The 56352-nt window shown below is 66.6% G+C and carries 53 protein-coding genes, 2 tRNA genes and 1 pseudogene (1 of these 56 only partly in view); 32 read left to right on the forward strand and 24 right to left on the reverse strand.

The features are described from left to right. Together leuD and leuC are read right to left on the reverse strand one after the other, a co-directional pair. A partial coding sequence (gene leuD, locus ACK5NO_RS01315) for a 3-isopropylmalate dehydratase small subunit (RefSeq protein ID WP_416810864.1) occupies positions 1 to 390 on the reverse strand: 390 nt, incomplete at its 3' end. Then, positions 390 to 1802 (reverse strand): 3-isopropylmalate dehydratase large subunit, encoded by a 1413-nt coding sequence (leuC, locus tag ACK5NO_RS01320; protein WP_416810865.1) that lies wholly within the window; start codon positions 1800 to 1802, stop codon positions 390 to 392. The genes leuD and leuC, both read right to left, overlap by 1 nt. 53 nt (positions 1803 to 1855) lie before the next feature. On the opposite strand from leuC, the gene ACK5NO_RS01325 reads away from it, so the two are divergent. From ACK5NO_RS01325 to ACK5NO_RS01345, 5 genes are all read left to right on the forward strand, one after another. After that, entirely contained in the window at positions 1856 to 2572 is a 717-nt protein-coding gene (locus ACK5NO_RS01325; RefSeq protein WP_416810866.1) for an IclR family transcriptional regulator, read from the forward strand. A 71-nt stretch (positions 2573 to 2643) separates the two neighbouring features. Then, complete coding sequence (locus ACK5NO_RS01330) at positions 2644 to 3183, forward strand: flavodoxin family protein (RefSeq protein ID WP_416810867.1); 540 nt, start codon at positions 2644 to 2646, stop codon at positions 3181 to 3183. A 218-nt stretch (positions 3184 to 3401) separates the two neighbouring features. After that, positions 3402 to 6458: a glycoside hydrolase family 9 protein gene (locus ACK5NO_RS01335; protein WP_416810868.1), complete on the forward strand. Its 3057-nt coding sequence runs from the start codon at positions 3402 to 3404 to the stop codon at positions 6456 to 6458. A gap of 106 nt (positions 6459 to 6564) precedes the next feature. Continuing rightward, the gene (locus ACK5NO_RS01340) at positions 6565 to 7110 is read left to right on the forward strand and encodes a flavodoxin family protein (protein ID WP_416810869.1); all 546 of its coding nucleotides are present in this window, start codon (positions 6565 to 6567) and stop codon (positions 7108 to 7110) included. A gap of 36 nt (positions 7111 to 7146) precedes the next feature. After that, positions 7147 to 7587, forward strand: a complete 441-nt coding sequence (locus ACK5NO_RS01345; RefSeq protein ID WP_416810870.1) for a thiol-disulfide oxidoreductase DCC family protein — start codon at positions 7147 to 7149, stop codon at positions 7585 to 7587. 106 nt (positions 7588 to 7693) lie between these two features. On the opposite strand, the gene ACK5NO_RS01350 is transcribed toward ACK5NO_RS01345, so the two are convergent. Next, positions 7694 to 7766, reverse strand: a tRNA-Glu gene (locus ACK5NO_RS01350). Positions 7767 to 7966: 200 nt separating this feature from the next. On the opposite strand from ACK5NO_RS01350, the gene ACK5NO_RS01355 reads away from it, so the two are divergent. Beyond that, positions 7967 to 10120 carry an ATP-dependent Clp protease ATP-binding subunit gene (locus tag ACK5NO_RS01355; protein WP_416810871.1) on the forward strand — a complete coding sequence of 718 codons (2154 nt, stop codon included), beginning with the start codon at positions 7967 to 7969 and terminating at the stop codon, positions 10118 to 10120. 497 nt (positions 10121 to 10617) lie between these two features. On the opposite strand, the gene ACK5NO_RS01360 is transcribed toward ACK5NO_RS01355, so the two are convergent. Continuing rightward, the gene (locus ACK5NO_RS01360; protein WP_416810872.1) at positions 10618 to 12780 is read right to left on the reverse strand and encodes an AAA family ATPase; all 2163 of its coding nucleotides are present in this window, start codon (positions 12778 to 12780) and stop codon (positions 10618 to 10620) included. Positions 12781 to 12908: 128 nt separating this feature from the next. On the opposite strand from ACK5NO_RS01360, the gene ACK5NO_RS01365 reads away from it, so the two are divergent. Together ACK5NO_RS01365 and ACK5NO_RS01370 are read left to right on the forward strand one after the other, a co-directional pair. Further along, positions 12909 to 13442, forward strand: coding sequence for a hypothetical protein (locus tag ACK5NO_RS01365; protein ID WP_416810873.1), 534 nt, complete (start codon positions 12909 to 12911; stop codon positions 13440 to 13442). Continuing rightward, positions 13427 to 13783 carry a hypothetical protein gene (locus ACK5NO_RS01370; protein ID WP_416810874.1) on the forward strand — a complete coding sequence of 119 codons (357 nt, stop codon included), beginning with the start codon at positions 13427 to 13429 and terminating at the stop codon, positions 13781 to 13783. Before ACK5NO_RS01365 ends, ACK5NO_RS01370 begins: the two co-directional genes overlap by 16 nt. Here ACK5NO_RS01370 and ACK5NO_RS01375 read toward each other — a convergent pair. Then, positions 13777 to 14547 (reverse strand): hypothetical protein, encoded by a 771-nt coding sequence (locus ACK5NO_RS01375; protein ID WP_416810875.1) that lies wholly within the window; start codon positions 14545 to 14547, stop codon positions 13777 to 13779. The genes ACK5NO_RS01370 and ACK5NO_RS01375 overlap by 7 nt on opposite strands. A 550-nt stretch (positions 14548 to 15097) precedes the next feature. Here ACK5NO_RS01375 and ACK5NO_RS01380 point away from each other — a divergent pair. Both ACK5NO_RS01380 and ACK5NO_RS01385 read left to right on the forward strand, forming a co-directional pair. Continuing rightward, complete coding sequence (locus ACK5NO_RS01380) at positions 15098 to 15604, forward strand: DUF4365 domain-containing protein (protein WP_416810876.1); 507 nt, start codon at positions 15098 to 15100, stop codon at positions 15602 to 15604. After that, positions 15604 to 16752 carry a hypothetical protein gene (locus ACK5NO_RS01385; RefSeq protein WP_416810877.1) on the forward strand — a complete coding sequence of 383 codons (1149 nt, stop codon included), beginning with the start codon at positions 15604 to 15606 and terminating at the stop codon, positions 16750 to 16752. The genes ACK5NO_RS01380 and ACK5NO_RS01385 overlap by 1 nt, the downstream gene beginning before the upstream one ends. A 61-nt stretch (positions 16753 to 16813) precedes the next feature. On the opposite strand, the gene ACK5NO_RS01390 is transcribed toward ACK5NO_RS01385, so the two are convergent. The 4 genes from ACK5NO_RS01390 to ACK5NO_RS01405 form a co-directional block, all read right to left on the reverse strand. Beyond that, a complete protein-coding gene (locus ACK5NO_RS01390) occupies positions 16814 to 19582 on the reverse strand; it encodes a DEAD/DEAH box helicase family protein (RefSeq protein ID WP_416810878.1) in 2769 nt (922 codons plus the stop codon). After that, a complete protein-coding gene (locus ACK5NO_RS01395; protein ID WP_416810879.1) occupies positions 19566 to 21545 on the reverse strand; it encodes a site-specific DNA-methyltransferase in 1980 nt (659 codons plus the stop codon). The genes ACK5NO_RS01390 and ACK5NO_RS01395 overlap by 17 nt, the downstream gene beginning before the upstream one ends. Before the next feature lie 359 nt (positions 21546 to 21904). Further along, a complete protein-coding gene (locus ACK5NO_RS01400; protein ID WP_416810880.1) occupies positions 21905 to 22420 on the reverse strand; it encodes a DUF3846 domain-containing protein in 516 nt (171 codons plus the stop codon). 162 nt (positions 22421 to 22582) lie between these two features. Beyond that, entirely contained in the window at positions 22583 to 22888 is a 306-nt protein-coding gene (locus tag ACK5NO_RS01405; protein WP_416810881.1) for a hypothetical protein, read from the reverse strand. Between the two features lie 191 nt (positions 22889 to 23079). Here ACK5NO_RS01405 and ACK5NO_RS01410 point away from each other — a divergent pair, with 191 nt between their 5' ends. Further along, positions 23080 to 24354, forward strand: a complete 1275-nt coding sequence (locus ACK5NO_RS01410) for a prepilin-type N-terminal cleavage/methylation domain-containing protein (protein ID WP_416810882.1) — start codon at positions 23080 to 23082, stop codon at positions 24352 to 24354. Positions 24355 to 24389: 35 nt separating this feature from the next. After that, on the forward strand, positions 24390 to 24968 hold the full coding sequence (locus ACK5NO_RS01415; RefSeq protein ID WP_416810883.1) for a hypothetical protein: 579 nt from the start codon (positions 24390 to 24392) through the stop codon (positions 24966 to 24968). A gap of 86 nt (positions 24969 to 25054) precedes the next feature. Here ACK5NO_RS01415 and ACK5NO_RS01420 read toward each other — a convergent pair whose 3' ends face one another. Beyond that, positions 25055 to 26173, reverse strand: a complete 1119-nt coding sequence (locus ACK5NO_RS01420; protein ID WP_416810884.1) for a hypothetical protein — start codon at positions 26171 to 26173, stop codon at positions 25055 to 25057. A 114-nt stretch (positions 26174 to 26287) separates the two neighbouring features. Here ACK5NO_RS01420 and ACK5NO_RS01425 point away from each other — a divergent pair, with 114 nt between their 5' ends. The 8 genes from ACK5NO_RS01425 (at position 26288) to ACK5NO_RS01460 (ending at position 32162) form a co-directional block, all read left to right on the forward strand. Then, positions 26288 to 26608 (forward strand): hypothetical protein, encoded by a 321-nt coding sequence (locus ACK5NO_RS01425; protein ID WP_416810885.1) that lies wholly within the window; start codon positions 26288 to 26290, stop codon positions 26606 to 26608. Continuing rightward, positions 26605 to 26823, forward strand: a complete 219-nt coding sequence (locus ACK5NO_RS01430) for a hypothetical protein (RefSeq protein ID WP_416810886.1) — start codon at positions 26605 to 26607, stop codon at positions 26821 to 26823. The genes ACK5NO_RS01425 and ACK5NO_RS01430 overlap by 4 nt, the downstream gene beginning before the upstream one ends. A 130-nt stretch (positions 26824 to 26953) precedes the next feature. Beyond that, positions 26954 to 27553, forward strand: a complete 600-nt coding sequence (locus tag ACK5NO_RS01435; RefSeq protein WP_416810887.1) for an MT-A70 family methyltransferase — start codon at positions 26954 to 26956, stop codon at positions 27551 to 27553. 3 nt (positions 27554 to 27556) lie between these two features. Next, a complete protein-coding gene (locus ACK5NO_RS01440) occupies positions 27557 to 27757 on the forward strand; it encodes a hypothetical protein (protein WP_416810888.1) in 201 nt (66 codons plus the stop codon). Between the two features lie 156 nt (positions 27758 to 27913). Next, entirely contained in the window at positions 27914 to 30064 is a 2151-nt protein-coding gene (locus tag ACK5NO_RS01445; protein ID WP_416810889.1) for a type IV secretory system conjugative DNA transfer family protein, read from the forward strand. A 184-nt stretch (positions 30065 to 30248) separates the two neighbouring features. Beyond that, positions 30249 to 31073: a replication-relaxation family protein gene (locus ACK5NO_RS01450; RefSeq protein ID WP_416810890.1), complete on the forward strand. Its 825-nt coding sequence runs from the start codon at positions 30249 to 30251 to the stop codon at positions 31071 to 31073. Between the two features lie 19 nt (positions 31074 to 31092). Further along, the gene (locus ACK5NO_RS01455) at positions 31093 to 31392 is read left to right on the forward strand and encodes a hypothetical protein (RefSeq protein ID WP_416810891.1); all 300 of its coding nucleotides are present in this window, start codon (positions 31093 to 31095) and stop codon (positions 31390 to 31392) included. After that, positions 31389 to 32162: a hypothetical protein gene (locus ACK5NO_RS01460; RefSeq protein WP_416810892.1), complete on the forward strand. Its 774-nt coding sequence runs from the start codon at positions 31389 to 31391 to the stop codon at positions 32160 to 32162. Before ACK5NO_RS01455 ends, ACK5NO_RS01460 begins: the two co-directional genes overlap by 4 nt. Here the strand turns inward: ACK5NO_RS01460 and ACK5NO_RS01465 are convergent. Next, on the reverse strand, positions 32152 to 32304 hold the full coding sequence (locus ACK5NO_RS01465) for a hypothetical protein (RefSeq protein ID WP_416810893.1): 153 nt from the start codon (positions 32302 to 32304) through the stop codon (positions 32152 to 32154). The two genes, ACK5NO_RS01460 and ACK5NO_RS01465, sit on opposite strands and share 11 nt — an antisense overlap. A gap of 260 nt (positions 32305 to 32564) precedes the next feature. On the opposite strand from ACK5NO_RS01465, the pseudogene ACK5NO_RS01470 reads away from it, so the two are divergent. Continuing rightward, positions 32565 to 33620: pseudogene (locus ACK5NO_RS01470) on the forward strand (recombinase family protein); the annotation flags it as partial. A 655-nt stretch (positions 33621 to 34275) separates the two neighbouring features. On the opposite strand, the gene ACK5NO_RS01475 reads toward ACK5NO_RS01470, so the two are convergent. Together ACK5NO_RS01475 and ACK5NO_RS01480 are read right to left on the reverse strand one after the other, a co-directional pair. Further along, a tRNA-Gln gene (locus tag ACK5NO_RS01475) sits at positions 34276 to 34350 on the reverse strand. 94 nt (positions 34351 to 34444) lie between these two features. After that, positions 34445 to 35377, reverse strand: coding sequence for a hypothetical protein (locus ACK5NO_RS01480; RefSeq protein WP_416810894.1), 933 nt, complete (start codon positions 35375 to 35377; stop codon positions 34445 to 34447). Positions 35378 to 35699: 322 nt separating this feature from the next. Between ACK5NO_RS01480 and ACK5NO_RS01485 the strand changes: the two genes are divergently transcribed. Then, positions 35700 to 37193 carry a hypothetical protein gene (locus tag ACK5NO_RS01485; protein WP_416810895.1) on the forward strand — a complete coding sequence of 498 codons (1494 nt, stop codon included), beginning with the start codon at positions 35700 to 35702 and terminating at the stop codon, positions 37191 to 37193. 9 nt (positions 37194 to 37202) lie between these two features. Here the strand turns inward: ACK5NO_RS01485 and ACK5NO_RS01490 are convergent, their stop codons facing one another. Genes ACK5NO_RS01490 through ACK5NO_RS01505 form a run of 4 tightly spaced genes read right to left on the reverse strand, consistent with a single transcriptional unit; the run spans position 37203 to position 40768 of the window. Further along, complete coding sequence (locus tag ACK5NO_RS01490) at positions 37203 to 37928, reverse strand: HAD family hydrolase (RefSeq protein WP_416810896.1); 726 nt, start codon at positions 37926 to 37928, stop codon at positions 37203 to 37205. After that, positions 37913 to 38482 carry a GNAT family N-acetyltransferase gene (locus ACK5NO_RS01495; RefSeq protein ID WP_416810897.1) on the reverse strand — a complete coding sequence of 190 codons (570 nt, stop codon included), beginning with the start codon at positions 38480 to 38482 and terminating at the stop codon, positions 37913 to 37915. The genes ACK5NO_RS01490 and ACK5NO_RS01495 overlap by 16 nt, the downstream gene beginning before the upstream one ends. Positions 38483 to 38489: 7 nt before the next feature. Beyond that, positions 38490 to 39986 carry a glutamate--tRNA ligase gene (gene gltX / locus ACK5NO_RS01500; RefSeq protein ID WP_416810898.1) on the reverse strand — a complete coding sequence of 499 codons (1497 nt, stop codon included), beginning with the start codon at positions 39984 to 39986 and terminating at the stop codon, positions 38490 to 38492. Then, positions 39983 to 40768 (reverse strand): fumarylacetoacetate hydrolase family protein, encoded by a 786-nt coding sequence (locus ACK5NO_RS01505; protein WP_416810899.1) that lies wholly within the window; start codon positions 40766 to 40768, stop codon positions 39983 to 39985. Before ACK5NO_RS01505 ends, gltX begins: the two co-directional genes overlap by 4 nt. Before the next feature lie 121 nt (positions 40769 to 40889). On the opposite strand from ACK5NO_RS01505, the gene ACK5NO_RS01510 reads away from it, so the two are divergent. From ACK5NO_RS01510 to ACK5NO_RS01525, 4 genes are read left to right on the forward strand one after another with little or no spacing between them, the layout of a single operon-like run. After that, positions 40890 to 41375, forward strand: coding sequence for a ClbS/DfsB family four-helix bundle protein (locus ACK5NO_RS01510; protein ID WP_416810900.1), 486 nt, complete (start codon positions 40890 to 40892; stop codon positions 41373 to 41375). Continuing rightward, the gene (locus ACK5NO_RS01515; RefSeq protein ID WP_416810901.1) at positions 41372 to 42454 is read left to right on the forward strand and encodes a heparan-alpha-glucosaminide N-acetyltransferase domain-containing protein; all 1083 of its coding nucleotides are present in this window, start codon (positions 41372 to 41374) and stop codon (positions 42452 to 42454) included. Before ACK5NO_RS01510 ends, ACK5NO_RS01515 begins: the two co-directional genes overlap by 4 nt. A 46-nt stretch (positions 42455 to 42500) precedes the next feature. Continuing rightward, positions 42501 to 43493 (forward strand): hypothetical protein, encoded by a 993-nt coding sequence (locus tag ACK5NO_RS01520; protein ID WP_416810902.1) that lies wholly within the window; start codon positions 42501 to 42503, stop codon positions 43491 to 43493. A gap of 4 nt (positions 43494 to 43497) precedes the next feature. Beyond that, complete coding sequence (locus ACK5NO_RS01525; RefSeq protein WP_416810903.1) at positions 43498 to 44397, forward strand: 3-methyladenine DNA glycosylase; 900 nt, start codon at positions 43498 to 43500, stop codon at positions 44395 to 44397. 141 nt (positions 44398 to 44538) lie between these two features. Here the strand turns inward: ACK5NO_RS01525 and ACK5NO_RS01530 are convergent, their stop codons facing one another. From ACK5NO_RS01530 to rnhA, 5 genes are all read right to left on the reverse strand, one after another. After that, positions 44539 to 45186, reverse strand: a complete 648-nt coding sequence (locus ACK5NO_RS01530; protein WP_416810904.1) for a CueP family metal-binding protein — start codon at positions 45184 to 45186, stop codon at positions 44539 to 44541. 153 nt (positions 45187 to 45339) lie between these two features. Next, positions 45340 to 45783 carry a hypothetical protein gene (locus ACK5NO_RS01535; protein ID WP_416810905.1) on the reverse strand — a complete coding sequence of 148 codons (444 nt, stop codon included), beginning with the start codon at positions 45781 to 45783 and terminating at the stop codon, positions 45340 to 45342. A gap of 71 nt (positions 45784 to 45854) precedes the next feature. Further along, positions 45855 to 46760, reverse strand: coding sequence for an EamA family transporter (locus ACK5NO_RS01540; RefSeq protein WP_416810906.1), 906 nt, complete (start codon positions 46758 to 46760; stop codon positions 45855 to 45857). 22 nt (positions 46761 to 46782) lie between these two features. Beyond that, the gene (locus ACK5NO_RS01545) at positions 46783 to 47433 is read right to left on the reverse strand and encodes an IMPACT family protein (protein ID WP_416810907.1); all 651 of its coding nucleotides are present in this window, start codon (positions 47431 to 47433) and stop codon (positions 46783 to 46785) included. Between the two features lie 141 nt (positions 47434 to 47574). Further along, positions 47575 to 47994: a ribonuclease HI gene (gene rnhA / locus ACK5NO_RS01550; RefSeq protein ID WP_416810965.1), complete on the reverse strand. Its 420-nt coding sequence runs from the start codon at positions 47992 to 47994 to the stop codon at positions 47575 to 47577. Between the two features lie 58 nt (positions 47995 to 48052). Between rnhA and ybaK the strand changes: the two genes are divergently transcribed. The 6 genes from ybaK (at position 48053) to ACK5NO_RS01580 (ending at position 53721) form a co-directional block, all read left to right on the forward strand. Further along, entirely contained in the window at positions 48053 to 48547 is a 495-nt protein-coding gene (gene ybaK / locus ACK5NO_RS01555; RefSeq protein ID WP_416810908.1) for a Cys-tRNA(Pro) deacylase, read from the forward strand. Next, positions 48544 to 49275, forward strand: coding sequence for a YggS family pyridoxal phosphate-dependent enzyme (locus tag ACK5NO_RS01560; protein WP_416810909.1), 732 nt, complete (start codon positions 48544 to 48546; stop codon positions 49273 to 49275). Before ybaK ends, ACK5NO_RS01560 begins: the two co-directional genes overlap by 4 nt. A 171-nt stretch (positions 49276 to 49446) precedes the next feature. Further along, on the forward strand, positions 49447 to 52143 hold the full coding sequence (locus ACK5NO_RS01565; protein WP_416810910.1) for a DEAD/DEAH box helicase: 2697 nt from the start codon (positions 49447 to 49449) through the stop codon (positions 52141 to 52143). 143 nt (positions 52144 to 52286) lie between these two features. After that, positions 52287 to 52478, forward strand: coding sequence for a helix-turn-helix transcriptional regulator (locus ACK5NO_RS01570; protein ID WP_416810911.1), 192 nt, complete (start codon positions 52287 to 52289; stop codon positions 52476 to 52478). Next, positions 52468 to 52887: a hypothetical protein gene (locus ACK5NO_RS01575; RefSeq protein WP_416810912.1), complete on the forward strand. Its 420-nt coding sequence runs from the start codon at positions 52468 to 52470 to the stop codon at positions 52885 to 52887. Before ACK5NO_RS01570 ends, ACK5NO_RS01575 begins: the two co-directional genes overlap by 11 nt. A gap of 123 nt (positions 52888 to 53010) precedes the next feature. Next, on the forward strand, positions 53011 to 53721 hold the full coding sequence (locus tag ACK5NO_RS01580) for a VIT1/CCC1 transporter family protein (protein ID WP_416810913.1): 711 nt from the start codon (positions 53011 to 53013) through the stop codon (positions 53719 to 53721). A gap of 31 nt (positions 53722 to 53752) precedes the next feature. Here ACK5NO_RS01580 and ACK5NO_RS01585 read toward each other — a convergent pair whose 3' ends face one another. After that, positions 53753 to 54802, reverse strand: a complete 1050-nt coding sequence (locus ACK5NO_RS01585) for a lipoate--protein ligase family protein (RefSeq protein ID WP_416810914.1) — start codon at positions 54800 to 54802, stop codon at positions 53753 to 53755. Between the two features lie 66 nt (positions 54803 to 54868). Then, positions 54869 to 56352, reverse strand: partial view of a citramalate synthase gene (gene cimA / locus ACK5NO_RS01590; protein ID WP_416810915.1) — the 3' portion only. 112 nt of this gene lie beyond the right edge of the window; only the last 1484 of its 1596 coding nucleotides appear in the window; its start codon lies beyond the right edge, outside the window — the gene reads right to left on this strand; the stop codon is at positions 54869 to 54871.

Raw genomic sequence — 56352 nt, forward strand, 5'->3', positions numbered from 1 at the left:
CAGGGTGATGGGCAGAATCCCGTTTTTGAAGCAGTTGTTGAAAAAGATGTCGGCAAAGCTCGGAGCGATGATGACCCGGATGCCGAAATCGAGCAGAGCCCAGGGGGCATGTTCGCGGGAAGAGCCACAGCCGAAATTGTCCCGCGCCAGAAGGATATTGCAATTGTGGTAGCGGGGTTGGTTGAGAACAAAGTCGGGATTGCGCGGACGGGGGGCGCAGTCCATATCGGGCTCGCCATGATCGAGATAGCGCCATTCGTCAAACAGGTAGGGGCCGAACCCGGTGCGTTTGATCGATTTGAGGAACTGCTTGGGAATGATGGCGTCGGTATCGACGTTAGCCCGGTCAAGAGGGGCGACGATTCCGGTAAAAGTTGTGAATTTATCCATTATTGCACCTCCAGCGTGCGCACATCGATGAAGTGACCGGTGACTGCGGCGGCGGCGGCCATGGCCGGGCTGACCAGATGAGTGCGACCGCCCTGGCCCTGACGGCCTTCAAAGTTGCGGTTGGAGGTCGAGGCACAACGCTCACCGGGGGCCAGGCGGTCATTGTTCATGGCCAGACACATGGAGCAGCCCGGTTCGCGCCACTGGAAACCTGCGGCTTTGAAAATCTGGTCGAGGCCTTCCTCCTCGGCCATCTGGCGCACCAGGCCGGAGCCCGGAACAATGAGAGCCTGCTTGATATTGGCGGCGACGCTGCGCCCTATGACGACACTGGCAACAGCTCGCAGATCCTCGATCCGGCCATTGGTACAGGAGCCGATGAAGATCTTGTCCAGGGGGATCGCGCTGATGGGTGTGCCTGCCTCAAGCCCCATATATTTCAGTGCGGCGATCATCCCGGAACGCTTGGTGACATCGGTCTCAAGGGCTGGATCGGGGACGGTGTCTTCAATAGTGACAACCATCTCCGGGGATGTTCCCCAGGTGACCTGGGGGCGCAGATCGCGGGCATCGATCCTGATTACTTTGGCGAAGACCGCGCCCGGATCGCTGTGCAGGGTTTGCCAGTGAGTCACTGCCTGATCCCAGGTGGCCCCACTGGGGGCGAAGGGGCGGCCCTTGAGATAGTCGATGGTGGTCTGATCGACACCGATGATTCCAGCCCGGGCCCCGGCTTCAATGGCCATGTTGCAGACCGTCATGCGGCCTTCCATAGAGAGGGCGCGAATGGTGCTGCCACCGAATTCGATGGTGGAACCGGTGCCGCCGGCGGTACCGATGCGACCGATGATGGCCAGAACGATATCTTTAGCCGTCACTCCGGCAGGCAGGGTGCCTTCTACCTCGACCAGCATGCTTTTGGATTTCTTCTGAATCAGACATTGGGTCGCCAGCACATGCTCGACCTCGGAGGTGCCGATGCCGAAGGCCAGCGCGCCAAACGCGCCGTGCGTCGACGTGTGCGAGTCACCGCACACCACCGTCATGCCGGGCATCGTGAGGCCCAGCTGCGGGCCGACCACGTGCACCACGCCCTGGTCCGCGTCGCCGAGCGAGTGGATGCGGATCCCGAACTCCTTGGCGTTGGAGCGCAGCGTGTCGATCTGCGTGCGGCTGGTGAGGTCCGCGATGGGCAGGTCGATGTCGAGCGTGGGGGTGTTGTGGTCCTCGGTGGCGATGGTGAGGTCCGGGCGGCGCACGGGGCGGCCAGCCAGGCGCAGGCCCTCAAAGGCCTGCGGGCTCGTGACCTCGTGGCACATGTGAAGGTCGATGTAGATGAGGTCGGGCGCGCCGTCCTCACCCTTGCGAACCAGATGACTGGTCCACAGCTTCTCCGCGAGTGTGGTTCCCATACCTACCTCCGTGCTGCTCGACGTCTCATTATTTGAGACGCTAGTATCGCTCTATGGACAATCATAGCGGCGTCGGCGTGATCGACAAGACGGCAGCCATTTTGGCTGCGCTCGAGAAGGGTCCGGCCACCCTTGCCGAGCTCGTGACCACCACCCACCTCGCCCGCCCCACCGTGCATCGGCTCGCCCTCGCCCTGGAACACCACCACCTGGTCGGGCGCGACTCCAACGGCGCCTTTGTGCTCGGCAGCCGCTTTTCCGCACTCGCCGCAACGGTGGGCGAGGACCGCCTGGTCTCCGCCGCCCTGCCCGTCCTCACCACCCTGCGCGACCGCACGGGCGAGTCCAGCCAGCTGTACCGCCCGCACGGCGACCAGCGCATCTGCATCGCGGCGGTCGATCGTCCGGTGGGCCTGCGTGACTCGATCCCCGTGGGCACCACGATGACCATGGCGGCCGGCTCCGCCGCCAAGGTGCTGCTCGCCTGGGAGGAGCCCCAACGCATGCACCGCGCCCTCGTCAACGCCAACTTCACCGCGGGCGACCTTGCCTCCGTCCGCGAGCGCGGCTACGCCCAGAGTGCCGGCGAGCGCGAGCCGGGCGTCAGCTCCGTGTCCGCGCCGGTGTGGGGCACGGCCGGCACCGTCATCGCGGCGGTGTCCATCTCCGGCCCCATGGAGCGCCTCACGCAGACTCCCGCGGCGGCACATGCGCAAGCCGTGACCGACGCCGCGCGACAGCTCAGCGACGTACTGTTGCGCACCCACTGACCCGCTCGCTACCCCGAAAGGGGACCTTGGTCCCTTTCACACGCGTGCCCAGAGGGCGTAGACCAGGCAATATGGACGCCATCGTGGTCTTCGAATCCATGTGGGGCAACACCGCAGCCGTAGCCCTGGCCATCGCCGAGGGCCTGGGAGCCGATGCGGTGGCATTGGTGACCGACGAGGCCACGCCTGAGCGCGTGGCCGAGGCCGCGCTGGTGGTGGCAGGCGCTCCGGTCCACGCGCTGACGCTTCCCAGCGAGAACTCGCGGGCGGCTGCGGCGGCCCGCGACACCCCCACCTCCGTCCCTGCTGACGTCCATCACCCCTCCATGCGCGATTGGCTCTCGACCGTTCCCCCCGGGCCACGCCACTTCGCGGCCTTCGAGACGCGCATTGCGGGACCGCTCGGCAGAGGCGCCGCGTTCGCCATCGGGCGCTCCATGAGCGCCGCGGGCTACACGCCACTGGACCGCGCCCACGGCTTCACCGTCACGATGCGCGCGCGCACCGACAAGCCGGCCGCCATGCTGCTCGCAGGCCAAGAGCGCGAGGCGCACGAGTGGGGACAGCGGCTGCGCACCCTGCTCGTCGAGGCCACGGCGGCCGCTTCCTAGCCAGCCAGCGCATCGGCCCTGTGGGAAGGCCGCCACCGGCGGCTACCGAGCCCCGAAGTAAAGCACCAGGTACGTACCCCTTCGCGTAGGCGAGGGCCCGCTCGCCGCGCGGGTCGAAACGTTTCTTGCTACGTTCCTGGTAGCCCGGCGCGGCCCTGATGCCCGCCGACGCACACCCTGCGCTTCACACCCTCATCGATGGCTCAAAGGAGAGCATTGTGAAGAAGTTCAGTTCTGTGCGCGCGCCCCTCGCGGCAATCGGCGCGCTCACGTTGGTCGCGATAGGCCTCGCCCCCGCGGCCGCAGACGTCCTCAACGGCACGTTCGACGACACCAAGGACCCCTGGTGGACCACCGGCAACCTCACGGACACGGTCAGTGTCGAGACCGGCGCCCTGTGCGCGACCGTCCCGGCGGGTACCTCCAACCCATGGGACGCGATCGTCGGCCAAGACGGCCTCGACCTTCCCGCAGGCGATTACGTGTTCCAGTTCGACGCCTCGGCGTCCAACGGTTCAGCCACCGTCGTGGGGCTCGTGCAGTTCCCCGTCGACCCGTGGACGCAGCTTGCCAACGTGACCGAGCCGCTCAGCGACCAGATGGAGACCTATTCGACCTCGTTCACGGTGGCCGAGGACGTCACCGGCCTGCAGACGGCCTTCCAGGTGGGCGGCGCGAGCGAGGCGTGGACCTTCTGCGTCGACAACGTGTCGGTCGCCCCCGCGGGGGTGGAGCAGGTCATCAACGGCGGCTTTGACGATGACCTCACGGGCTGGACCCACTACGGCTTTGTCGAGGGCACGGCCCGCGTCGAGGACGGCGTCTTCTGTGCCACGGTGCCCGCCGGCACCACCAACCCGTGGGACGTGGCCATCTACCAGGATCTCTCCCTCGTGGCCGGCGACTACGCCTTCAGCTTTGACGCCGCTGCGGCGGGCCCTGTGCGGGCGATTGTCCAGCAAGAGGGTGGGGCGTACGCCTCATATGGCGAGATCGCCGCGGGCAACGACGCTGGCTGGACGCACTACTCGACGAGCCACCAGGCCTCCGAGGACCCCGTCGACCCGCGCCTGGGGTTCCAGGTGGGCGGGGCCTCCCAGTCCTGGGAGCTGTGCCTGGACAACGTGTCCTACCTTGGCGGCGTCTCTGTCGAGCCCTATGAGCCCGACACCGGCCCTCGCGTCCGCGTCAACCAGGTGGGATACCTCACCCACGGCCCCAAGGAGGCCACGCTCGTCACCGACAGCGACACGGCGCTCGAGTGGGAACTGCGCAATGCGGCCGATGCGGTGGTCGCCTCGGGCGACACGTCACCGCTCGGGGTCGACGACTCCGCGGGGCTGTCGGTACACGGCATCGACTTTAGTTCCGTGACCGCTGAGGGGCAGTACACCCTGGTGGCGGACGGCGAGACGTCCTACGCCTTCGAGATCGGCACCGCTGCGTACGAGGACCTGCGCACGGACGCGCTCAACTACTTCTACCTTGCGCGCTCGGGCATCGACATCGAGGCCGACACCGTGGGCGAGGAGTACGCGCGCGCGGCCGGCCACGTGTCATCGCCTTCCGATGGCGTCGCCAACCAGGGCGACCTGGACGTGCCCTGCCAGAACGCCGCGGACGCCGCCGCCGTCTACACAGACGCCTACGGGTGGGAGGGCTGTGACTACACGCTCGACGTCGTGGGCGGTTGGTACGACGCGGGCGACCACGGCAAGTACGTGGTCAACGGCGGCATCGCGACCGCGCAACTGCTCGGCACCTTCGAGCGCACCAAGACGGCCCCCAGCGCCGACCCTGACGCCCTCGCGGATGGCACCCTCGACGTGCCCGAGTCCTCCAACGGCGTGCTGGATGTGCTCGACGAGGCCCGCTGGGAACTCGAGTTCATGACCTCAATGGTGGTGCCCGAGGGCGCCCAGTTTGAGGGCCTGGTCCACCACAAGGTCCACGACGACGGGTGGACGGGGCTGCCCCTGCTGCCGGCCAACGACCCTCAGGTACGCGAACTGCACCGGCCGTCGACGGCCGCCACGCTCAACCTGTCTGCCACCGCCGCCCAAGGCGCACGCCTGTTCGCTCCGTACGACGCCGACTTCGCGGCGGATCTACTGGCGACAGCGCGGTCCACGTGGGAGGCGGCGCTCGGCACCCCGGATCTGTACGCCCCGGCGGCAGACGGCGCCGACGGCGGCGGGCCATACGACGACGACGACGTCACGGACGAGTTCTACTGGGCGGCTGCCGAGTTGTTCCTCACCACCGGAGAGCAGCAGTTCGAGGACTTCCTCCTAGACTCCCCCGTCCACGAGGCGGACTCGTTCGACGTGGGCGGCTTCTCGTGGGACGCGCTGGACGCGATCGCCAAGATGAACCTTGCGACCGTGCCCAACGACTTCGCGGACCGCGACACCGTGACGGACCAGGTCGTCACCGGGGCCAACGGGATTCTCGCCGTTCAGCAGGCCCAGGAGTTTGGGCTCGCACTTCCGGACGACGGCTTTGTGTGGGGCTCCAACGCCTCGGTGCTCAATAACCAGGTGGTGCTCGGCACGGCGTTCGACCTCACGGGCGACGCTGCCTATGCCCGTGCGGTCGTGGAGTCGATGGACTATTTGCTCGGCCGCAACGCCCTCAACTGGTCCTACGTCACTGACTACGGAGACGTCACGAGCCAGAACCAGCACAGCCGGTGGTTCGCACACCAGGTCAACGCGGAGCTCCCGAACCCGCCGGCGGGCTCTGTCGCCGGTGGCCCCAATGCGGACGTGGGCACCTGGGATCCCACCATCTCGTCGCTGTACCCCAGCACCGACTGCGCGCCCCAACGGTGCTACGTCGACCACATTCAGTCGTGGGCGACCAACGAGATCACGGTGAACTGGAACTCCGCGCTGAGCTGGGTGGCGTCGTGGATGGCGGACCGCGACCAGGGCACCACCGAGGTGGCGCCGTGCGAAGTGACCTACACGGTCCACGGCTCGTGGCCGGGGGCCTTCATCTCACAAATCTGGATCACCAACACCTCCCAGCAGGCATGGGACGACTGGTCTCTCACGTGGGCCAACCCAGCGGACGACTCAGTCTCGCTGCAAGCGTGGAGCGCCCAGTGGAAGCAGGAAGGCGCGTTCGTGACGGCCGCGGCTATGCCGTGGAACGGCACCGTCCGGGCGGGCGACAAGGTGACGATCGGCTTCGTCGGAAGCTCGGGAACCTTGTCAGATGCGCCCCCAGAGCAGTTCTGGGTCAACGGCGCACCCTGCACCGCGGGGTGATCCCGAGATGACGTCCCGGGCCTGACCAGGGCACTCCCCCTGCCCCCGTCAGGCCCGGGACGTTGGTCCCCGCGCGCCCCCAGGCGATGAGGTGTAGACCGGAGTCATGGACGCCGTCGTCGTATACGAATCGCTGTGGGGCAACACCGCAGCGATTGCGCGCGCGATCGCGTCCGGACTGGGTGAGGGCACGCTGGTCCTCACCACCGATCAGGCGACTCCTCGCCGCCTCGCCAACGCCGATCTGCTGGTCGCCGGCGCCCCCGTGCACGCCATGGGGTTGCCCTCGGACTCTACCCGCGCATCGGCTACCGCCAAGGTCTACGGAACTCACCCTGGCCTCCGTGCCGACGTCAGCCATCCGCCCCTGCGTGACTGGCTGGACACCCTTCCTCCCGCTGAGCGGCTGTGCGCCGCCTTCGACACAGGCATCCGGGGGCCATTGGGCCACGGTGCCGCCCGCGCCATCATCGCCCGGCTGACAGCACATGGGTATGAGGCGATCGACGAGCCGCAGACGTACACCGTCGCGCTCGTCACCGGGTCATCGGAGCCCGCGGCGCTGCTGCTCAGCGGGCAGGAAGAAGCCGCCGCACGGTGGGGAGCACATCTCGCCATGGTCGTTCGCGAGCGCGCCACTACCCAGGCGTGACGGGCCTGCGCTGACCAACGGCCCTAGTCTGGGCACATGCCGCGCCCCATCGTGATCTTCGACGGCGACTGTGGACTGTGCAACGGGTTCGTGGCCTGGCTCATCCGCCATGACCCTCGCGAACAGTTCTTGATAGCCGGAAGCGCTGGCGAGGTGGGCCGCGCCGCGCTTGCGGCCATGGGGCTCGACGCCTCGGTGGCGGCCTCAACCTTGGTGCTCGCCACCGTTGACGGCCCCCGGCTCAGGGCCGATGCGGTTGCTGGCATCCTCGGCACCCTCGCCTGGCCGTGGCGCGCCGCCCGCTCGATCACCTGGGTTCCTCGGCGGTGGCGCAACGGCGTGTACGACGCGATCGCGCGCCGCCGCCCCCGCGCCGACGCGGACGACCCCGCATGCGGAATGCCCCCGGCGTCGCTGGTCGAGGCCTGGCGCGCTCGCCTGGCGACCTCCGCCGACGTCGACGCGCTCCGGGTCTGACGGGTATCAGGCGCACCGTCGCAGCGCAGATCCCGTTGAGACGGGTATCAACCGGGGGCTGGGGAAACGAAAAAACTCCCCACCGCAATGGTGAGGAGTTGATCCGTAGCCCCGACGGGATTCGAACCCGCGCTACCGCCTTGAGAGGGCGGCGTGCTAGGCCGCTACACAACGGGGCCCTAGCTTCCATCCACCCTGCGGGCGTCTGGCGCGAGATAAGACTCTACAGCATGGATGGGCCGGATTCCTAATCGGGCCCCACGGGCCCCTCCCCCGGCCCCTCCGGGCTGCCTCTTGCGCGACGCTATTGTCATTATGTAAACTTGAGCGTACAAGGCTCAACTTGGCAACGAAAGGCTAGAACACCAGGAGGTTCACCATGACCGCTACCCCCCAGATGCAGGGCGACCAGGACCAGAAGTCCGCCCTCGAACAGTTTGGGCAAGACTTCACCGCACTCGCGGAAAGCGGCAACCTGGACCCCGTGATCGGTCGCGACGAAGAGATCCGTCGGGTCATGCAGGTCCTCACGCGTCGCACCAAGAACAACGCCGTCCTGATCGGCGAGCCCGGCGTGGGCAAGACCGCGATCGTCGAGGGCCTCGCCCAGCGGATCGTCGCTGGCGATGTCCCGAGCAGCCTCAAGGACCGGCGCGTCATCGAGATCGCCATGAGCTCCCTCGTGGCCGGTGCCGCCTTCCGCGGTCAGTTCGAGGAGCGCCTCAAGGCCGTCCTCAACGAGGTCGAGCAGGCCGAGGGTCGCATCATCCTGTTCGTGGACGAGCTGCACACCATCGTCGGCGCGGGCAAGGCCGACGGTTCGGTGGACGCGGGCAACATCCTGAAGCCCATGCTCGCGCGCGGCAAGCTGCGCATGATCGGCGCGACCACCCTGAACGAGTACCGCGAACACGTGGAGACCGACAGCGCCCTTGAGCGCCGGTTCCAGCCGGTCTATGTGGGCGAACCGTCCATCGAAGACACCGTCGCGATCCTGCGCGGGCTGCAGGAGAAGTACGAGGTGCACCACGGGGTGAAGATCACGGACCAGGCCATCGTGTCCTCTGCCCGCCTGTCCGACCGCCATATCTCCGACCGGTTTCTGCCCGACAAGGCCGTCGACCTGATCGACGAGGCCACCAGCGCCCTCAAGATGCAGCTCGACTCCATGCCCATCGAGCTCGACCGTGCCCGCAGGCGCATCATGCAACTCGAGATCGAGCGCACCCAGGTCGCCAAGGACAAGTCCCCCCAGGCCAAAGCCAGGCGCGAGGAGATCGATCGCGACATCGCCCACCTCAAGGGCGAGTCCGAGGCGCTCAACATGCGCTGGGCGCGCGAGAAGGACCTGATCGTGCGCGTGAGCGCTGCCACTGAGCGGCTCGAGTCCCTGCGCGGCGACCTCGAGCGTGCCGAGCGCTATGGCGACCTCGAGAAGGCCGGTCGCATTCGCTATGGCGACATCCCTGCCGCCGAGCGGGAGATGGCCGATGCGCGGGCTCAGTTGGATGGCATTGACCCCTCCGAGCGCATGCTGCGCGAGGAGGTCACGGGCGAGGACATCGCCGCGGTGGTCGCGAAGTGGACCGGCGTGCCGGTCGAGAAGCTGCTGACCGACGAGTCGGCCAAGCTCGGTGAGCTCGAGCAGCGTCTGCACGAGCGCGTCGTGGGCCAGGACCGCGCCATCGCGAGCGTGTCCGACGCCATCAGGCGCGCGCGGGCCGGCATCGCGGACGAGCACCGACCCATCGGGTCGTTCCTGTTCCTCGGACCCACTGGCGTGGGCAAGACGGAACTGGCCAGGGCCCTCGCCGAGCAGCTCTTCGACGACGAGCGCGCGATGATCCGCATCGACATGTCGGAGTACATGGAAAGCCACGCCGTGAGCCGACTCATCGGCTCTCCCCCGGGTTACGTGGGCTACGAGCAGGGCGGTCAACTCACCGAGGCTGTGCGGCGACGCCCCTACAGCATCGTGCTGTTCGACGAGGTCGAGAAGGCTCACCCGGACGTGTGGAACGTGCTGCTGCAGGTGCTCGACGACGGCCGACTCACCGACGGCCGCGGCCGGACGGTCAACTTCACCAACACCATCCTCATCATGACGTCCAACCTGGGCTCGGATGTGGTGCTCGCGTGGGACGGCGTGCACCGCGATGCGCTCGAAGCGGACCTGCACGCAGTGCTCAAGCGAGCGTTCCGGCCCGAGTTCCTCAACCGGCTCGACGATGTGGTGATCTTCGACCGCATTGACCCCGCCGCGATGGAGGGAATCGTCGACGCGGAGCTGGCCAAGACCATCGCGCGTCTGGCGCAGCAGAAGGAGATCACGCTCGCCGTGTCGCCTGAACTGCGGGCCAGCCTTGCAGCGGACGGCTTCGACCCCGCGTTTGGCGCCCGCCCGCTCAAGCGGCTCATCCAGACTCGCGTGCTCAACGAGCTCGCTCGCACAATCGTGGACGGCGAGGTGCGCGAGGGCGATGCCGTGACGGCCGACTGGGACGGCGAGAGGGTGACCCTGAACCGGGGCTAAACGCCCGTCACCGCCACGGTCAGAAAAAGGAAGAAGGCCCGCCGTAGCGGGCCTTCTTCTCTGGCTGGCATTATCGACCTCTTGTCAAACCAAGATGAAGATGGTGTGACAGTTGACAGATTGCGCGAGATAGGTCGCTCTACCAGGGTTAACACACCAGAGGGCGCCGAGCAGCCCGAGCTACCGACGCGCCAGCCACAGTGCCTGTCGAAGCGACTGAGCGCCGATCAGATCGATGATGCCGTGCGGCGCTATAGAGAAGGTGAGAGCGCCCGCTCGATCGCCATAGATATAGGCGTTGCTCCATCCGCGCTGGTGCGCCTTCTGCGCAGGAAGGGTGTGACAGTGAAGAAGACGCGCGTGACGGCGGAGCAGGCGAGACAGATGGCCAAGGACTACGAAGCGGGTTCGACGATGCGGGAGATTGAAGCGCGATACGGGCTGTCGCACGGGGCAGTGTTCAGGGCGATCCATAGAGCAGCCACCCCTCGGCAAGGTTAAGAGGCTGTCGGCTGCACACCCGCCACAAGCTCGTCACAGGCTTCGATGACAAACTCCGGCACGGCGTCATAGTCCCGCGGGTTCAGCTGCATGACGTACTCGTTCTCAATATGGAAGGACTCATTCACAAACTTCCGGAACGCATCGTCACCCCGTAGCCCTTGGGGGTCGAGCTCGGACATGACCCTGAACAGCTGGAGTTTCTCGTAGCCGATGTCCGTTGCCTCGTACTTTGATTTCAATGTCGCAACATCGCTCAGCTGCGCTACAAGCGTCGCGTAGTCGAACCCGGGGATCAGTTTAGTGATCTTCGCTTTGGCCGCAGTCAGGTCAGCCGCGGCAACGGGGGTCAGTGTGCCGTCTTGGGCCTTGGCGCTCGGCACCTCTCGCAGATGCAACAAGCTCGATAGGACGTCGTAGACCGGACCCATATCACCGTGCACCTCGTATCGACGACGCAGGTAGATGCACTTGATGATGTCATCGGCAGTGGACGCGATGTTCGCTTCGCACACCTGGGCAAAGGTCGCAATGTCGTCCCGCTCGATGAGCTTCTCGCTTACAACGCCGCCTCGGCTCTTGAGGAAGTGCGCGACAGGATGTGCTCCATTGAACTGACCCGAAGTACTGACCTTGACGATGTCGATTGCAGGCTCGATGTCGTGGGTTAGCAGGAGTGTCGTGAACTCCCGCATGCTGTCTCGCCCATGGAAGAGTTGATGCAGGATCGCGAATTTCTTGGTCTTGTCAAAACTGGATACGGGATCGTCAAGGACGACCAGGTCCGGGCGCTCGCGTCGGACGTGATGCATGAAGAGGATTAGAGCGAATGCGTTCTTCTCGCCGTAGCTGAGGTGACGCGCGGCTGTCTCGAGATGGCCGGCAACATCCTCGTGCTCAAGGATCATTCGGTAGGACTCACCGCTGGCTTCGATTCGCACGGTGTACCGGTACCCAGCAGAGGCCAGGAACTCGTTGATCTCGTTCTGGTTGTCCCGGATGAGCTTCGCTACACGACCCTTCTGTTTGCCGATCCGAGCGCGAATGTCGGTGATGCGGGTTGCGACCTCATCAAGCCTCTCGTTGATGAGGTTCACGACGGACTGCGTAGCCTCTGAGTTGACCGCGTCCAGAAGCGAGAGGTCGATTTTCAGATCGGCGAGCACCTCATCGACATGCTCTTCGTCTCGAAGTGCGTGAAAAGACAGGCTGCGAAGTGCCGTGAGCTTCCCCAGAAGGGTCTCGATTTGACCCCGAAGACCAGCCAGGAACTGCTGCTGCTCCGGCGACAAGTCCGCCACAAGAGTCGTCAACTCGTTCAGACGAGCGAGATAGCTGGGCTCTATGTATCCACCTAGACGATCGATCACAGCGCGGAGTGCGCTCATGTGCTTGACAGCCGCCGACTCGTATTCGGTGGAGACACGGGCAGCAGTCTCTTTGTTCAAGTTCGTACCTGAACAGAAGGGGCAGTTGTCGGAGAGTTCGAGGTATGCCGTGCCCTTTGACTGCCACGAGATCCAACCACCGGGGTCCTGGCTGTGGAGGAAGTGCTCATAGCCCTGGAGTTGTTCAGGAATGTTCGCAAGCTTGCCTCCGACGCTGATCGCCTTTGAGCCACGGCTCGAGCGAGAGAGCGTCCCCGTACGCGTAAATCCGAAGACTTCACGCAACTCAGCGAATCCGGCGAGCGCCTCGTCGAACTCAGGCTCCTGAACGAAGGTGCCTTTCAGCTCTTCGAACATGGACTCGATTTGCTCAAGCCCTTGCTGGTACTCCTCTGTGTTGATGAAGATCTCGAATGAGTTCTTAAGCACCTCTTCGCGCTGGAAGACGAACTGCGACACGTACGTATCGTCGAATACAAGTACCTTCTCGATCTCATCGGCACCCGCAACCAGCGGTGCGTGCTCGCCGCCGTCCACTCGGTACTTGAATGGGACGAGTTCCGCTAGAGCATCTTCACCTTGAGCGCGCAGCTCAAGTGCGCGTGCGATCGTGCTCTTGCCAATTCCGTTCGGACCATACTTGATGTTGAGCGCCTGCCTGCGCAGTGTGATGGTTGCCGTCGAGAGGCTGTTGCAGTTCTCGATCGTCACTTCAAACTCTGGAGTCGACGACCCAGAGACCTGCTCCGCAGCTGCTTCGTTGGTAGGCATGATGCCCCTGATTATGACACTGCCCGCCGACACGTCAAGGATGAGCGGAATGGGATATATCAGGCATTTCGTCAAATATACATCTCGGCGCATAGGCAACTACGCGGCGCTCGCCGTACGCTGACTTGATGCCCTCGCCCAGCGTTCCAGCTTCCGCCGGCGAACGCTGGGCGTATCGCGTGAGCCGCAAGGATCCGCTCGTCGAAGTCGAGGTGGTGCGCATGAGCACGCAGCGGCCCGCACGGGTGCTCGTGAACTTCATCGACCACGCCTTCGAGGGGCGGCAAGACTGGGTACCGCCATCTCGACTCAAGGTGCTCTGGAGCGACGTCGAGGCGTACCAGGCCCGCGAGGCGCGGTGGGCGAGGATCGATACCCGCCCAGGAGACGACAACACCCCCGAGCACTACGCGATGGACGAGGTGTTCCGGATTGGCCTCGATCCCGAGCTCTTCAGCGTGGTGTACCGCTACCCCGGCGTCGGCGAGATCCCGGACGTGGACCGGCTTGCCGCCGAGCTCGAACTCGATCCCGAGGTGCTTAGGAGGCGCCCGAGTCGTTCGAGGAGGACGGCACGCTGTACGTGCCGTGGGAGACCACCGAGCGAATCGCGCGGCGCATTTGCGAACGCATGCCAGACCGCATCATGGCCCACGTCCTAGAGGAGGAAGCCGAAGCGCGCGAGCACGCGGCGCACGGCTACCCGCTGCGCAGTAGCCGTGGAGCGGCGCTGAGCTACATCGACGCGGACGAGGCCGCACGCTGGGATGCCGAGGATCCGTACGCGCGGCCGTGCCGCGAAGTCCTGCGCGCCTGGTGCGGCGAAGCGGCAGAGCGCCACGACGAACTGACCGCCCTCCGTGCCGAGGTCGCGCGAGTCGACGAACTGCTCTCCCGGGCGCTCCGCGAACTCCGCCAGGCGGGCGCCACCAAGCAGGCGAAGGAGTTGGAGCGTGAGTTCGGTGTGCCACTCCCCGAGGCACGCGACAGCCGTCGCTACTGATCCAGCTCGGCGGGCGGGTGTACTGCCGTCCAGCCTCGAGGCATGTACTTTGACAAATCCCATGGGCTCGGGTTCTCGGGCTTCTTGATTCGCATCGCCTTCGGGTCATTCGTCGGGTCGAGCCGGGCGCCCTCCGCCTCCAGCCAGCGAGCCCACTCCAGCGCGTCCGTCGCCGCGCTCCCGGATATACTCGCGGCTGCGTCGCGCACTGCTCGGGCATAGGCGCGCAGTTCGCTAGCCTGGCGCCACTCCGCGACCTGCTCTGAGGCACGGTCCACGTTGAGGGCGCTCAGGTGCTTCGCCTTGGCCTGCTCGACTGCTTCAGTCCAAGCCACGAGGTCACGCTCATGTTGGGCACGACGTTCAACGCGGCGCTCAGCGGCCGCCCCGAAGAACTGCTCGATGGCCGGCACGACCTGCCCCAACTTGGACTCGACGGTCCAGCGCTTCCGATCCGCTGCCCACCACTGCACCGACGTGCCGTGCTGGACCTCAATGCAGAGCCGCCCAGCGAAGACCTCAACCCGTCTCGGGCTGACACGTTGCCAGTCGTACTTGCACTCGGCGATATCCGTATCGGGGTGGACATCGCGCTTCTCACGATCTTCGGACACCCGGACCACGACGCCGTCGGGCTCGCTTCGCACCGTGAGGTGGCCCTCTGGATCCACCTCGACCATCCACCCGCGCTCGGTGCAGCCGTCCGAGACGAACTGCACGACCCAGAGGGCTCGCTCCAGCTGTTCGTCGCTGACGAGCTTCACGAACGCACTCGCTAGCGCAGCCTTCACCACCGGGTGGTTGTGGTCTGCCGCGAGAGGCTGCACGACCAGGGGTGGCGCCGGTTTTCGAGCGGGCAGAGTGTCGCCCTGCTCGGCGGCCGGGACCGTGCGGTTCTTGCGCGCTGGACGGGTCGTCTCCGCCTTCGATCCCCGAGACCGTCGAGCATCCGAGACCGGGGCCCGATCCTGCGCCGTGGGCGGCGTCCAATCCCGGCCCCTCTCGGTAAGGTCGGCGCGCCAGGAGTCGCCGTGACCCGAGATCTTGACCAAGCCTCGAGAGGCGAGTGCACGCGCCGTCAGCCGGTGGCCGTAGCCATCCGGATAGACGCCTTCGGGGCAGCCGTCGCGGATCCAGGCGAGCACAGCGATCTGTGTCTCGGTAAGAGGTGCGTTTCGCCGCATTCATCTATCTTGCCGACAGCGGCACACAAACCAGTCTCGGATCCGACTGTGGCTCTCCCAAGCTCTTGATGTCGGTGCCCGTTCGTAGCCTCGACACGAGACGTGGCCAGGAGGAAAGCCGGTGAGGAGCATGATTAGCCGCTACAGTCTGGTGTTCATGACTGAGGGGTCACCAAAGCAGAAGGAGCGCTTTAGCCGCGCATGGGTAATCGCGGCTGCTTCGGCTGCCGACTTCACCTATGAGATCGTTGCGGATGACGAGCGCGGCGTCGACATGACCGTACACAGCCACCATCACGCTCTAGATCTCCAGCTGAAGGCCACGAGCAACCCCGACGAACAGGACGGACAGCTAGTCCACGACCTCGACATCCGCACCTATGATCTGCTCCGCTCGGAGTCGCGGACCAGCTATGGCGTACTGGTGTTGGTCGTCGTCGGACACGACTCAACCTCATGGCAGACGATGGATGACGCAGGGACGAGTTTGACGCGAGCTGCATACTACTTGCCGATGTTGGGTCTCCCCGATACAGCGAACACGTCTACCGTCAGGTTGAAAGTGCCCAAAGATAACCTGCTCACTGCGACTGCGATGAAGAGCCTGATGGATGCGCAAGCTTCTCGGTGGACCTGATGACTGAGACCTTTGCAGACGACCAGGGGGATTTGCTGCCCGGTGACATCATCGCGTGGCTCGATCTTCGCGGATGGTCGGTCTCGCAGCGCCTCGGCGACATCGCGGAGCGATGGACCAGCGGTCACACGAGCGTCGTGGTTCCGACCAATCGACTTGCGCCGGATTTTGATCTGCGTTGGTCGCAGATGCTCGACTCTCTCGCAGGCTCGCTAGCAACCGACCGCGAGGGGCTGATTCTCCGAGTTACCGAGTCCGGATCTGACGTCACGGAGTTCCGTGCGACTGGGAACATCGACAACTCAATCCCGCTGGGAGACGCCGCGACGCTGATTGATTCAGTTCGTCGAGCGATGCAAGCCTCCGCGAACGCAGCACTTCAACCCCGCAGCTACTACGGCCACAGTTTGCCGGACGCGGCACGTGATCATGCGCGTAAGGTGCGTATGGGCCAGACGCGCCGCGGAAGCTACATCGTGCCGGTCATCAGCAGACTTCCAGTGCTCGAGCCGGACAACGTAGACGACGCCGTACTGTTCGAAGAGGTTTCTTACCAACCATTCGCCCGCAAGGCCATGCTTCGTTTGGCCGAGGGGCTGAATACCCTTCGCGAGCTGTCTCACGGGGGCACCGAGCCTGCGCCCCGCAAAATCACCGAAGCTGTTGGCGCGGGCGTATCAGCCGAGCTTTGCGAAGCGGTTGCGAACACGCTCGCCGCACCGAGTATCGGCGGCCTTGACGTCGACTTCAACTGGGCGGAAAGACTCCCCGCGCCCTCTGCGCCACACCGCGTCGGGATCGAAAGCGACTCTATCGAGATGATTCGGCACATCGGAGAGACTCTGAGGGGCGAGCCCATCGTTGGTCGCCAGACGGTAGTTGGATACGTCAAGCGTCTTGACCGCGGGGAAGACGACGAGCTGGGCCGCGTGACGCTACGCGTCATCGATAACGACAGGGCCCGCAATGTAAGCCTTGAGCTCGACGACAACGACTATCACGTAGCAGGGCAGGCCAACACCGATCGACGCATGGTGTCGGCGACTGGCGTGCTTCACCGCGAGCCAGGACGAGCACTTCACTTCAGCGAGACAAGCGCATTTCACCTACTCGAAGAGTTGTCGGCGCCATCCGCACGGGCGGAGTAGCGACGATCACTTCGGACGTGTTTCTGGGTCGGATAGCCTTCCCGGCACCCCCGAGTGCTCGTTAGGGTCCGCCTGTCAGTAGGCCGTGCTCATCCGTGGTGTGCTCATAGTCCACAACGCCCGCTGGGGCAGCAGCGAAGTGCTCTGTCGCAAAGCGGATGCGCATCGCCTCACCCCATTCGAGGTCGTCGAGGTTCCGCGTGTTCTTGGTTTCACGAACCAGGTAGAGCCGCTGAGTGCCGTTCTCGTCATAGACAATTGCCCAGTCTGGCGAGTACTCACCAACGGGCGTCCGAACCCTGAAGCGGCGTGGGAGCTTCGTGAAGAGCTTGACGTGTTCGCGGTTGCTCTCGAGCTGCGAGGCAAACGTGCGCTCCACGTGGCTGTCGTAGTCGACGTGGTCGTAAAGGTTGACGCCGTCGTCCGGTGACGCTTTGACTCCGCTCTGCGGGTCAGCGTTCCCGGCCTGCGGCGGGACTGGATTCTTCGACTCGACCTCGAGGAATACGACCTCGGCGTCCCACCATTCGTTCTCAGCGAGCGGTTCGTAGGTAATCCCGTCGACCATCTGTTCGATGGTCACGATACGGATAGCGTTCGCAACGATGCGAGCCCAACGGTCCGGATCATCAAGGACGTGACGCGCATAGTCGCGGTCAGGATAGGTGAGCATCTGTCGGACAATCCCAGCAACCGTCGGACGAGTGAGCTGCAGCGGAAACCTCCCGTACTGCAACTGGTCCTCGATGAGCTGGACCACATCTGGCAACTGCTGCCCAACGACCACGATGCGCTCACCGCGCGATTCGGCCACAGCCGAGTCCGATGTCGTGACGTGCCCCGCTTCGTCGTAGGCGAGGTCCGCAGACTGAACGACGTTCGCGCGACGTTCGATGAATGCGAGGTCGGCCAGGTGCTCCGAGGCGGCGACAACGATGCCCAACGCCTCGGGCTGCACCGAAACCCGATAGCGGGCCTTGTACCGTATCCGTTTCCAAAGCTCGGCGAATTCAGGGCTGTCGAACAAAGCCGGACGACGACGTACCAAGACCTCGTTGTCCGCGTTCTCGACCTCAGGGCCAGCAGTGCCCTTCGCGCCACCGGATGTTGCGTACTCGCTATTGAGTCCGTCGCGGAATTCTGTGAACGACTCGTCGACCACGAGGGTGAGCCTGTTGATCGCCGGATCCATCACGCGGTGCCCCGACTGATCGACAGGGAGGCGAAGCCCGCGGCCAATCTGCTGGCGGCGCTCAAGATCCGAGCGCGTATGGCGCAGGAATCCGACCTGGAAGACGTTGGGATTGTCCCAGCCTTCCTTCAGCGCGGAGTGGGAGAAGACAAACGCACGCGGATTCGCGCGGTCGAGGATCAGTTCCTTGTTGGCGATGATCTCTTGGTAAGCGCGTGCTTCCAGCTCGGCGTCGGACGCCCTCCCTGAGGTGTCCTTAAGGATGCCGGTCTTAGTCGAAGGGAAATAGGCCACCCGGAGCTCGGCAGGGTCGGGCATCGCGTCTTCCGCGTAGCCCGCCCGTAGCCACTCCTCACGGAACAGCTCGTCGAACATGGACGGCAGCAACGCCTCTTCGCCCACGTAGTCGGCGACTCGCTCAACGAAGAACAGCGACAGAACCTTCACCCCGCGCTTCATGGAGTCGATCTGGCCCTGGCGCGCGAGGTGTGTTCGGATCGTGTGGCGAATCTGGTCGCGCCAAACTGCGAGCGCGTCTACACCCGTCTCGGCGCCAACGTTGACCGCGAGACCGTTCTCGAATATGACGCGGTCGGGCTTCCTCTCCATGCGATCCACGACCAGCCCTTTGTACTGCGTCAGCCCGTCCGACTCCTCGAAAAGGTCAGTGCCGTTCTGTAGGACTATCGGAAGTCGTTTGCCACTTGCCTTATCAATGACAGCCTCGGCCATGAGGTGCTTTCGGACGCTGCGGAGCTTGTCCACGCGGACGTAGGGCTTGCCATCGTCGCCAGCGACGATGCCCTTGACCGAGACCCGCTTTACAAGCCCCGCCTCGGATGCCTGCTTGGGACCGAGGCGATGAACGAGGTTGAAGGGCTCCTTGTGAGTGGCGCTGTAACGCAGAGCCACGAGAGGGTTAAGCGTGGCGATTGCCTGGCGCCTCAGCGCGGTCGCCATGTTTTGCGGCTCGTCGATCAACACGACCGGACGTGCCTTGGCGATCTGCTCCACGCCGCTCAGGGCGTCACCCCAGAGTTGTGGCTGTTCAACGCTCGCATAGAGCGTGTTCGAGTCCGGCTTGTCGAGCGCCTGCACACTTGCGACGAGGAACTGCACCGTGTCTGAGGGCTCAGTGAAGTCATTGAGCGCGGAGTTCTCGCCAAGCACGCCCCAGGTGAAGGGAGTACTCGGATACTTGAGGCGGAAATGCGCTTCAGTCTGCTCAAACGTCTTGACGACGCCCGCACGGATTGCGACGGAGTGCACCAGAATCACGAACTTCCGCAGCCCGTAAAGCTCCGCGAGCCGCAGGGCCGTAGAAATGTAGACGTAGGTCTTGCCGGTGCCCGTCTCCATCTCGACGGAGAAGTTGGGGAACTCGCGTTCCATACCCTGCAGATCGGTCGCCTCGAGCAGAGCCAAGCGCGTCTGTGCGTCGACGTCCTCTCGCGCGGTGACTTCACTCAGGTTGTCCGAAAGCACCGTGCGCTCCAGCGCGAATCCACTGTGGCCATCGGCACCAGCTGCGCGACCCGCGAGCGCGTCACGCGGCGGAACAAGCGCACCTTCGAATAGATCGATTACTGCCGCGACTGCTGCCGACTGATGCGGCTGATCATCAAAGTGAAACTTCACGCGGCACACGCTCCAGGAGAATCAACTTTGACTGCAGGCGAGGGGCGAGTGTGAGCGTCACCGAATCTTCCACACGGTCGCCCCGAAGAATCAGCGTGTCGTCGCCGCTCAACGCAAGCGCGTCTGCCGTGGCAAGCGTGAAGGCACCGAGTGAGATGAACAAACGCCCGGTCGCAGACGCTCCTTCCGCAGGCGAGAACTCGAAGACCGTCACACCTTGGATGTCGTGCGTCGTCACTGTGGCATCAAGCCGCGTCGCGGTGGACTTAAGCGCGATCTCCCAAGCCACATCCAGCGGCGAGGCCCCTTCAACAACTGGAGCACCGGCCGTGTGGTCGAGGACCTGGGCCAGGTATGCCTGGCCGGTCATCTCTGCGGTCGCAACCAGGGGCTTGTCAATCACGAGGTTCGTCGCACGGGTTCGGAAAATCCGGAAGCCAAGCTGTGTGGCATCCCGCGCCTCCGGCTGCAGCTTGGCTGCGGCGCGACGCAACCGCTCAGCGGTAACTTCGAAGATCGTCCCGAAACCTGCCTTGAGAGCGTTCTTCCCCGACACTTGAGAGCCGTCCGGCTCCTCGGGAGCCTGTACGAGAACCCAGTTGCGCGTCTTTCCATCCTTGGAATTCTGCTCCCAGATCGCTTGACCCGTCGAACCCGAGCCCGCGAAGAAGTCGAGGATCAGGTCGCCTTCGTCAGTGATGGCGTGGAACAGACGAGCTAGGACATCGGTGCTCTTCGGATCATCAAACACTTTCGATCCCATTAGCTCCTTGAGCGCGCCAGAAGCAGCACGGCGGTCTCTATAGAACACAGACGCAGGTGCCCACTCTTCGTGTTCCACGAGATAGCGCTTGACCTGGATACGCTTCTCCTTGGAGTCCGGGTACAAGAGGCGTCCCTCGGCGTCCAAGCGCTCCATGGCCGCAGACTCGTAGCGCCAGCCATTCTCAGGAACGGCGTAGCCCTTCCAATCAAACGTCAAGTTCGGTCGAGGATTTGGGCTGGCGATATCGCCAGGGAAGAAGACGCCACGCTCGTCGATGGTGTTGTAATGTGCGTGCGCTTTCGAGGGAGCTTCCTCGGCCAGTGCCTTGTACCAGTCACGCAGCGACGCGGTCATTGCCTCGAAGTCATCTCCGACGTGAGCTCGGAGTTCAGCCACCTTTGCATAGACCGGCTCGAGACCCTCTTTGCGCTCGCGCCACCGCACATCGTTCGCCCTGAGGTGCGCACGGTCGCGGGCGTAAACTAGAATGTAGTCCTGTCCTCCGCCAGTCAGTTTTGCATCGCCCTTGCGGGCGCCGCGCCACGTCATCATGTCGACGAAGTTCTCAGCACCAAAGACAGCATCGAGCAAGAGACGAAGGTGATGCACCTCGTTGTCGTCGATTGACACCAGGATCACGCCGTCGCGGCGAAGCAGATGACGAGCCAACGCGAGGCGAGGAAACATCATCGTCAGCCACGGCGCATGCTTGCGGCCACCACTCTCGATCCGGCTGGTCGTGGCATTGCCCTGCTCGTCGATTTGGCCGGTTTCGCGCAGATACTCCTTCTCCGCAACAGCAAAGTCGTCGTTGTATGTGAAGGAGTCGCCCGTGTTGTACGGCGGGTCGATGTAGATCAGCTTGACCGCGCGAGAGTACCCATTCTTGAGGAGCTTGAGCACTTGAAGGTTGTCGCCCTCGACCAGCACGTCACGCGCGTCCGCCCAGTTGGGCGAAGACGTCTGGTCCGGCACGAGCGTCGCGGTCGTTGGGACGCGAGCGTCGTGCCTGGCCCGCTCAATACCAGGCCAGGTGAACGAGAACGCTGGCTTCGCCGCGTCCTCGAGGCCCAGGGCGCCGAGCAGCGCTGAGCGGTCGAGTTCGCCATCGAGGAAGGCACTCGGAACGAGGTCGCGGAGCTGATCGAGGAGTTCCGTGTATTCGTCTGGCGTGCCGCCGGATACCGACGCGACCATCAGGCACTCCTCCGGTCGCTTCGGCCAAGACGTGTGCGGTTCGAGTTTGTCATCGTGCGTTTGCTCTCCTCCACGCCGAGGGCGCGCTTAAGTCTTTCTCCATTCTGAGGTTCACCGTACCGGCGCGCCCTGACACTCCAAGGCAGCCGCCCCGTGCGGGAAGCGAACGCGCGCCATCGCCGGGTCGTGATCCCCTCATCTGCGCTTCACTATGAACGGGAGGGTGTCCTCTGACAAGCCTCTCGCCGTTGTGGAATCAGCAACGCCACATGAAAAGCGGCGACCGCTCCGGGCGAGAATTACCAGATCCTCTAGCCCGGGAGCAGTCGCCGCGATGTGCAGCACATATATGTATGTACCTACGGCTGCACGAGAGGCACCTCGTCGATCTCTGCACCCTCGACGATCCTCACGTCGTCGGCGTCGGGCCAACGATCGAGGATGAGCATGGCCCACACGAGCACCTCCCAGTAGGTGTCGTACGTCATCTGGACGCGATACCAGAACGGGTTCGCTCGCGGACGGACGTCGAGCGCCCAACCCGAGGTCTGAGCGAACCGGGCCCGGAGCTCTTCCGGAACGTCACGGTCGGCTCCCTGTGAGTCTGGAGATCCGACGATGAGCACCGGTCCGCGAAGCAGCTCGCCGAGGCGTGCCGCTGGGACGTAGTACCACCACAGGAAGGTGGCACGAGGGTTGAAGGGCTGGTTCAGGAGTTGACCCTCCTCCGGGACGTAGAGCGTGACGCCAAGCCTGCGGATATCGATGGCTTCGATCCAGCCGCCGACGGCGTCTTGGTAGTCCGCGAGCGAGCTGAGCTCACGCTCGACGAGCGCGTCTTCATCGGCAGGTGGGATGACGATGCCGTTCACCATGAGAGACCTCCTTGGTACGTGCGGCCGGCGAACCGGGATGGTTCGTCGTCGAAACCGCAGAGCAGCAACGAGGGGAAGGTGAGCGACCACCCGGGAGCTGCGCCGAGGTGGCACAGCCCATCCGGGTGATCGCGTGGTTCGCTCCAGGGCAGGCGAGAGCGCCTACGAGCGGGTGCGCTTGGCCGTCCGAGGGGCGTCGAAGATGGCAGCGATGGCGCTGCGCTTCGTCTCGGCCTCCCGTTCAATATCGGCGCGTACCGTCTCGGCACGCTCTAGCACCTTGGGATCGGACTTGGACTTCTCAACCCAGGCTTCGAGGCCGATCCGAATCTCTTCGGTGACGGAGCGGTCGTTGAGCTGGGCGATGACGTCCAGCTGGGCCCGCAGTCCGTCCTGGATGCGAACGGCCAGCGTGCGGAGCTGGCCGGGGGACGCCGCAGCTGCGGGCGTCGGGGTGTCGTCACTCATGGGTGACCCTCCTCATCGGAAGCGGCGGGCGAGCCCCGGATGGGCTCACCTCGGCCGCAGACCGACGAGGAGCGAGGACCATTATGAGCGGCGCTGATGCCTCGTCAATCTGCTGGTCGGGAGTGTTGTAAAAACTACTCGTGCCAGGGGGTTTACTTGCCACGGCTCTTCCCGCATAGTCAAAGACACATATGGCGCGAAGGGCATCACGCACTAGTTTCACTACAGATCACAGTTCGTTCGGAGCGCCTATTAGCGCCGAGCCTTTAGCGACACGAACGGCTCGCGCTGGCTTCACGATCGTGGAGCTGCTGATCGTGGTGGTCGTCATCGCCATCCTCGCTGCGATCACGATCGTCGCGTACAACGGCATCTCGAACCGGGCAAAATCCTCGGCTTCACTGTCCGGCGTCGAGCAGGCCGGCAAGAAGGTCGCGACCTACGCGATTGCGAACGGCAATGCGCTGCCGGCAGACCTGGCGGCCTTCCGCACCGCGACCGGCCTGAACGACAACGGCAACACGACGTACCAGTACACGCGCAACGCCGCGGTGACCCCAAACACGTACTGCGTGACGTACACGACAGGCTCGACGTCCGCGCAGATCGCGGGCGATGACCAAGGCGGTGTCTTCCAGCCGACCGAAGGGCCCTGCACGGGTCACACCGGGACGAGTCCGACTACCCTCGCCGACGGCTCCAGCTGCCCGACGGGCTACATCGTGGTGCCTGGCAGTTCGCTCTACGGCACACGCGCCTTCTGCGTGATGAAATACGAGGCGAAGAATGATGGCTCTGGCAACGCCGTTTCGACTGCAAACGGCACGCCGTGGGTCTCGATTACGCAGACCTCGGCCATATCGACGGCAGCTGCGGCCTGCGACGGGTGTCACCTCATCTCCGAAGCGGAGTGGCTGACGATTGCGCAGAATGTCATGAGCGTCGGTGTCAACTGGAGCGGTGGAAGTGTTGGCCTCGGCTCCATGGTTCGCGGGCACACGGACAGTTCACCCGCGAGCGCTCTCGACGCAACATGTAGCGGCGGGTGTGACGGGCTTGAAGGCACAGGTCAGACAACCGGTGAACAGCGCCGGATCTTTCGTCTAACGAATGACGAAGTGATCTGGGATCTGGCAGGCAATGTGTGGGAGTGGACGAGCGGTACGACTGAGGGTGGACGGCAGCCGGGCGCATCGGGCTACGCCTGGCGCCAATGGAACGCGCTCTCAATGCCCGGAAATCTGACCCCATCCCCATACCCTGCGTACGCGAACACCCCGGCAGCAGTGTGGGACTCAGGCCAGAACATCGGTCAGGTCTACAGCGACTCACCACGCATTGCCGTGCGGGCCTTTCGGCACGGGGGTTATTGGGGTGGGGGTTCCCAGGCGGGCATTTATGCGCTTGCCCTGGACCTCTCCAACTCTGAGGCTGGCCCAAGCATAGGCTTTCGCGTTGCTCGGTAAATACTCGGCAATGGGCATCTCGATACCTTGTCCCCATGAACTACTCACGCCGCGATGAGGCACCGCCGCGCGAAGTGTCCTGGTACGCCTCACTCCGCATGCAGTGGAAGCCGGACCACGTCCGGCTGCTCCTCATCGGCGAGAGCGCACCCGACGATGGCGGCGACCCCACCAACCGGCGCTTCTTCTACGCAGACCACCTCACCGGCAAAGACAACCTCTTCCGTGCAGTCGTCCACGCGCTCTACGACGAGCCGAGTCTCGACAGCCGTACGACCGATAAACGAGCGTGGCTCACGCGACTCCAACGAGATGGCGTGTTCCTCATCGACCTGGTGCCGTATCCGATCAACGGCAGTGACATGGCGACGTCCCGCAGCAGGGCACGGCATGACCACGCCGACGAGTGTGCAGACCGAGCGGCCGCACTCAGCCCGGACGGGATCATCGTGTGCCACGGGCCGTCATTCAAGGTGCTGCGCGGCCCGCTGGTCGAGCGGGGACTTCCACTCCTCCACGAGGAGCCAATCCCGTTCCCGCTTGGGAACTGGCGGGCTCAGTTCTTCGAGAAGGTCCGTGGCGCGATTGGCAACGACTTCGCGACTGGACTGTGACCCGCAGCTGTGTGGGCGAGTCCCAAAGCGCTCCCGACGTACAGCTCCGATTCAGCAACCGGTGGCGGTCACAATCTCCGGCACTCCTACGATGAGGCGCGCCCCAAGAGATCGTCGTAGAGCTCCTTGCCCGAGACACCTCGTCGCGGTTGCGTTCCGGGCCTGTACCAGTCAGCAATCTTGACCCAGTCCTCATCGACAATCCGCATGTAGTCCTGGCAGGCGGCGATGGTGAGCCACACCTGACTCCGCGCCTTTTCGTCAGTGGACGACATACCGACGCCCGCCTTCACCATGTCCTGCCACTGGTCGTGGATGCGCAGCCCTTCCGGCAGCGCCGCGAAGACCGCCCAAAAATGGTCCTGCTCCTCGTGGCGGCTGTCCGCTAGTTGACGCCGAAGGAACGACTCCTGGTCGTAGGTCAGGTCGTTGTGCCAACCGATGCGATACACCGCATCCGAGACGTCTGTTTCGGTCTCGGAGTCCGACATCAGCCACATGCCGCCGTGACGGCTCTTGAAGCGTTTGAGCTCAAGAAGGAACTGCCCGAGGTTGTAGAGCGCCGAGCGGGCGTAGTCTCGGGCCGCTTCGATCGGATCGTACGCCCGGGCGCTGTTCGGATTCCACGGGAGGTGATCTTGCGGCTCCTCCAGGTAGGTATCGAGGGCGGCCTCTAGGTTCGCCGCAAGCGCATATGCAGGCGTCCAGAGCCTGTTGTAGGCCTCAAATCGTTCCACCCACTGGACGGCGAGGCGCGAGTCGGCAGGGTGCCGACGGCGCTCCATCTGAAGGCGAGCAGCCCTCAGGGCCCCGTCGTGGCAGAACTCGAGAATGACCTCAGCGATCTGCCCAAGCAGCTCGCGCTCAGGCTTCTTGCGGAAGGTCTCGTACGTCACCCCGTAGCGTTCGGCGGCTTCCTCCCGCCGCATCTTGCTCGACCACAGGGCAGTTCCGGGCGCGAGACCTAGCAAAAGCTCTGCCGCCTCCTGCAACGATCCGCCCCCGAAACGGTCGACGGCCGCGCGCAGCAAGGCGGTGATAGCGGCTGGCTGGTTGCTGTCGACCTCGACGCCGTCGACAAGGCGAGCGGATCGCAAAAGCGCTGGGAACTCCTGACCGCGCAGACGACCAATGCCACCTTCGCGCACACGGCGCAGGTCAGTGACGATCTCGTCGTACTCGGGAGTGGGCTCTGGCACAGCCATGACCAGATTTTGCCCGGGTATCTACCTGCGGGACGACCAGGACTCGCGACGAAGCTGCAGATGAACTGAGATCACCGGCTCAGAACGGGCCGGACGAGATACCTGGAGGACATCATGGCCAACGAACTTGAAATGTTCCGCCCCGCGGGCGGAGTGCAGCGCCGCGTTCAGCGGGAGCTGCAGAACCTGACGGTCGAGACGGGCCTGGCAACGCGTCGAATCGACGCGAGGGCTGAGGTCGAGGCGGCACGAGTGTCGGCTGTCGCGGCGGTCGGATCGCGTGCGCTTCAGGAGGTCGCGATGGTCACCAAGCTGGAGCGCGACCTGGCCGAGACGGTACCGGCCGCAGTCGGGCGTCTGACCGCGATCGGCGACATGACACAGATCGCAATGGGCGCACTGGTCATGAACTCGGCTCGGCGGATGAGCTCGTGATCACCGCGCTGATCGTCGTTGGGGTGCTCGCGCTCGTCGCCGTCGCAGCGCTCGTGTGGTGGGCCCGCTCCGAGCGGGGCGGGCTCACCATGGTCGACCTCGACCGCCAGTGGACCGAGATGCAGATCGAGCAGCTCGGCCGCGAGGCTCGAGCTCGGATGCGTGCGGCCGTCGATGAGGCGCGAGCCGAGCAACAACGCGACCGCTTGTCGTAGGCGCTTCCCCTCGTTGTGGTTTTTGCAACGACCCCGACGAGTCCATTGACATCGCTGCGCACTCCGCGCATAACCAGTCCTCGCCATCGCTCGCACCAGAACCGCGAGCTGCAGGAAGGAGTTGTTTCACATGCCAGACACGCCCAAGTGCACCGACAATGTGTTCAAGACGATCTACGCCGACCCACCCTGGGACATCGCCCAGAAGGGCGCCCGTGGCGCCGTGCAGCACTACGACCTCATGACGCTCGACCGCATCAAGGCGATGCCTATCGCGGATCTGGCCGATGACAACTCGACACTCCTGCTGTGGACGACCAATGCGGCGCTGCCCGCCGCGCTGGAGGTCATGAAGGCCTGGGGCTTCACCTACAAGTCGAACGCGGTCTGGGACAAGTACTACATGGGGCTCGGGACGTACTTCCGAGGCTCCCACGAGATCCTCCTCCACGGGACACGGGGCAAGGCCCCTTTCAAGTTCCACGGCCAGCGCTCCACGTTGCTGTTCCCGCGCCAGGGCCACTCGCACAAGCCCGAGGAGATGATCCCGCTCATCGAGCGAGTGCTCGACGGCCCGTACCTCGAGCTCTTCGCCCGCCAGCGCCCAAACAGTCACAAGGACTGGTCGGTGTGGGGCAACGAGATCGAGAGCGACATCACCATCCCGGGCTACCCCGTGCCGTCCGACTTCACACGCGGCGATGCCGCTCAGGGAGAACTGGCGGGATGAGTCATGGACAAGGATGCCCCTCGCAGCATCGCGCAGCGCTTCTTCGATACCTGCGCGCTCGTGTTCGGCGGCGTGCTCGCGCTGTGGGGCGCGACGAAGCTCATCGAACACATTTGGCCATGGCTCGTCGCCGTTCTCGTGGTGGCAGGGCTCATCACGACCGCGGTCATCGCGTACCGCATTTGGAACGAACGTCGCTGGTAAACCAGGTCATCGCCACCCCTGTTGCGGCGTTGTGGAATGAACAACATGCCTTGACAAGTCGTCTAGTTCAGTTCATAACTAGCCCGCAATGGGTGGCACCCCCCTTACTGATTTCGACCGAGGCGCGAAAGGGAACCAGCAGAAGGGAGGTCCATCGTGACTGACTCACTTGCGTTCATGCGCGTGCATCTAGCTCGTCCAATCGAGCCCAGCGCGCTCGAGCGGCTCGCCGGCCGCCTCATGGCCGTCGACGTGCCGCGACCGGTCGTGTTCGAGACGCGTTCAACCCCGGGCGGCGTCCACTTCCTTCTCGGGTGTCCTTCGAGCGCCACAGGGCGCCTGAAGGAGCTCGTCGTGGGCGCCGTTCCCGGAACCCAGTTCGAGGCCGCCACGCGCCGCCGTGTGGCGGGTGTGGCCCGGGTGTCGGCCTCGCCTCGGGGCGCACCGTTGGCAGATCAGGCCCCCGAGGCAGTCGCCGCGGGCGTGTTCACGTCGCTCGCGGCCGTCCGCAAGGGCGAGGAGGTCGCCGTGCAGCTTGTCCTAGGTCAGTCGCGCCGACCCCGCGCCATCGACGCCAAGGCGGCAGACCCCCTCCAGCCGCTCGGGAGTCGTCTCCTAAACGGGCCGCGCCCCATCGCCACCGACGTCCGTGCCCGGCTCAATCAGCACCTCAGCATAGGCACGGTCGAGGGCACGATTCGGATCGGCGCGACGGCCGCGTCGGTAGCGCGCCGCCGGTCGCTGACCTGGCGCGTGTTCGGCAGTCTCCAGGTACTTGAGTCACCGAACACTCGCCTGAGCCTCGTCCGCGATACAGCCGAGCGGTGGCACCACGCAAAGCCCGGGTGCGGTGCGCTCGTGCTCGCTCCGCGCGATGTCGCCCTTCTTAGCTCCTGGCCGCTCGGTGACACGGATTACCCCGGCGTTGACTCGGTCAACCCTCGGCGGCTCCGCGTCCCGGAGATCGTGTCGAGCGACGTCTCCGTCTTCGGCGCCGGTACCAGCCCCGGGCCAACGCGCCTCGTGGGCATTGACCCGCAGAGCCGTCTCCAGCACGTGGTCGCGATCGGGCCGACCGGCTCCGGTAAGTCGACGATGCTCGAACACCTGATCTTGAGCGACATCGCCGCGCGACGCGCCTGCGCCGTGATCGAGCCCAAGCGCCAGCTGATCGACAGCATCTTGGAGCGCGTGCCGCTAAGCGCCGCGGACCAGATTGTGGTGATCGACGCCAGCGACGCACGCCCTGTGGGGTTCAACCCGCTCGATGTTGGTGACCGCGATCCGGACATCGTCGTCGACGGCATCCTTGCGGCGCTGGCCGCGGTCTTTGGCGACGGGTGGGGCCCGCGCACCGAGTACTTGATCCACGGGGCGTTGCTGTCGCTTGCCCGCGCTGGGCAGGTGCAGCCGGATCCGTTCACGTTGCTCGATGTGTCCCGTGTCCTCACCGATGCTGCACTCCGACGCACGGTCGTCTCGGCGGTCGCAGACGACCCCGACCTTGCGGTCTTCTGGGCCGAGTTCGACGCCATGCGGCCCGGCCAACGCGCCACCATGATCGCCGCACCCCTCAATAAGCTCCGCAAGCTCGTGCTGAGGAAGCCCTTGGCCACAATCCTGGGCCAGCCCCGGCCCCGGTTCCGGCTGCGCGACATCTTCCGCGAGCACAAGGTCGTGCTCGTACCGCTCAACGATGCGCTTATCGGTGTCGGTGCCGCCAAACTCCTCGGCAGCCTGATCGTGGCCGAGCTGTGGATGGCCACCTTGGAGCGCGCCCGCGAGCGCGAGCCGATGAAGCGGCCCGGGATGATCTTCATCGACGAGGTGCAGAACTACCTGCACCTGCCGACGTCCATCGCCGACGCGCTGGCCACGTCGCGGTCGTACGGGGTCGGCTGGCACCTCGCGCATCAGTACCGGGCACAGCTGCCGACCGCCATGCGCGCGGCGCTGGACACGAATGCGCGGACGAAGATTGCGTTCTCCGTGGGGCCCGACGACGCGCGCGATCTCGCCCGGATGGCGCCGGAGCTGACGGCGGCAGACTTCCAGGCCCTGCCTCGGTTCGAGGTCTACGCGCACCTCATCGCGGGCGGTATCCCGGCAGGCTGGACCTCAGCTCGAACCCTGGAGCCTGCACCGGTGCTGGGGTTCGGCGAGGAGCTGCGTGCCCTTAGTCAGGACGTCTACGGCGGCGCTGTACCTCGTCGCGATCCGGCTCCCGAGGCGGCGCCCGTCGGGACCGGGACTGCCGCAGACGCCCACGCACGTCCGGCGACGCACCAGAAGGCGAGGCGGTCATGATCCCGCCGCTGCTCGCAGCCCATCGGTGGCGTGACCCGTCCGGCCTCCCGTCGAACCGCTATTCGAGTCACGACGAGCACCCGCCGCCAACACCGCAGGGTGTCCGCCGAACGGTGCGCCGCCCCGGAGGGGACTCCCAGCTACACCCCGGGACACCTGGCCGACCTCTGTCCTGGAGGCTCCCATGAAGCCGCAGACCAGGCTGCCGCCCCTGGCGGACCGGCTGTCGGAGAGGGACGTGCGCATCCTCGAGGATCTCGAGCATTTCCGTCTGTTGACGACCAGGCAGATCCAGCGCCTGCACTTTCCAGCCCGACCGCTCGGTGCCCACGTCACGGCCAGCGGTGCGACGCGGGGCACGACGCGAGTGCTCTCCCGCCTAGAACAACACGGCGCGATCGCCCGCTTGTCTCGGCGGATCGGCGGCGTCAAGCACGGCTCTGCCGTCACCATCTGGCAGTTGGGAGCGGCAGGCGAACGAGTACTCCATGCTCGCAGTGGGCGAGAGCGTCGGCGGCGCTTCGAGGAGCCGAGTGGCGGATTCACCCGGCACGCGGTGGCCGTCGCGGACATCGCGGTGCTACTGCGCGAGCGAGCGAGCTTCGGCACGTTCGAGCTCCTAGCCCTCAATGCAGAGCCGTCATGCTGGCGCACCTTCACGAGCGTCGGGAACAGCGTCGTCACGCTCAAGCCCGACCTTCATGTCGTCACCGCAGACCCCACGACGGAGACGCACTCGTTCGTCGAAGTCGACCTCGGCACCGAACACCTGCCCGCCGTGCTTCGGAAGTGCCACACGTATCAGCGGTACTTCGCCAGCGGTGTCGAACAGCAGCATGACGGGATCTTTCCGGCAGTCGTCTGGATCTTCCAGAGTCCGCGACGGGCCGAGGCCGTGCGCACCGCCATCGCCAACGAGGGCGGTCTCGACGCCGGACTCTTCTGGACCATCACGACCGAAGAGGCGCTCGATCAGTTGGCGCCCTACGGCCGACCCACCACTACGTAATGAAAGGAGGAACACTCCCATGAACTCATCAACCATCACTGCCGCAGCGGCGCCGGACGAGACGGCGCGCGCGGCACAAACCATCGAGCTCGGACTCGCGCTCGACCCTGAGGCTCGCAGCCAGACCCTGGCGCGCCTCATTGCCGCCACGGTGCACGAGGGCAGCGACACGGCGCTCAGCCATTTCGCCGCGACCGGAGACCTCGATGCCGAGGCCGCCCTCGCGGAAGTCAACGACCTCGAGGTGCCCCTTGAACAAGAGGGGTGGGTCGACGCCCTCGGCCGCTACATCCTGACCAACGCTGGAGGTGCCAAGTGAACGAGCACGAACCCGCCACACCCGAACGCGGCGCTGCAAGCATCAGCCGATTCCAGAGCCGCATCCTCGAAGGCATCGGCGCCGCACACCGCGAGGAGCGCGAGATCGATCCAGGCACGGCTCGCCTGATCGCGCACGTCCTTGGACGAGCCGTCGGCGCAGATTCGGAGCTCGCAACCTATGGGCGCACCGGAATCGGAGACCACGAGGCGATGCGTCACGAGTACCTCGACCTGTACGAGGCGCCGGAGACCCCGGCCCAGGTCCGCGAATGGATCGACTGGCTCGGCACGTACCTGCTCAATGCTCTGCGCGGCGAGCGAACGGGTGAGGCGAGTCCCCACGCCGCTCCCCCTGTGCCGCTCCTGGCCGACGAACTCATGCTCGGCGAGCAGCCCGTCGCCGTTCACGTCCCCGGCACCATCACGGGGCCCGAGCTTCAAGCGGTCGTCGCGAGGCTCAAGCCGCTCCACGAAGCATCCCGCCACGCGGTCGCGGCGTTCCTGTCCCTCTCTGACGTCGACGCCAGCGCCCCGGACATCGCCACCATCTTTCGTGACGCCCACGTCGGGTCATTCGGCTCCCGCACGGAGGCGCTGCGCGTCGTGACGCCCATCGAGGACTGGGAAGCGGAGCTCGCCGAGTGGGCGCGATCACAGGGCCTCGACCCGGTCGCGGTGACGCTCAACCTCGACGCCATCGACGCCGTGGCCCAGACGGCCTACGACTTCGTCGAGAGAGGCGGTCAGATCCATGTCTTCACGCGGTAAGCCGAGCAAGGGCAAGCACGGCGGGAGCCGAGCCGGGCCGCGACACATCCGCATCGTGGCTGACCGTCGCGACCCGATCGACCACTACCGACTCGCTCGCGCGCTTCTTCGACTCGCGCAGATCGAATACGACCGCGAACACGGCGCCGATCCCGACGACGAATCACCCCCGCATTTGCCGCCCGACTCACCGAGTTCCGGGCCCTAAAACGGCGACGTTTTTACATCAGATCCTGACCCCAGGGCGAAGCGCCCGAAGTGGGCCAACCAGCCCCGAAAGGGCTGGACTTCGAGGCCGAAGAGAGCGTCAATACGGAGGACCTAAACGGAGGAAACCCCATGAATCCACTTGCAGAACATGAAGTGGCAAAGAAGGCCCCCGGCAACTCACTCGACGGTCTGATGCATCTCTTCGAGACGCCATCGGACGGAGGAGGCGAGGACACGCCCGCCGCAACCGCGCGCGCAGTCGTGTACCTGCGCGTCTCGACGCCACGCCAGCTGCACACCGCCGCCGACCTCGACGAGGACGGCAACAGCATCGCCACCCAGCGCGTCGAGACGCTCCGCAAGGTGCGCGAGCTCGGCGCCACCATCACGAAGGAGTTCGTTGAGCCGGGCCAGTCCGCGCAGACGATCTCCAAGCGTGCGGTGTTCAAGCAGATGCTGCGCTACCTCGACGAGAACCCCGATGTGAAGTACGTCGTCATCTACATGCGCTCGCGCGTCTTCCGCAACTTCACCGACGCGGCCATCACCAAGCGCCAGCTCCTTGAGAAGGGCGTCCGCCTGATCTCAGCGAAGGAGGAGTTTGGTGACGGCTACATGGCCGACGCCATGGAGGCGATCACGGACGTCATGAATGAAGTCCAAGTCCGGATGAACGGCGAGGACGTCCGCGTCAAGATGGCGCACAAGGTCGAGCAGGGCGGCTCGGTGGGCCGCGCAAAGCTCGGCTACCTGAACGTGCGCAAGGACTTCGGCGGCAGACTCGTCAACACCATCGACGTCGACACAGAGCGCGCGCCGCTCATCGCGTGGGCCTTCGAACAGTATGCGACGGGCCAATACTCGATCTCGCAGCTCCGCGAGGTGATGGAGGAGCAGGGCCTCACCACCCGAGCATCGCCGTCGCGTGCCGAGCGCCCGATCTCGAACAGCCGCTTGGCTGGCGTCCTGCGCGACCCCTACTACACAGGCGTCATCCGCTACAAAGGCAAGCTCTACGTGGGGCGGCACGAGGCGATCGTGTCGAAGGAAGTCTTCCTCAAGGTGCAGCAGATCCTCGATCAGCGCAACAGGGAGGGCGACCGCGACATCCGCCACTTTCACTACCTCAAGGGAGTGATGCTCTGTGGCGAGTGCCACGACGCGGGCAGGCGGAGCCGCCTGCTCTACAGCCAGAACACAGGCAACGGCGGCACCTACGAGTACTTCATCTGCACCGCGAAGCAGCGGCGCCTGTGCTCGACACCCGCCATCCGCGTCGACCTGCTCGAGGCACACATCGTCCGCACGGTCGCAGGAGAACGGTTCGAACCGCAGACGATCAAGGACATGACCGACCTCATCTCGGGCGCCGTCGACGACCTGCTCGCGGCGGACCGCGACGCGAAGAACCAAATGCGACGCCAGTACGAGAAGCTCGAAGCGCAGGAGGATCGCCTGATCGACCTCGCGGCAAGCGGGGCCATCGCCGTGCCGAAGCTCAGCGCCAAGATCGAGCAGACCATGCTCCAGAAGGAGGCCATCAAGGAGCGGCTAGGCCGCGCCATCGACCGCCTGCAATACGGCGCCGACAAGGCAATGACATTCCTGAGCATCCTCGGCAACCCAGGCGGCACCTACCGAGGAGCGCCAGAGGACGTGCGCCGCGACATGCTGACGGCGCTCTTCAAGCGCCTTCGCGTCTACGTCGACGGCGACAGGATTCACATCGAGGTCGAGCGTTCGACCGCCAACGCGGCCTTGCGCGAGCTCCAAGGCCTAAGCGGCCACACAGGGCCCGAGAAGGCCCAGGAAAGCAAAAAAGCTCCCCGCTCGGAAGCGGGAAGCTGTTCTGCTGTACGAACCATGACCAGTTCTCTTGATCATGGTTTGAGTAAGACTCAACTGGCTGGCCTACCTGGACTCGAACCAAGACTAAAGGAACCAGAAACCTTCGTGCTGCCAATTACACCATAGGCCAACTGGCCGGAGTGGAACCCCGACCGGCGCACCACTCTACCCTGAAAACTCGCCCCGTAAAAACCACCACCCGCCGCGAGCGCCAGTCGCATGCGTCACGTGCCGTAGATGTCCGCGAGCGTCTCACCTTCGACGAACCCGGCCGCGATCAACCCGTTGCAGGCGGCAGCGAGCGAGTCCATGAGGTCCGCCAGTCCTTCGTCTGTGCCCCACGGGTACTTGATGCCACCGCTGATGGTGATGGGCCCACATTGAATGCGGTCAGCGCGGCTCAGATAGACGCCGGGTACAAGCGCCGTGGCGAGGTCACCGACGCGCAACACCACGCCTGTGCCGTCTTCGACGACGCCTGACTCTTGCGCGAACTGGTTCGCCGCCATGCGCACCGACGGCACCCAGACCTGGTGGCGGGAGGCTACCGCCGAGACCTCCTCCAGCACCTGTTCCCACTGCGTCACGGCCGCGGTGTCGTCGCTGACGGGAGCGGAGCGGTCAGGGCGCAACAAGGCGAACAGGTGCGACACCTCGGCGGGATGCTGCGCTACCCAGGCCTGCTCCGCCACCGCGGACTTGAAGGTGGCATCCCCCTGTGCCTGCGCCACCGTCGCTGCAATCGCCGCGTGGTCGTCAAGGTCGAGGTCCGGCCGATTCCAGACGCAACCCGCAGTGTTGCCGGACTCGTTGTCGGACACGGTGGTGCCTCTACCCAAGTAGAGGTCAGGCTGACGCAGTGCCGGCACCGGCGCCTCGGGCGTCGCCGTCGTGGGTTCCACCCCCAAGAACAGTGCGATCGAGCCCAGCGCACCGTCGTTGTCCACCAGTTGCGGCTCGTAGGGGTAGCCGCGCTCGGCCATGCACTCGACCAAATCCACGCGGGCGAGCCACTCGGCGTACGCCGCTGCGGTCAAACGCTCGGACTCCCCGGAACTGGCCAGCGGAGAAGGCGTTGGCGTTGGCGCTGGGTCGAGCCCCTGGCGAGAGTCTTCGACAAACCCGTAGACCAGCACCCCCGCCACGACACACGCCACGCCTGACCCCACCCAGACCGTGCGCGCCTTGTGGGTTGACCTGCGCACCGCGCGCGCTTGCCGACGCGCACGCCAACGCTCGCGCCGCGTCCCCGGCGGCGCCTCAACCTCAATGAAATCAGGCGTCACTGCCTCTCCGTCACCCTCCCCCATCGGCCAGCCTACGACTGGCGGCATCACTGCGCCATGGCCCCGTGCACTCGTGATCGAAACGTTACGATTCGGGCCTTGTGAGCAACGTCACCCGGCGAGTGCGAGCACTGATGGGCCGTACCCCTCCCACGCGTACCGCGCAGCCTGCGTGCCCGGATAAAATCCGCAGGTGGATTCAGTACCTGGTCGGGCCCGTCGCACCGCAGCGATCGCCGCTCTTGCACTCCTCGGCACAGGCGCCAGCCTTGGCGCGGCTACCGCCGACCCCACCCCGGTATACGAGCACGCCGTGTACATCCTCACGGTCGAGGACCCAGCCATCTCCGGCGAGCTCACCGAGGACGGCGCCACCGCGCTCACCCGCGAGGCCATGGACTACTGGGAGAGCCAGACCAGGGGCGCCGTCGACATCGACATCGTCGACGCGATGACCTACACGAGCGCCGACGCCTGCTCCCTGAGCCGAGACACGCTGCGCACGGCCGCCGCCGACGAGTTCGGAGTCGACTTCACCGCCGGCAACCACATCATCATGTACACCCCTCAGCCCTGCCCCGGATCCCCTGGCGTAGCGTCGATCGGCTCGGGGCTGGCCAGCGGCGGCTGGGTCGAGGTCGCTAACAAGGTCCTCGCCACCGCCGTGCACGAATTTGGCCACAACCTGGGCCTAGGCCACAGCAACCTGCGCAAGGTCGACCCAAGCGGCTCGGACACCGTGGACGAGTACTACGCGCTGTTTGGCCCCATGTCGCTCAAGATCGGCAACTACGACACGGGCGCCCTCGACGCCGCCTTCCGCTGGTGGGCGGACGTCCCCGGGTTCGCGGCTCAGACGCGGGTGGCCACGATCGACACCGATGCGCCTGCGGCCCACACGGTTGCACTCGCCCCCACGACCGCCAAGAGCGGCACGACCGCCGTGATGCTCACGCTCGACGCGGACGACGATGGCGACATCGATCGACGCTTCTTTGTCGAGTACCGCGACGGCCGGGGCGACGACGCTGCCGCCTGTTACGCCAGCGCGTGCAGCACGTACGCCAACGTGTCCTACCGCGAGGGCATCGTGGTCTCCGAGATCCTCGGCAACGACCTCGAGGTGTTCGCGACACGCGACAGCGACACGGAGCCCTGGCAAGCCACCTACCAAGAAGGCGACACCTACACCGACCAGGACGGCCTGTTCTCGGTCACCGTGACGTCGATCGGTGGCGGCCAAGCGTCCATTGAGGTGGTCGCGGGCGCGACCGAGCTGGTGCCGGTCCCGGTGCCGACGCCCGACCCCACGCCCAGCCCGGACGTCACACAGACGCCGACACCGGACCCGACGCCGGAGCCGACGCCCGAGCCGGACCTCACCGATGAGCCTGAGACCGGCGGCGAAGACGGCGATTTGGGTGACCTGGGCGACTTGGGCGACCCGGGCGACCCTGACTCTGGCGCCGACGGCACCGGCGGAGACTCCAGCGATAACGGCGACAGCACCCAGTCAGGCGACACCGGGGACGAGGCTGGTGACACCGAGGCGAGCGCATCGGGTCAAGGCACCGATGGCCAACTACCGACCACGGGAACCGAGATGGGTTGGCTGCCCTGGGTGGCTGTCATCCTGCTCGGCGCAGGCATCGCCACCATGCGCGAGTTCAGCGGACGCGGCGAATAGCCCCAGCGCCTACCGCGACAACGCGCTCAACAACTCGCTGAGACTCTCGACGCGGGCCGTGCGCGCGGGCAGCCCCGCGCCATCGTGACCGGCACGCCGGGTGCCCGGGCGGTCAAGCCACACGCCCAGCAGCCCCGCACGCGCCGCTCCCCCGGCATCGATGTCAGGCTCGTCCCCCACGTAGGCGACCTCGTCGGGCGAGAGGTTCAGCCGAGCGCAGCCTTCAAGAAACACGCGGGGGTCGGGCTTGCCGACTCCGAAGGTGTCCACGCCCACGAACATCTCGACGCGCTGAAGTCCGCACGCGGCGAGTTTGATCTCCTGATAAGCCGTGTCCGCGTTCGACACCGCTCCGTAGACCACGCCAGCGCCATCGAGCGCGTCGAGCAGCGCCACCGCATCGTCAAAGGCGCGCCAGCCCTCGCGGAAGTGGCGCTCAAAGCCGGCGTCCCAGATGTCGTAGGCCGCGTCGTCGAGCGCCTCTCCCCCAAAGGCCGCGTGAAGTTCATTGGCGCGGCGCATGCGCTGCTCGCGGTGGCTCATCTCGCCGCGGGTGTGCGCGCGGTACCAGCCCGAGCGATCCTCACGCCAGTGCGCCAGTACCAGTTCGGGGTCGGCGCCAGCGTCAAGGTACTCGTCCGCAACCCTCAGCAGCGCATGCCGGAACGCGCCCCGCGTATCCACGAGGGTGTCGTCGACATCGAGCAGCACTCCCCTGATCATCGGCTCGCCCACTGCTCGCGCGTGATGGCCATGTCGATCCACTCCTCGCCGTCCTCTTCCTGACGCGAGGTCTCCACGAACCCCGCCTTCTCGTAGGCGCGCACCGCTCGTGGGTTGCGCGCGAGCACGTCGAGCACCACTGTCGTGAGGCCGATGCGCTCGAAGGCGTGCGCAAGCATGAGCGCCGTGGCCTCGGTGCCCAGCCCGCGCCCGTACCACCCCGGCCCGCGCAGCGCGATGCGGAAGTTGGCCTCACACGGCCGGCCGTCAGCATCGGGCACCATCTCGTTCAGCACCACCTCGCCCGCCCAGTCGCCCGTGGCGTTCTCGACGATCGCCAGGTCGAGCCGGTCCGGCACCGATGCTCTCGAGCCCACCCATTCGTCGACGCCCGCACGAGTGAACTCGGCAGTGGTGGCGGTGAGCTCGCGCCCCTCGGCATCGCCGAGCATCTCCCACACCGCCTCGGCATCCTCGGCGCGGTAGGGCCGGAGCGTCACCACGGTGCCCACGAGTGTGGGCTTGGACCACAGGCCCAAGCCCACACCCGCATCGGCCCTGCTCATGCGGTACCTACAGCGAGGCGCGCAGGCGACGCAGTCGAGCGACCGCGTGCTCGCGGCCCAGGATCTCCATCGACTCGAACAGCGGCGGCGAAATCAGCCGACCGGTGATGGCCACTCGCAGCGGTCCATAGGCGAAGCGCGGCTTGATCCCCATCTGCTCCACGAGCACGCTCTGGAGCGCCTCCTGCTGAGCCTCCGGGCCAAAGTCCTCCAGGCCCTCAAGCACCGTGACCGCCGCGTCGAGAACCTCGGCAGCGTTGTCGGGCAGCTTGGCGATGGCGGCCTCGTCGTAGGGCAACTCGTCGTCGCCCGTGAAGAGGAACCCGAGCATCCCTGGAGCCTCACCGAGCAGCTGCATGCGCGTCTGCACCAGCGGAGCGGCCTCGGCGAGGATCTGCTCCTCGTTGGGAGTGAGCTCGCGGGTGTCCGCGCTCGACAGGTGCCCGCTGGCGTGAAGGTAAGGAACCATGCGGTTCACGAACTCGCCCACCGGCAGCATGCGCAGGTGGTCGCCGTTGATGGATTCGGCCTTCTTGAGGTCAAAGCGCGCGGGGTTGGGGTTCACGTCGCGAATGTCGAACGCCGCGACCATCTCCTCGGGCGTGAAGACGTCCCGGTCGGGCCCGATGGACCAGCCCAGCAACGCGAGATAGTTGAGCAGTCCCTCGCGAACGAAACCGCGGTCGCGGTGCAGGAACAGGTTCGACTCGGGGGCACGCTTGGACAGCTTCTTGTTGCCCTCGCCCGTGACCATCGGCATGTGACCGAACTCGGGCACCAGGCGCGCGAGACCCAACTCGACCATGTAGCGGTACAGCGCGATCTGACGCGGCGTCGAGGACAGCAGGTCCTCGCCACGCAGCACGTGAGTGATGTCCATGAGCGCGTCGTCGACCGGGTTCACGAGCGTGTACAGCGGCACGCCGTTGCCTCGCACGATGACGTAGTCGGGCACCGAGCCGGCCTTGAAGGTGATCTCGCCACGGATGAGGTCGGTGAACGTGATGTCCTCGTCGGGCATGCGCACGCGGATCACCGGCACGCGGCCCTCCGCACGGAAGGCGTCCTTCTGCTCGTCGCTCAGGTCGCGGTCAAAGCCGTCGTAGCCGAGCTTGGGGTCGCGGCCAGCGGCCTTGTGACGCGCCTCGATCTCCTCGGGGCTCGAGAAGGACTCGTAGGCGTAGCCGGCCTCGAGCAGGCGACGCGCGACATCCAGGTGCAGGTCGTGGCGCTCCGACTGACGGTACGGCGCGTACGGGCCGCCCACGCCGGGACCCTCGTCGAAGTCGATGCCGAGCCACTGCAGCGCGTCGAGCAGCTGGAGGTAGGACTCCTCGGAGTCGCGCTCGGCGTCCGTGTCCTCGATGCGGAAGATCAGCTTGCCGCCCGTGTGACGGGCGTAGGCCCAGTTGAACAACGCGGTGCGGATCAGCCCCACGTGGGGGGTTCCCGTGGGCGACGGGCAGAACCGCACCCTCACCTCAGTGGTCGTCGTATCCGTCATCGGCGGATCACCGGATTGCGCAGCACTCCCAGCCCTTCGATCTCAATTTCCACGATGTCTGCGTGGTTCAGTGTGGTCACGCCGGACGGCGTGCCTGTGAGGATGATGTCTCCCGGCAGCAGGGTCGTGACCTCGGAGGCCATCGCCACGGCCTCGGTGACGTCCCTGATCATGTCGCGGGTGTTGCCGCTTTGGACCTCGTTGCCGTTGATACGCGAGGAGATCTGCGCATCGTCGACGGCCAGGTCGGTCTCGATCCATGGACCCAGCGGCAGCGACGTGTCGAACGCCTTGGCGCGGAACCACTGGTCCTCGGCACGCTGCAGGTCGCGAGCGGTCACGTCGTTGGCGCAGGTGTAGCCGTAGATGTACTGCTCGGCGTTCTCGGGCGCGACGTCCTTGCACAGGCGTCCGATCACCACGGCGAGCTCGGCCTCGAGCTGCACGTCCTCGGAGTACGAGGGCAGCACGATCGGGTCGTCGGGGCCGATCACGGCGGTGTTGGGCTTGAGGAACAGGATCGGAACCTCGGACGCGGGGCCGCGGTGCGGGATCTCCTTGGCGTGAGCCTCGTAGTTCTTGCCCAGGCAGATCACCTTGGAACGCGGAATGACCGGTGCCAGCAGGCGAACGTCGTCCGTCAGCGGGACGCGCTCGCCGGTCACCTCCCCCGGCGTATACATGGGATCGCCGGTGAGAACCACCAGCTCCTCGTGGCCTGGATCGCCGTCGACGACCGCGTACCGCGGCTCGTCACCAGTCGTGAATCTCGCGATGCGCATGGGCTTCAGCCTAGTCGCTGGCGCACCGGTCAGCCGTCCGATGAGTGCCGCGCCGGGCCCCGCTTGGCCCACGAATGGCGCCACCATGTACGCGCCACGGCATCGGCCGTACGATGCGAACATGACGCCTTCCAGCGCCAATGCGCTCATCGCCGACGCCGACGCTCAACTCGCCGCGCTGCTGCACCACACCGATGCACTGCCCGATCACGCGGTCACCGCCGAGTTCCGCGGCGACCGGGTCGCGGACGTGCTGTCACACCTGCACGGCTGGCACGTGCTGTTCCTGGGCTGGGTCGACGCGGATGCCGCGGGCGACTCGCCAGCCTTCCCCTCCCCCGACTACGGGTGGGACCGCCTCGAAGACCTCAACGTCTCGCTGCTCACCCAGCATGCGCATCGGCCGTATGGAGAGGTGCGCGACCTCCTCGTGCGCAGCCACTCGCAGATGATCGAGGCGATCAGGGAGCTCAGCGACGAGCGGCTCTTTGACGCCGATGCGCGGGCATGGCTGGGCGGCGAATCGCTCGGCATGGTCGCCCACGAGTGCCTGGGCAACCACTACCGCTGGGGGCAGACCGTCCTGGCAGAGTGCGCCGCGCCGTGACCGACTTCGCCGTCGCGCAGCGCGTGGCGCGCATTGACGGACTCGATGTGGCGCGCGCCGTCGCGATCCTGGGGATGGTCGGAGCGCATATCGGCGACGAGGGCACACGCTCTGACGCGGACGGCTGGGGCTGGCTGGCAATCTCGCACGGCCTCCCCTCGTCGCTGTTCGCGGTGCTCGCGGGAGTGTCGATGACCCTCATGCTGACCAGCCGTGGCACGGTCGCGCTGCGCGACGTCACGCGCGACCACGCACGCGCCACGCGAGTGAAGATCGCCGTGCGCGGCGCGCTGTTGATCCCGCTGGGCCTGGTGCTGACCTCGCTCGAGACTTATGTGGCGGTCATCCTCACCTCGCTGGGCGTGATGTTCCTCATGGCCGCGCCGCTGATCCGGGTCCGCTCGAGCGTGCTGCTGTCGGTGGCTGGCGTGCTGGTCATCGCCGGCGGCTGGGCGGCGCGCGAACTGGGCGAGTTCGCCATGTCAGCCGGGGATCTGTACGCCACACCCATCCTCGACACCCTGTGGTCCTACTGCTACCCGGCTCCCGTGTGGATGGCCTACATCCTGGTAGGCATCGTGATCGGGCGGCTGCCACTGAGGGCCGATGCGACGGCTGGCTGGCTCACGGTCGCAGGCTTGGCGACGGCGTGCGTCGTGCGGGGCGGCGCGTGGCTCGCGACCGGCGGGCAACACGAGTACGACCTGTGGTTGTCATGGGCGCCGCACGGTTACACCCCCGTCGAGATGACGCAGAACATTGGCGTTGCTGCGTTCGTCATCGGCGTGTGCCTGTGGGTCACGCGACGTGCGCGCACCGCGCTATGGCCTCTGCGTACGGCGGGGTCGATGGCGCTCACGCTGTACACGCTGCACCTGATCGTGATCGCGGTGGTCGGCAACGAGATCATCACGGAACCCTCGAACGTGGCTTACGTGGCGCTGTCCGTCTCACTCGTCGCGTTCGCGTGTGTGTGGCGCCACTTCCTCGGCCAAGGGCCCCTCGAGCGCGTGCTGACAGTGGCGTCGAACGCGGCGGCACAGCGCGCGGTTCCCTCCGCTCAGGCCGCGCGGGCCTGACGGTGAACCCCGCGCGACTCGCGCGTCGCGGACTTACGCTCAAGGGATGGTCCCCCAGCGCGACGATGTGCTCGAGTGGCTCCTGGCTGGCGACCCGGCGATTCGCTGGCAGACGCTCAGCGATCTCGAACACGCCCCGGACGATCACGTCGCAGCACATCGCGAGCGCGTAGCGCACGAGGGCTGGGGCGCTCGGCTGATCGCCCACCAGCTTCCTGACGGCAGCTGGGACGGTGGCGCGTGCTTTCCCAGCGAGTTCTCCGCTGAGTTGTACGAGAACGAAGGTCAGCCGTGGACGGCCACCTATCCCACGCTGACGCTGTTGTGCGCGATGGGAGCCGACGCGGCGGATCCGGTGGTCGCTGCAGCGGCGGATCGCGTCGAGGCCTCCGTGGTCTGGGAGCACGCCGGACAGCCGTTCTTCGATGGCGAGGTGGAGCCGTGCATCAACGGGCGCACCGTGGCGCTGTGCGCATGGCTGGGCCGCGACGCCTCCCCCATCGTCGAGCGGCTGCTGGCCGAGCGACTGCCCGACGGTGGCTGGAACTGCGAGGCGCCCCACGCATCGGCCGTGTCGAGCTTTGACACCACCATCAACGCGCTCGAGGGTCTCGCCGCATACGCGGCGGCCGGTGGCCGCGTGCCCGTCGACGCCGCGTTGCGCGGGGGCGAGGAGTACCTGCTCGAGCGTGGGATGTTCAGGCGCCTGGCCACGGGCGAGCCAGCGGCCGCGCGGTTCTTGGACCTGGCCTTTCCCCCGCAGTGGCACTACGACATCCTGCGCGGACTCGACCACCTGCGCTGCGCGGGCCGCGCGCCTGACCCACGTGCCGCCGACGCCATCGAGATTCTGCGGTCCAAGTGCGGGCCGGACGGACGCTGGTGCCTGGAGCGCGTGCACAGGGGTCGCATGCACTTCCCGCTCGAGGCAGTCGGCGAGGGCTCGCGGTGGATCACCCTGCGCGCCATGCGTGTCCTCGACTGGTGGGACAGCGCGCAGTCCGCGGCCGCAGCGCAGCCAGAACCCGCGCGACAATAGGGGCGTGCCCGCCTCGACCACCTCGCCAGCGCCCGCTCCCGGCGCGCCCGCAGGGACGGTGCTGTCCGTCGCGGACTGGAGCGCCCAGGCCCAGGCGCACGAGGCCCGCGCCGATGACCTGACCGCAGGCCGACGCGAGCGAGTCTCCCGCGGCGAACGCCACGCGATCGAGGACTTCCTGTTCGACTACTACGCGCTCAAGCCGCGCCACCTGCGCATATGGCACCCCGGCGTGGGCATCGCGCTCGAGGCGGACGACGCCTGGGGCGACAGGCGCTGGTACGGCACTCGCAACGGCGTGACCGCCCTCGACCGCGAGGCGTACCTCACCGCACGCCTCACCGCGGTGCGCTACGTGCGTGCCCTGGTGACCGCCACGATGGGACGGCGGCCGGTGTTTGGCTGCTTTGGCATGCACGAATGGGCCATGGTCTACCGGGCGGCCGACGACTTGCGCCACCCGCTCCCGCTACGTCTGGGTCAGGACGGCACGGACGCCGCCGTCGAGGCCAACCCCCTGGTGTGCACGCACTTTGACGCCTTCCGCTTCTTCACGCCGCCGGCCGCGCCGCGCAACACGCATGGCCTGACCCGCGAGAACCAGGTGGACATGGAGCAGCCCGGCTGCCTTCACGCCACCATGGACCTGTTCAAGTGGACCCTCAAGCTTGGACCCGCCGCGCCCGGCGACCTGCTGCTGGATGCGTTCACGCTGGCGCGGGACGTGCGGTACGTCGATATGCAGGCTTCCCCCTACGACGTGTCGAGCTACGGGCTTGCTGCCATCGCTGTCGAGACGCCCGAAGGCAAGGCCGAATACGCCAAGCGCCAGCGAGAATTCGCCGCGCGCGCCACGCCCTTGCGCGAGCGCCTGCTAGCGGTGTGCGAAGCGCTGCTCGACTAGCCCCCTCCCCCCTCACCGGTTCGCGTAGACCTCGCCCACTTTCCGCGATCCGGTGCGCGCTACGCGTAGACCAGGGCCAGCGCGACGCCACCCGTACGGGTGGCGACCCCCCTCGGGGAGCCGCCACCCGCATCGGCCGGGCTACGCCAACTGCATGGTGGTGACGCACGTGGCGTCATCCGGGTTGGAGGTGTCGAGCGTCGTGGTCGCGGAGCGGCCCTCGGACTCGAAGGTGACCTCGACCTGGCGGTCACGCGGCAACCACAGGCCCAGGAACCCGTTGGCGAACGTGGTGATCTCCTCGTCGATGAGGACCTTGCCGGTCTCGGCATCGGTGACGAGCACGTCGATCGGGACATTCTGCATCTCACCCGTGCAGGTGGTCAGCGAGTGGAAGTAGCACTCGTGAGTGCTGTCGACGTAGGGCGCGAGCGAGACATAGAACGCGTCTTGCGGCATGGGCATCGCGGCCTCAGCACCGGAGGCGTCGGAGACCAACAGTTCGTCGGGACGAATCGACACGCGCAGGTCCGCGGGCCGCTCCTCGAGCGGTTGGGCGTCAAGCGTGTCGACCAGTTCCTTGGCGCTGAGGTCGGCGAAGCCGAAGGGCTCGAGAATCTCCTGGGCGGCCGTCGAGGTGGGCTCGGGCGTGGCGATCTCGGTGGGCGTCGGAGCGGGTTCCGTGGCCTCTGGGGTGCCCGAGCAGGCGGCAAGCCCCACGGTGAGCAGCGCGGTGGTCGACACGACGGCGACGGCGCGGCGGGCGGTACGGGTGGTGAAAGTCAACATGTCATTCCTTGGGTTCTGTACGAGTGTGTGCACGGCGGGCATGGCAAGCCCGGCCGATGCGGGTGCAAGCGCGCGCGAACGCGCGGCGCCACTGGCGGCGCCAGGAGGCGTGGGCTGCTCAGCGCAGAGGCGAGCGTTCCACGCCGGTGCCGCTCACGTCCGACAGATACACAAGGTGGTGAGGCTCGGAGCGGTCAACGCACGACGCAGGCGCGCGACCGGTTCAGCGAGGCGGGCCATCGGTTGCGTCTGCAGGCGCATGGCGTCCAGGCGTAGCCCGACCATCGCGACCACCGTGACGACGATCATGAGGCACGCCGCTGCTGCCTCGCTGTGGTCCGCGCACGTGGCGCAGTCTGCTGCCCCTGCTGGCGTCGCAGCGAAGGCGCCGCTCACTGCCGCTGCTGGCGCGTGTGCGCTGGTCGCGACCACCGCATCGGCGTGATGGGAGGCGGGCTGGGCGGAGGCGGTGGTGGCGCTCAGGTGGGAGGCGCCGGCACACGCGAAGATTGCGGTCACGAGCAGTGCCACGAGCACGCCCCAACGCACCGCGGACCCCTGGCGAGGGCGGCGTAGCAGGCGCGTCGTCGTGCTCATCGTTGGTCAGTCTAGGCGGGTTACGCGGGGGTCGGATCAGGACTCTCGGCCCTCGCGCAAGGTGGTGCGCGCTAGTCGTGCGAATCCGCTTCGGCCACGGCGTCGACGGTGGCCTCCTCGGTCGCAGGCACGGCGCGGCGGCCCGCTGACACCACCGCGCCCATGCCCGCAGCGGTCACGAGGACGATGCCGGCGCCCACCGCCCAGGTGAGGTACTGGTCGAGCAACACGAGTCCGGCGAGCGCGGCGATCGCGGGCGCGAGCGCCAGCAGGATTGCGAAGGTCTCCGCCTTCATGCGGCGCAGCGCGGTGAGCTCGATGGCGTACGGGATCGCCGAGGACAGCACGGCGACGGCGAGACCCAGCGCAAGGGCACGCGGCGACAACAGCGCGGCCCCCACAACGACTCCCGCGAGGGGGACCACGACGACCGAACCCACGGCCATCGCGAGAGCGAGGCCCACCACGCCCGGCATCGTGGCTCCCGCGGCGCGCGCCGTGAGGATGTAGGCGGCCCACATCACGGCCGCGCCGGCGGCGAACAGCACTCCCCACGGGTCGAGGTCATGCGCTCCCCCGCCAAGCAAGACCACTCCGGTAGCCGCGAGGCCCGCCCACAGCGCGCCGCGCCAACTTCGACTCGCGATGACCGACAGCGCGAGCGGGCCCAGCACCTCGATGGTGACCGTGATGCCGAGCGAGATGCGCGCGAGGGCGAGGTAGAAGAACAGGTTCATACCCGCGAGTGAGGCGGAAAAGGCGAACACGGCGGGCCACGCGATGCGCGCGCCCCTGCGGAGACTGACGAGCGCGAAAGGCATGAGCACCAGCGCCGAGAACGCCAGGCGCATGGCCACCACGCCCCACGCACCCACGTCGGGGATCAGGTGGACCGCGACGGCCGCGCCAGCTTCTTGGCACGCCAGGCCGATGACCACAAGTCCAGGCCACGCGAGCGTGCGGGTATCGAGCGGCATGGGCACATTCTCGCGTACGGGCTCAGCGCGGACGATCGACGATGCTCGTGTCGCCCACGCGCGCCTCGATCGCGCCTGCGGTGATCGCAGCCACCTCCGCTCGTGCCGCCTCGACCTGTTCGGGAGCGACACGCATCCCCAGCAGAGCCGTCGCCGCGTAAACGGGATCGTCGAGAACTGCCCCTTGCGCATCGGCCCAGGTGTGCAGGCTCGCGAGCACCCGCCCGGCGTCAGCGTGAGGCACCTCGAGCGTGAGTGACGTGAGCGGGACGCGATCGACCCACTGAGCCTCGTCGAGGGCGCCGGCCACCGCGTTGCCGTACGCCCGCACGAGCCCACCCGCTCCGAGCTTCACCCCACCGAACCAGCGGCTCACCACGGCGACCACGTCCGTGACGTGACGGTGGCGCAACACCTCGAGCATGGGCACGCCTGCGGTACCTGCGGGTTCGCCGTCGTCCGAAGAGCGCTGCCGCTCGCCGTGTGGGCCGATGACGAGCGCGGTGCAATGGTGACGCGCATCCCAGTCCGCCTTGCGGATGGCGGCGACCACCGCATCGGCCTCATCGAGGGTGGCCACGGGCGTGAGCCGCGTCAGAAACACCGAGCGCTTGATCTCGAGCCGGTGCTCGACCGCGCTCGCGATCGTCGACGGTAGGCCGGGCTCACTCACGCCAGCAGGCTACAAGAGCGCGCTGCCGGGTATCAGGGACGCAGGTCGGGCGTGAATCGCGTCGAGACGGGTATCAACCAGGCAGGGGTGGGGCGAGGGCCACAGGGGGGGTGGGGGGCCGAGGTGGGCGGCTGCGCCGGGTTAGCGGACGGAGTCGACGCCCTTGTTCGCTAACTGGTCCGCACGCTCGTTGCCGGGGTCGCCCGCGTGGCCCTTGACCCACACCCATTCGACCTGGTGGCGAGCGACCTGCTCGTCGAGAGCCATCCACAGTTCTTGGTTCTTGACGGGCTTCTTGTCGGCCGTCTTCCAGCCGTTGCGCTTCCAGCCCTTCATCCACGACTTCACGCCGTTCATGACGTACTGGGAGTCCACGTGCAGCGTGACCTCGCACGACCGGTTGAGCGCCTTGAGACCCTCGATGACGGCCGTGAGTTCCATGCGGTTGTTGGTGGTGTCGCGCTCGCCGCCGAACAACTCGCGCTCACGCCCACCGGCCTTCATCCACGCACCCCAGCCGCCTAGTCCGGGGTTGCCCTTGCAGGCGCCGTCGGTCCACATGTCCACGCGGGTCTTCTGGGGCTCAGTCACGCCGCCACGATAGGGCACACTGGGGCCCATGCCGCGCAAGGAATCCGCCTCGACCCCCGCGATCGCCGCGCTCGTGGCCGCTGGCGTGGACCACGGCGTGCACCCCTACGAGCACGATCCCGCCTCTGAGTTGTCGTACGGCTTGGAGGCCGCTGCGGCGCTCGGCGTGGCACCGCAAGCGGTGTTCAAGACGCTGTGCTTTGTGGCGGACTCGACCCTCACCATGGGCATCGTTCCAGTGTCGGGCTCGCTCGACCTCAAGGCCGCCGCTCACGCCGTGGGCGCCAAGCGCGCCGTCATGGCGAGCCCCGCGGACGCCGAGCGCGCCACCGGGTACGTCGTCGGAGGCATCTCGCCGCTCGGCGGTCGCAAGCGCCTGCCCGCAGTGGTGGATTCGTCGGCGCTGGACCTGCCCCGCGTGTACGTCTCTGGCGGCAAGCGCGGCCTCGACATCTCGCTGTCCCCTCACGACCTGGTGCGCCTGACCGGCGCCGTCACCGCCCCCATCGGGAAGGACTCATGACCCCGCTCGCCGCTGCCCCCGCAGACCACGACTACGCCGCCGCACTGGCCGAGGCCAAGGCGCGCGTCCATGTGGCCGAGGCAATGGTCGGCCGCGCCGGTTCCGGGGTCCAGGTGCTGGTGGCGACCAAGGCCTGGGACGCTGACGCCGCTGCCGCCGTGGTGCGCTCAGGCGGCACGCTCGTGGGCGAGTCGCGCATGCAAGAACTCGCCATCAAGGGTGACGCGCTGCGGGCCGCCGGCGCGCGCGTGCACGTGATCGGGCAACTCCAGCGCAACAAGGCCGCGACGGCAGTCGAGTACGCCACCTGTGTCCAGACCGTCGATTCGCTCGCACTCGCCGAGCGTCTGTCCCGCCTGTGCCTCGAAGCCGAGCGCGACCTCGACGTCATGATCCAGGTCAACGTCTCCGGCGAGGACAGCAAGGCGGGCGTTGACCCGGCGCAGGCGCTCGACCTCGCGGCCGCCGTCACTGCGCTGCCTGCACTGACCGTCACCGGGTTCATGACGATCGGGCTGAACTCCCCCGTCGAGGAGGACGTGCGTGCTGGCTACCGCCGCCTGCGCGAGATCCGTGATCAGGCGCTGATCCTGTCCGAGCGCGGCTCACTGCCGCTGCGCGAGGCCTGGCACCTGTCGATGGGCATGTCGGGCGACCTCGAGTGGGCCATCGCGGAGGGCGCGACCATCGTGCGCCTAGGTTCGGCCGTGATGGGCCCCCGCCCGTAACCCCCAGCACCGGCTCCTTCCGCTCGCCCCACCCCAGCCCCCTCCCCAACGAGGCAACTCACGCTCACGGATCCCGCGTTTTCCCGGCCACGAGGCACGTGACGCTCACTCAGCCAAGGCCACCATGCGCATCGGCCCTGACCAGAGGCCGAGCACGGGACAATGGTGGGGATGACCACGCCACCTGCCCCCTTGCTCGCCCGCCTGCCTGACACGGTGCCGGGCACCTCACCCGACCCCGACGCGCTCTACGAGGCCTTCGCGGAATGGGCGCAGGACCAGGGACTGAGCCTGTATCCACACCAGGACGAGGCGCTCATGGAGATCGTCTCCGGTTCGCACGTGATCCTCGCCACGCCCACAGGGTCGGGCAAGTCGCTGGTCGCCGCGGGCGCGCACTTTGCCGCCCTCGCGGCGCACCAGGCGGGCACGGGCGGGCGCACCTTCTACACGGCTCCGCTCAAGGCGCTGGTCAGCGAGAAGTTCTTCGCGCTCATCGAGATTTTCGGCACCGCGAACGTGGGCATGATGACGGGTGATTCTGCGGTCAATGCCGACGCCCCGATCATCTGCTGCACCGCGGAGATCCTGGCCAACCTGGCGTTGCGCGACGGCGAGGCGACTGACGCGGCGCTCGTAGTCATGGACGAGTTCCACTTCTACTCGGACCCGCAGCGCGGCTGGGCGTGGCAGGTGCCGCTCCTCGAGTTGCCGCACACCCAGATGGTGCTGATGTCGGCGACCCTGGGCGATACGTCGTGGCTCGTCGAGGACCTGGAGCGCCGCTCGGATCGCGCCGTTGCCGAGGTCACGACCCTCGAACGCCCCGTGCCGCTGAGCTTCGAGTACTCGCTCGACCCGCTGCCCGAGGTGGTCGAGAAGCTGGTGCAGACCGGCCGCGCACCCGTGTACGTCGTCCACTTCACCCAGAAGGACGCCGTCGAGCGCGCGCAGGCCCTGCTCAGCATGCAGGTCGCCTCACGCTCCGAACGCGATGCCATTGCCGATGCGCTGGAAGGCACCCGCTTTGGCACGGGCTTTGGCAAGACCCTGTCGAGATTCCTGCGCGCTGGCATTGGTGTGCACCACGCGGGCATGCTGCCCAAGTATCGCCGTGTGGTCGAGCGCCTGACGCAGCAGGGCCTGCTCAAAGTCGTGTGCGGCACCGACACGCTAGGCGTGGGCATCAACGTTCCCATCCGTACCGTGCTGCTGACCTCGCTGGTGAAGTACGACGGCGAGCGCATGCGCCACCTCACGGCGCGCGAGTTCCACCAGATTGCGGGCCGCGCGGGGCGCGCGGGCTTCGACACCGAGGGCGAGGTGATCGTCATGGCTCCCGAGCATGTGATCGAGAACCGCAAGGCCCTCGCCAAGGCCGGCGACGACCCCAAGAAGCGCAAGAAGATTGTGCGCAAGTCCGCCCCGGCGGGCTCCGTGAACTGGACCGATGCGACCTTTGAGCGCCTGCGCGACGCACCTCCCGAGCCGCTCACCTCGTCGTTTGCGGTGACGCACGCGATGGTGCTCAACGTGCTCGCACGCGGCGTCGAGGACCACTTCACCGGGCGGCCCGCCCAAGACCCCGTGCTCGCGATGCGTGCTCTCTTGGAAGCCCTTCACGAGACAGAGGCCCAGCGTTCTGCGCATATGCGGCAGGCGCTGCGCATCTACCGTTCGCTCCGAGTGGCGGGCGTCGTCGAACGCGTGCGCGTGCCCGACCCCAGCCACCCCCGGGGCGAGCGCCCGTCCGTGCGGCTCACCATCGACGTGCCGCGCAACTTTGCGCTCAATCAGCCGTTGTCGCCGTTTGCGCTGGCAGCGATGGACCTGCTCAACGCCGAATCGCCAGACCATGCTCTCGACGTGGTTTCCGTGATCGAGTCCACGCTGTCTGACCCGCGCCAGATTCTGCTCGCGCAGCAGCACCAGGCGCGCGGCGAGGCGGTCGCGGCGATGAAGGCCGACGGCATCGAATACGAGGAGCGCCTCGAGCTGCTCGAGGAGGTCACGTGGCCGCGTCCGCTCGCGGACCTGCTGGAGCCCGCGTTCGTGCTGTACCGCCGCGCCAACCCGTGGATTCTTGACGCCGAACTGTCCCCCAAGTCCGTGGTGCGCGACATGCTCGACAAGGCCATGTCCTTTGGAGACCTGGTCTCCGCCTACGGGCTTGAGCGCACCGAGGGCGTGGTGCTGCGGTACCTGGCGGAGGCCTACCGAGCACTGCGCCAGACCGTCCCGGCGGAGCACCGCACCGACGAGGTGGTCGCGATCACCGACTGGTTGGGCGAACTCGTGCGCGCCACCGACTCCTCCCTGCTGGACGAGTGGGAGCGGCTCATGAACCCCGACGCGGTGGTCGCCGATGACGCGGATCCCGCCGCGCAGGGCGTCGGCGCCTTCAACGCCGCCGGCCCGGCACGCCCCATGACGGGCAACCAGCGGGTGCTGCGCCGCCTGGTGCGCAACGCCATGTTCCTTCGCGTCGAACTCGCCGCTCGCGAGGACTACGACGCGCTCGGCCGCCTCGACGGCGCGGCCGGGTGGGGCGCCGAGGCATGGAGGGACGCCCTCGACGCCCTCTTTGTCGCGCAAGGTGACCGGGCGATCGGCATCAGCGCCGATGCGCGTTCGGCTTCCCTGGTCACGTTCGTCGAGCCCGGTGGGGACCATGCAGACGGCGCCGCCGCGGCGGCGCTCGCCGCGGCCCCTGACGCTGTGCTCCCCGAGGGTGCCTGGCTGGTGCGCCAGGTGCTCGACGACCTCGACGGCGACCACGACTGGGCCATCACGGCGCGCGTAGACCTGGACGCCTCTGACGAGGCGGGCGCACCGGTGCTCGAGATCCTTCACGTCGGGCCGCAGTAACGCAGCCTTCCCGGCCGGCGCTTGCCGTCGCAGAACAGGCGCTTGCCGCTCGATGACAAGCACCCTTGACACGCGGGCTGACGTCAAGCATCCTTGTCACGTCAAGCACCCTTGACTCGTCGGGACCGCTGGAGGGAGACCACATGCGCAACGACCTTCGCGAACGTCGCGAAGCCGCCGGGCTGTCGCAGGCCGCCATGGGCGAGGCGCTCGGCGTCTCGCGCCAAACCATCAACTCGATCGAGAACGGCAAGTACGACCCGTCGCTGCCCCTCGCCTTCGCGATCGCCTCCCACTTTGCCACCACCATCGAGGAGATCTTCCATGTCGACTAGCACCAGCAAGCCTCCCGCCCCTCTCGCCGCCAAGGTCGGCGGCTTCGTGGGCGGTGCAGCCGCCGTGACCCTCATCGCCATCGTCGCCTACGCGACGGGCAACGACTCCGTGGGCAAGGGCGCCATCATCGGCGGCTCGATCACCCTGGTCGCCGCCGCCCTCCTGTGGACGCTCGGCCCCAGGTTCGGGCTCGCCTCGCGTGCCGCCAACGGCATGGCAGACGAGCGCGACGACCGCATCCTCACCCACGCCTTCGCGGACTCAGCCTTCGCCATGGGAGCGGCCGCCGTCGGCTGCATGATCGGCTCGTTCTGGGGTCTCGCTGGAGGCGCCGTCGCCGGAATTGTTCTGTGGGCCGGCCTCCTGACGTTCCTGGTGAGCACGACGGTTCGCAGCCGCACCTCGTAAGCCAGCCCGCGCATCGGCCCTCCGGAGCGAGCGCCTATTGCCAGCCTTACCAGGGCTTTCGGTGCACCGAAAGCCAGGCAAACCTTCCTAGCGCTCGCTCGCGAGCCGTCCTAACCTGGCCCCATGGCCGCACCCGATCCCCTGCACATTGACGAGGACTCCGTGACTCGCCGCCTCAACGCGCTGCGGGCGGGGGTGCTCGGCGCGAACGACGGAATCGTGTCGGTGGCCGGCCTCGTGATCGGTGTCGCCGCCGCCACCCCCGACAACCACGGAGCCATCCTCGCCGCTGGCGTCGCGGGCCTCACCGCGGGCGCCCTGTCGATGGGCGTGGGCGAGTACGTGTCCGTGTCCTCGCAGTCGGACGCCGAGAAATCGCAACTGCGACGCGAACGCCGCTGGCACCAGGTGCGACCCGACTACGAACTCGAGCAGTTGGTCGAACTCAACATGGAAACGGGCATGAGCGAAGAGACGGCCCGGCGCGCGGCCATCGAGCAGACCGCGCACGACCCCGTCGCCATCCACGCGCGCATGCACCTGGGCATCGACCCCGAGGAGATCACCAACCCTTGGCACGCGGCGTTCGCGTCGCTCGGCGCCTTCACGCTGGGCGGACTGCTGCCGCTGCTGACGATTCTGCTCGTACCGACCACGGCCCAGGTGCCCGCGACGTACACGGCGGTCATGGTCGCGCTCGCACTCACGGGCTACGCCGCTGCACGCTGGGCTCACTCGCCGCGGCGCCGCTCGGTGATTCGCAACGTGATCGGAGGCTCGGTCGCGATGGCCATCACCTACGCGATCGGTTCGCTCATTGGGGTCGCGCTGTAGCGCTGCCGGACGCGCCGTCAGGCGCAGCCCGCTACGGCACCAGCCCAATCCACTCGGGCGTCGAGAACTTGGACTCGACCAGCGCGGCGGCCTCCGCGACCTCGTCTGGCGAGACGCCAGCGGCCACCGTCGAGTACCGCGACGCGAAGTGGTTCAGGAACGCGGCAATGATATCCGCGCGGGCCATGCCGGTCTGGCTGCGCAGCGGGTCCACGCGCTTGTTCGCGCTCTTGGTGCCCTTGTCCGACATCTTCTCGCGACCAATGCGCAGGGTCTCCATCATCGCGTCTGCGTCGATGTCATAGGCCATCGTGACGTGGTGCAGCACCGCGCCCGAGGCGTACCGCTTTTGCGCTGCGCCGGCGATCTTGCCAGCGTCGGATGCGATGTCGTTCAGCGGCACGTAGCGCGCCCGGATACCGACGTCCGCCAGCGCACCCAGGACCCAGTCATCGAGGAACGCGTAGGACTGCTCGAAGCTCAAGCCCTCGACGAGCGAGGGCGGCACGGACAGCGAATAGGTAATGGTGTTACCAGGCTGGACGAACATGGCGCCGCCACCAGTCACGCGACGGGTGACCGTGATGTCGTGCTTGGCCGCACCCTCGGGGTCCACCTCGTTGCGCAGCGACTGGAACGACCCAATCACCACCGCAGACGACGCCCACTCCCAAATGCGCAGCGTGGGGCCGCGCTTGCCGTCGGCAACGGCGCGGCTGATCACGTCGTCGAGCGCCATCTGCATGTGAGGATGGCGAGGCTCGTCGTGCAGCACCTCGAACACGTGGTCGTGCCAGCCCGTTGCGTGGCCCAGCGCACGGCGCACCGCAATCGCGACCGACTCCGGCGTGAACCCCACAAAGTGGGTGTCAGGGCCAGCGGCGCGCTGGATGGCGGCGGTCAATTCAGCCACCGATGCGGTCGCCGGCAGCCCCGTCAGCGCGCCGCGAATGTCCGCGATCGCCTCCGCAGGCTCGAGGAAGAAGTCCCCCGAAATCACCACGTTCGTGAGCGCGTCATCGACCGTGTCGACGTCCACCACCACGAGCTTGCCGCCAGGAACCTTGTACTCACCGTGCATGGCCACCATTGTCCCCCGCTTCTTGAGGGCCGATGCGCACGCAGGCTTGCGTACTAACCCAGGCGCTTAGCGCGGCGCGACGTCCGCCTTCAGCAGCCCGTAGACGAGCGAGTCGGCGAGCGCCTCCCACGAGGCCTCGATGATGTTGGGGCCCACACCGACGGTGCGCCACGTCTCGCCGGTCTCCCGGTGGACGGTGGTGATGAGCACGCGGGTGGTCGCATCGGTGCCGTGGGAGGCCTCCATGATGCGCACCTTGAAGTCGGTGAGCTCGAAGTCCTCGATCTCGGGGTATGCGCCGGTGAGCGCGGTCCGCAGTGCGTGGTCGAGCGCGTTGACGGGGCCGTTTCCTTCGCCCACGGTGACGTAGCGCGAGCCATTGGTCCGGAGCTTGACGATGGCCTCCGCGTCCGCGTCGGTGGGGTCGCCAGGCTTCGAGGACACGCGCACGCGCCACGTCTCGACGTCCCAGTACGCGGGGCTCTCCCCCAGTTCCGAGCGCAGCAACAACTCGAACGACGCGTCGGCGGCGTCGAACGTGTAGCCCGCGGCCTCGGCGTGCTTGACGCGCTCCGTCACGCGGCCCAGCAGTTCGTTCTGGCCCGCGAGGTCAAAGCCCAATTCCTTGCCCTTGAGCTCGATCGACGCCCGCCCGGCCATCTCAGACACCAGCATGCGCATGTCGTTGCCCACGAGTGCGGGGTCAAGGTGCTGGTAGAGGTCGGGGTCCACGCGGATCGCCGAGGCATGCAGCCCCGCCTTGTGCGCGAACGCGCTCGCGCCCACGTAGGGCTGGCGCGCGAAGGGCGCGATGTTGGTGATCTCTGCGACCGCGTGCGAGATGCGGGTCGACTCGGCCAGGCCATCGGCCTTGAGGGCGCTCACGCCTCGCTTGAGTTCGAGGTTGGCCACGATCGCGATGAGGTCGGCATTGCCGGTGCGCTCGCCGTAGCCGTTGACGCAGCCCTGCACGTGGGTCGCGCCCGCGGCGACGGCCGCCATCGAGTTGGCGACAGCGCAGCCCGAGTCGTTGTGAGCGTGCATGCCCAGCGGCGCACTCACCTGAGCGGCGACCTGCGCGACAATGCGCGCGACGTCGTCGGGCAGCATGCCGCCGTTGGTGTCGCACAAGCACAGCGTGCTCGCTCCCCCGCTCACACCGGCCTGTAGGGCACGCAGGGAGTAGTCCGCATCGAACTCATAGCCGTCGAAGAAGTGCTCCGCGTCCATGATCACGCGACGGCCTTCGCCCACCAGGAACGCGACCGTCTCCTCGATCATGCGCAAGTTCTCGTCGGCCTCGACGCGCAGCGCGCGCTCCGCGTGCCGGATGTCGGACTTGCACACCAGCGTGATGATGGGCGCCTCGGAATCCAGCAGCGCGCGCACCTGAGGGTCGGCCGCTGCCGTCGAGCCGGCCTTGCGCGTCATGCCAAACGCCGCGAGCTGGGCGTTGCGGAACGTCAGCTCCTTGGCCGCGAGCGCAAAGAACTCCGTGTCCTTGGGCACGGCTCCCGGCCAGCCGCCCTCAATAACCCCCACGCCCAGCT

The organism is Demequina sp. (assembly GCF_047975725.1).
GTDB lineage: Bacteria > Actinomycetota > Actinomycetes > Actinomycetales > Demequinaceae > Demequina.

Excerpts from the sequence above, each read along its gene's own strand:
- ACK5NO_RS01440 (WP_416810888.1), top strand. The coding sequence starts at position 27,557 with ATGGACAAGGATGCCCCTCGCAGCATCGCGCAGCGCTTCTTCGATACC.
- ACK5NO_RS01370 (WP_416810874.1), top strand. The coding sequence starts at position 13,427 with ATGGCCCACGTCCTAGAGGAGGAAGCCGAAGCGCGCGAGCACGCGGCG.
- ACK5NO_RS01425 (WP_416810885.1), top strand. The coding sequence starts at position 26,288 with ATGGCCAACGAACTTGAAATGTTCCGCCCCGCGGGCGGAGTGCAGCGC.
- ACK5NO_RS01340 (WP_416810869.1), top strand. The coding sequence starts at position 6,565 with ATGGACGCCGTCGTCGTATACGAATCGCTGTGGGGCAACACCGCAGCG.
- ACK5NO_RS01570 (WP_416810911.1), top strand. The coding sequence starts at position 52,287 with ATGCGCAACGACCTTCGCGAACGTCGCGAAGCCGCCGGGCTGTCGCAG.
- ACK5NO_RS01420 (WP_416810884.1), bottom strand. The coding sequence starts at position 26,173 with ATGGCTGTGCCAGAGCCCACTCCCGAGTACGACGAGATCGTCACTGAC.
- ACK5NO_RS01575 (WP_416810912.1), top strand. The coding sequence starts at position 52,468 with ATGTCGACTAGCACCAGCAAGCCTCCCGCCCCTCTCGCCGCCAAGGTC.
- ACK5NO_RS01580 (WP_416810913.1), top strand. The coding sequence starts at position 53,011 with ATGGCCGCACCCGATCCCCTGCACATTGACGAGGACTCCGTGACTCGC.
- ybaK (WP_416810908.1), top strand. The coding sequence starts at position 48,053 with ATGCCGCGCAAGGAATCCGCCTCGACCCCCGCGATCGCCGCGCTCGTG.
- ACK5NO_RS01360 (WP_416810872.1), bottom strand. The coding sequence starts at position 12,780 with ATGCCTACCAACGAAGCAGCTGCGGAGCAGGTCTCTGGGTCGTCGACT.
- ACK5NO_RS01405 (WP_416810881.1), bottom strand. The coding sequence starts at position 22,888 with ATGAGTGACGACACCCCGACGCCCGCAGCTGCGGCGTCCCCCGGCCAG.
- ACK5NO_RS01520 (WP_416810902.1), top strand. The coding sequence starts at position 42,501 with ATGGTCCCCCAGCGCGACGATGTGCTCGAGTGGCTCCTGGCTGGCGAC.
- leuC (WP_416810865.1), bottom strand. The coding sequence starts at position 1,802 with ATGGGAACCACACTCGCGGAGAAGCTGTGGACCAGTCATCTGGTTCGC.
- ACK5NO_RS01540 (WP_416810906.1), bottom strand. The coding sequence starts at position 46,760 with ATGCCGCTCGATACCCGCACGCTCGCGTGGCCTGGACTTGTGGTCATC.
- ACK5NO_RS01495 (WP_416810897.1), bottom strand. The coding sequence starts at position 38,482 with ATGAGCAGGGCCGATGCGGGTGTGGGCTTGGGCCTGTGGTCCAAGCCC.
- ACK5NO_RS01560 (WP_416810909.1), top strand. The coding sequence starts at position 48,544 with ATGACCCCGCTCGCCGCTGCCCCCGCAGACCACGACTACGCCGCCGCA.
- ACK5NO_RS01355 (WP_416810871.1), top strand. The coding sequence starts at position 7,967 with ATGACCGCTACCCCCCAGATGCAGGGCGACCAGGACCAGAAGTCCGCC.
- ACK5NO_RS01535 (WP_416810905.1), bottom strand. The coding sequence starts at position 45,783 with ATGAGCACGACGACGCGCCTGCTACGCCGCCCTCGCCAGGGGTCCGCG.
- ACK5NO_RS01450 (WP_416810890.1), top strand. The coding sequence starts at position 30,249 with ATGAAGCCGCAGACCAGGCTGCCGCCCCTGGCGGACCGGCTGTCGGAG.
- ACK5NO_RS01400 (WP_416810880.1), bottom strand. The coding sequence starts at position 22,420 with ATGGTGAACGGCATCGTCATCCCACCTGCCGATGAAGACGCGCTCGTC.
- ACK5NO_RS01435 (WP_416810887.1), top strand. The coding sequence starts at position 26,954 with ATGCCAGACACGCCCAAGTGCACCGACAATGTGTTCAAGACGATCTAC.
- ACK5NO_RS01410 (WP_416810882.1), top strand. The coding sequence starts at position 23,080 with ATGGCGCGAAGGGCATCACGCACTAGTTTCACTACAGATCACAGTTCG.
- ACK5NO_RS01510 (WP_416810900.1), top strand. The coding sequence starts at position 40,890 with ATGACGCCTTCCAGCGCCAATGCGCTCATCGCCGACGCCGACGCTCAA.
- ACK5NO_RS01330 (WP_416810867.1), top strand. The coding sequence starts at position 2,644 with ATGGACGCCATCGTGGTCTTCGAATCCATGTGGGGCAACACCGCAGCC.
- gltX (WP_416810898.1), bottom strand. The coding sequence starts at position 39,986 with ATGACGGATACGACGACCACTGAGGTGAGGGTGCGGTTCTGCCCGTCG.
- ACK5NO_RS01585 (WP_416810914.1), bottom strand. The coding sequence starts at position 54,802 with ATGCACGGTGAGTACAAGGTTCCTGGCGGCAAGCTCGTGGTGGTGGAC.
- rnhA (WP_416810965.1), bottom strand. The coding sequence starts at position 47,994 with ATGTGGACCGACGGCGCCTGCAAGGGCAACCCCGGACTAGGCGGCTGG.
- ACK5NO_RS01395 (WP_416810879.1), bottom strand. The coding sequence starts at position 21,545 with ATGGTCGCGTCGGTATCCGGCGGCACGCCAGACGAATACACGGAACTC.
- ACK5NO_RS01415 (WP_416810883.1), top strand. The coding sequence starts at position 24,390 with ATGAACTACTCACGCCGCGATGAGGCACCGCCGCGCGAAGTGTCCTGG.
- ACK5NO_RS01530 (WP_416810904.1), bottom strand. The coding sequence starts at position 45,186 with ATGTTGACTTTCACCACCCGTACCGCCCGCCGCGCCGTCGCCGTCGTG.
- ACK5NO_RS01455 (WP_416810891.1), top strand. The coding sequence starts at position 31,093 with ATGAACTCATCAACCATCACTGCCGCAGCGGCGCCGGACGAGACGGCG.
- ACK5NO_RS01325 (WP_416810866.1), top strand. The coding sequence starts at position 1,856 with ATGGACAATCATAGCGGCGTCGGCGTGATCGACAAGACGGCAGCCATT.
- ACK5NO_RS01365 (WP_416810873.1), top strand. The coding sequence starts at position 12,909 with ATGCCCTCGCCCAGCGTTCCAGCTTCCGCCGGCGAACGCTGGGCGTAT.
- ACK5NO_RS01565 (WP_416810910.1), top strand. The coding sequence starts at position 49,447 with ATGACCACGCCACCTGCCCCCTTGCTCGCCCGCCTGCCTGACACGGTG.
- ACK5NO_RS01385 (WP_416810877.1), top strand. The coding sequence starts at position 15,604 with ATGACTGAGACCTTTGCAGACGACCAGGGGGATTTGCTGCCCGGTGAC.
- ACK5NO_RS01345 (WP_416810870.1), top strand. The coding sequence starts at position 7,147 with ATGCCGCGCCCCATCGTGATCTTCGACGGCGACTGTGGACTGTGCAAC.
- ACK5NO_RS01380 (WP_416810876.1), top strand. The coding sequence starts at position 15,098 with ATGATTAGCCGCTACAGTCTGGTGTTCATGACTGAGGGGTCACCAAAG.
- ACK5NO_RS01505 (WP_416810899.1), bottom strand. The coding sequence starts at position 40,768 with ATGCGCATCGCGAGATTCACGACTGGTGACGAGCCGCGGTACGCGGTC.